The 53,043-nt window shown below is 68.0% G+C and carries 63 protein-coding genes (2 of these 63 cut by a window edge); 35 read left to right on the top strand and 28 right to left on the bottom strand.

Translation table 11 applies throughout. The annotated features are described in order from the left end of the window. Together VJ162_RS02890 and VJ162_RS02885 are read right to left on the bottom strand one after the other, a co-directional pair. Positions 1-112, bottom strand: partial view of a DUF5779 family protein gene (locus VJ162_RS02890; RefSeq protein WP_324662257.1) — the 5' end (the start) only. Its footprint begins 194 nt before the window's first position; the window shows 112 of its 306 coding nt (coding positions 1-112); the start codon lies at positions 110-112; its stop codon lies off the left edge, out of view. Between the two features lie 80 nt (positions 113-192). After that, the gene (locus VJ162_RS02885; RefSeq protein WP_324662256.1) at positions 193-435 is read right to left on the bottom strand and encodes a hypothetical protein; all 243 of its coding nucleotides are present in this window, start codon (positions 433-435) and stop codon (positions 193-195) included. A gap of 132 nt (positions 436-567) precedes the next feature. Here VJ162_RS02885 and VJ162_RS02880 point away from each other — a divergent pair, with 132 nt between their 5' ends. The 10 genes from VJ162_RS02880 (at position 568) to VJ162_RS02835 (ending at position 10,908) form a co-directional block, all read left to right on the top strand. Beyond that, entirely contained in the window at positions 568-1,815 is a 1,248-nt protein-coding gene (locus VJ162_RS02880; RefSeq protein WP_324662966.1) for a LeuA family protein, read from the top strand. Positions 1,816-2,148: 333 nt separating this feature from the next. Beyond that, the gene (gene ilvB / locus VJ162_RS02875; protein ID WP_324662255.1) at positions 2,149-3,918 is read left to right on the top strand and encodes a biosynthetic-type acetolactate synthase large subunit; all 1,770 of its coding nucleotides are present in this window, start codon (positions 2,149-2,151) and stop codon (positions 3,916-3,918) included. Beyond that, positions 3,918-4,517 carry an acetolactate synthase small subunit gene (gene ilvN, locus VJ162_RS02870; protein WP_407066821.1) on the top strand — a complete coding sequence of 200 codons (600 nt, stop codon included), beginning with the start codon at positions 3,918-3,920 and terminating at the stop codon, positions 4,515-4,517. Before ilvB ends, ilvN begins: the two co-directional genes overlap by 1 nt. Then, the gene (gene ilvC / locus VJ162_RS02865) at positions 4,510-5,535 is read left to right on the top strand and encodes a ketol-acid reductoisomerase (protein ID WP_324662253.1); all 1,026 of its coding nucleotides are present in this window, start codon (positions 4,510-4,512) and stop codon (positions 5,533-5,535) included. The genes ilvN and ilvC overlap by 8 nt, the downstream gene beginning before the upstream one ends. Before the next feature lie 114 nt (positions 5,536-5,649). After that, entirely contained in the window at positions 5,650-7,116 is a 1,467-nt protein-coding gene (leuC, locus tag VJ162_RS02860) for a 3-isopropylmalate dehydratase large subunit (protein WP_324662252.1), read from the top strand. After that, positions 7,116-7,724, top strand: coding sequence for a 3-isopropylmalate dehydratase small subunit (leuD, locus tag VJ162_RS02855; RefSeq protein ID WP_324662251.1), 609 nt, complete (start codon positions 7,116-7,118; stop codon positions 7,722-7,724). The genes leuC and leuD overlap by 1 nt, the downstream gene beginning before the upstream one ends. 95 nt (positions 7,725-7,819) lie before the next feature. Continuing rightward, positions 7,820-8,464 (top strand): hypothetical protein, encoded by a 645-nt coding sequence (locus tag VJ162_RS02850; protein WP_324662250.1) that lies wholly within the window; start codon positions 7,820-7,822, stop codon positions 8,462-8,464. A 49-nt stretch (positions 8,465-8,513) separates the two neighbouring features. Next, positions 8,514-9,497, top strand: coding sequence for an isocitrate/isopropylmalate dehydrogenase family protein (locus VJ162_RS02845; RefSeq protein ID WP_324662249.1), 984 nt, complete (start codon positions 8,514-8,516; stop codon positions 9,495-9,497). Positions 9,498-9,589: 92 nt separating this feature from the next. Then, positions 9,590-10,348, top strand: a complete 759-nt coding sequence (glpR, locus tag VJ162_RS02840) for an HTH-type transcriptional regulator GlpR (RefSeq protein WP_324662248.1) — start codon at positions 9,590-9,592, stop codon at positions 10,346-10,348. Between the two features lie 152 nt (positions 10,349-10,500). Then, entirely contained in the window at positions 10,501-10,908 is a 408-nt protein-coding gene (locus VJ162_RS02835) for a type IV pilin N-terminal domain-containing protein (protein WP_324662247.1), read from the top strand. 9 nt (positions 10,909-10,917) lie between these two features. Here the strand turns inward: VJ162_RS02835 and VJ162_RS02830 are convergent, their stop codons facing one another. Then, complete coding sequence (locus tag VJ162_RS02830; protein ID WP_324662246.1) at positions 10,918-12,009, bottom strand: DoxX family protein; 1,092 nt, start codon at positions 12,007-12,009, stop codon at positions 10,918-10,920. Positions 12,010-12,150: 141 nt separating this feature from the next. After that, positions 12,151-12,870 carry a DUF502 domain-containing protein gene (locus VJ162_RS02825; protein WP_324662245.1) on the bottom strand — a complete coding sequence of 240 codons (720 nt, stop codon included), beginning with the start codon at positions 12,868-12,870 and terminating at the stop codon, positions 12,151-12,153. Positions 12,871-12,959: 89 nt separating this feature from the next. Between VJ162_RS02825 and VJ162_RS02820 the strand changes: the two genes are divergently transcribed. The 4 genes from VJ162_RS02820 to VJ162_RS02805 all read left to right on the top strand — a co-directional run bounded on the left by VJ162_RS02820 (position 12,960) and on the right by VJ162_RS02805 (position 16,305). Then, complete coding sequence (locus VJ162_RS02820; RefSeq protein WP_324662244.1) at positions 12,960-13,439, top strand: GNAT family N-acetyltransferase; 480 nt, start codon at positions 12,960-12,962, stop codon at positions 13,437-13,439. 223 nt (positions 13,440-13,662) lie between these two features. Next, the gene (gene priS, locus VJ162_RS02815) at positions 13,663-14,856 is read left to right on the top strand and encodes a DNA primase small subunit PriS (protein WP_324662242.1); all 1,194 of its coding nucleotides are present in this window, start codon (positions 13,663-13,665) and stop codon (positions 14,854-14,856) included. Continuing rightward, entirely contained in the window at positions 14,853-15,773 is a 921-nt protein-coding gene (locus VJ162_RS02810) for a hypothetical protein (protein WP_324662241.1), read from the top strand. Before priS ends, VJ162_RS02810 begins: the two co-directional genes overlap by 4 nt. Positions 15,774-15,819: 46 nt before the next feature. After that, a complete protein-coding gene (locus VJ162_RS02805; protein ID WP_324662240.1) occupies positions 15,820-16,305 on the top strand; it encodes a TspO/MBR family protein in 486 nt (161 codons plus the stop codon). Between the two features lie 22 nt (positions 16,306-16,327). On the opposite strand, the gene VJ162_RS02800 is transcribed toward VJ162_RS02805, so the two are convergent. Next, on the bottom strand, positions 16,328-17,446 hold the full coding sequence (locus VJ162_RS02800) for a S1C family serine protease (protein WP_324662239.1): 1,119 nt from the start codon (positions 17,444-17,446) through the stop codon (positions 16,328-16,330). Between the two features lie 83 nt (positions 17,447-17,529). Here VJ162_RS02800 and VJ162_RS02795 point away from each other — a divergent pair, with 83 nt between their 5' ends. After that, positions 17,530-17,793, top strand: coding sequence for a hypothetical protein (locus VJ162_RS02795; protein ID WP_324662238.1), 264 nt, complete (start codon positions 17,530-17,532; stop codon positions 17,791-17,793). Positions 17,794-17,857: 64 nt separating this feature from the next. Next, positions 17,858-18,568 carry a metal-dependent hydrolase gene (locus VJ162_RS02790; protein ID WP_324662237.1) on the top strand — a complete coding sequence of 237 codons (711 nt, stop codon included), beginning with the start codon at positions 17,858-17,860 and terminating at the stop codon, positions 18,566-18,568. Here VJ162_RS02790 and VJ162_RS02785 read toward each other — a convergent pair whose 3' ends face one another. Continuing rightward, positions 18,569-19,459, bottom strand: a complete 891-nt coding sequence (locus VJ162_RS02785) for an NAD(P)-dependent oxidoreductase (protein ID WP_324662236.1) — start codon at positions 19,457-19,459, stop codon at positions 18,569-18,571. Positions 19,460-19,614: 155 nt separating this feature from the next. Between VJ162_RS02785 and VJ162_RS02780 the strand changes: the two genes are divergently transcribed. Together VJ162_RS02780 and VJ162_RS02775 are read left to right on the top strand one after the other, a co-directional pair. After that, the gene (locus VJ162_RS02780) at positions 19,615-20,010 is read left to right on the top strand and encodes an OsmC family protein (protein WP_324662235.1); all 396 of its coding nucleotides are present in this window, start codon (positions 19,615-19,617) and stop codon (positions 20,008-20,010) included. 44 nt (positions 20,011-20,054) lie between these two features. Continuing rightward, complete coding sequence (locus tag VJ162_RS02775) at positions 20,055-20,498, top strand: DUF5799 family protein (RefSeq protein ID WP_324662234.1); 444 nt, start codon at positions 20,055-20,057, stop codon at positions 20,496-20,498. A 46-nt stretch (positions 20,499-20,544) separates the two neighbouring features. On the opposite strand, the gene VJ162_RS02770 is transcribed toward VJ162_RS02775, so the two are convergent. Then, complete coding sequence (locus tag VJ162_RS02770; protein ID WP_324662232.1) at positions 20,545-20,694, bottom strand: DUF7557 family protein; 150 nt, start codon at positions 20,692-20,694, stop codon at positions 20,545-20,547. 118 nt (positions 20,695-20,812) lie between these two features. Here VJ162_RS02770 and VJ162_RS02765 point away from each other — a divergent pair, with 118 nt between their 5' ends. Beyond that, positions 20,813-21,595, top strand: a complete 783-nt coding sequence (locus tag VJ162_RS02765; RefSeq protein ID WP_324662231.1) for a class I fructose-bisphosphate aldolase — start codon at positions 20,813-20,815, stop codon at positions 21,593-21,595. A 105-nt stretch (positions 21,596-21,700) separates the two neighbouring features. After that, complete coding sequence (locus VJ162_RS02760; RefSeq protein WP_324662230.1) at positions 21,701-22,555, top strand: translation initiation factor eIF-2B; 855 nt, start codon at positions 21,701-21,703, stop codon at positions 22,553-22,555. On the opposite strand, the gene VJ162_RS02755 is transcribed toward VJ162_RS02760, so the two are convergent. Further along, entirely contained in the window at positions 22,552-22,749 is a 198-nt protein-coding gene (locus tag VJ162_RS02755) for a hypothetical protein (RefSeq protein WP_324662229.1), read from the bottom strand. The two genes, VJ162_RS02760 and VJ162_RS02755, sit on opposite strands and share 4 nt — an antisense overlap. Positions 22,750-22,863: 114 nt before the next feature. Next, positions 22,864-23,610: a proteasome assembly chaperone family protein gene (locus tag VJ162_RS02750; RefSeq protein WP_324662228.1), complete on the bottom strand. Its 747-nt coding sequence runs from the start codon at positions 23,608-23,610 to the stop codon at positions 22,864-22,866. A 76-nt stretch (positions 23,611-23,686) separates the two neighbouring features. Here VJ162_RS02750 and VJ162_RS02745 point away from each other — a divergent pair, with 76 nt between their 5' ends. After that, positions 23,687-24,718 carry a mechanosensitive ion channel family protein gene (locus tag VJ162_RS02745; protein ID WP_324662227.1) on the top strand — a complete coding sequence of 344 codons (1,032 nt, stop codon included), beginning with the start codon at positions 23,687-23,689 and terminating at the stop codon, positions 24,716-24,718. Here VJ162_RS02745 and VJ162_RS02740 read toward each other — a convergent pair. Beyond that, complete coding sequence (locus VJ162_RS02740; protein WP_324662226.1) at positions 24,691-25,131, bottom strand: universal stress protein; 441 nt, start codon at positions 25,129-25,131, stop codon at positions 24,691-24,693. The two genes, VJ162_RS02745 and VJ162_RS02740, sit on opposite strands and share 28 nt — an antisense overlap. A 179-nt stretch (positions 25,132-25,310) precedes the next feature. On the opposite strand from VJ162_RS02740, the gene tmcA reads away from it, so the two are divergent. Both tmcA and VJ162_RS02730 read left to right on the top strand, forming a co-directional pair. Then, positions 25,311-27,533 carry a tRNA(Met) cytidine acetyltransferase TmcA gene (tmcA, locus tag VJ162_RS02735; RefSeq protein ID WP_324662225.1) on the top strand — a complete coding sequence of 741 codons (2,223 nt, stop codon included), beginning with the start codon at positions 25,311-25,313 and terminating at the stop codon, positions 27,531-27,533. Positions 27,534-27,540: 7 nt separating this feature from the next. After that, positions 27,541-28,029, top strand: coding sequence for a DUF456 domain-containing protein (locus VJ162_RS02730; RefSeq protein ID WP_324662224.1), 489 nt, complete (start codon positions 27,541-27,543; stop codon positions 28,027-28,029). 90 nt (positions 28,030-28,119) lie between these two features. Here VJ162_RS02730 and VJ162_RS02725 read toward each other — a convergent pair whose 3' ends face one another. From VJ162_RS02725 to VJ162_RS02690, 8 genes are all read right to left on the bottom strand, one after another. Next, the gene (locus tag VJ162_RS02725) at positions 28,120-28,449 is read right to left on the bottom strand and encodes a 4Fe-4S dicluster domain-containing protein (protein WP_324662223.1); all 330 of its coding nucleotides are present in this window, start codon (positions 28,447-28,449) and stop codon (positions 28,120-28,122) included. Between the two features lie 118 nt (positions 28,450-28,567). Next, positions 28,568-29,032 (bottom strand): pyridoxamine 5'-phosphate oxidase family protein, encoded by a 465-nt coding sequence (locus VJ162_RS02720; RefSeq protein ID WP_324662221.1) that lies wholly within the window; start codon positions 29,030-29,032, stop codon positions 28,568-28,570. Positions 29,033-29,083: 51 nt separating this feature from the next. Beyond that, complete coding sequence (locus tag VJ162_RS02715) at positions 29,084-29,875, bottom strand: DUF5803 family protein (protein ID WP_324662220.1); 792 nt, start codon at positions 29,873-29,875, stop codon at positions 29,084-29,086. 3 nt (positions 29,876-29,878) lie between these two features. Further along, positions 29,879-30,562 carry a DUF2110 family protein gene (locus VJ162_RS02710; protein ID WP_324662219.1) on the bottom strand — a complete coding sequence of 228 codons (684 nt, stop codon included), beginning with the start codon at positions 30,560-30,562 and terminating at the stop codon, positions 29,879-29,881. After that, positions 30,562-31,086: a transcription factor E gene (gene tfe / locus VJ162_RS02705; protein WP_324662218.1), complete on the bottom strand. Its 525-nt coding sequence runs from the start codon at positions 31,084-31,086 to the stop codon at positions 30,562-30,564. The genes VJ162_RS02710 and tfe overlap by 1 nt, the downstream gene beginning before the upstream one ends. Positions 31,087-31,271: 185 nt before the next feature. Then, the gene (locus VJ162_RS02700) at positions 31,272-31,460 is read right to left on the bottom strand and encodes a hypothetical protein (RefSeq protein ID WP_324662217.1); all 189 of its coding nucleotides are present in this window, start codon (positions 31,458-31,460) and stop codon (positions 31,272-31,274) included. A 10-nt stretch (positions 31,461-31,470) separates the two neighbouring features. After that, on the bottom strand, positions 31,471-32,025 hold the full coding sequence (locus VJ162_RS02695) for a tRNA (cytidine(56)-2'-O)-methyltransferase (RefSeq protein WP_324662216.1): 555 nt from the start codon (positions 32,023-32,025) through the stop codon (positions 31,471-31,473). Further along, a complete protein-coding gene (locus VJ162_RS02690; RefSeq protein WP_324662215.1) occupies positions 32,022-32,693 on the bottom strand; it encodes a DsbA family protein in 672 nt (223 codons plus the stop codon). The genes VJ162_RS02695 and VJ162_RS02690 overlap by 4 nt, the downstream gene beginning before the upstream one ends. An 85-nt stretch (positions 32,694-32,778) precedes the next feature. Between VJ162_RS02690 and VJ162_RS02685 the strand changes: the two genes are divergently transcribed. Both VJ162_RS02685 and VJ162_RS02680 read left to right on the top strand, forming a co-directional pair. After that, positions 32,779-33,705, top strand: coding sequence for an NAD-dependent epimerase/dehydratase family protein (locus VJ162_RS02685; protein ID WP_324662213.1), 927 nt, complete (start codon positions 32,779-32,781; stop codon positions 33,703-33,705). Between the two features lie 85 nt (positions 33,706-33,790). Next, positions 33,791-34,108: a hypothetical protein gene (locus VJ162_RS02680; protein ID WP_324662212.1), complete on the top strand. Its 318-nt coding sequence runs from the start codon at positions 33,791-33,793 to the stop codon at positions 34,106-34,108. Positions 34,109-34,117: 9 nt separating this feature from the next. Here VJ162_RS02680 and VJ162_RS02675 read toward each other — a convergent pair whose 3' ends face one another. Beyond that, positions 34,118-34,573, bottom strand: a complete 456-nt coding sequence (locus tag VJ162_RS02675; protein ID WP_324662210.1) for a YbhB/YbcL family Raf kinase inhibitor-like protein — start codon at positions 34,571-34,573, stop codon at positions 34,118-34,120. A gap of 74 nt (positions 34,574-34,647) precedes the next feature. On the opposite strand from VJ162_RS02675, the gene VJ162_RS02670 reads away from it, so the two are divergent. Further along, a complete protein-coding gene (locus tag VJ162_RS02670; RefSeq protein WP_324662209.1) occupies positions 34,648-35,448 on the top strand; it encodes a DUF2797 domain-containing protein in 801 nt (266 codons plus the stop codon). Positions 35,449-35,488: 40 nt separating this feature from the next. Continuing rightward, on the top strand, positions 35,489-35,908 hold the full coding sequence (locus VJ162_RS02665; protein ID WP_324662208.1) for a hypothetical protein: 420 nt from the start codon (positions 35,489-35,491) through the stop codon (positions 35,906-35,908). Positions 35,909-36,015: 107 nt separating this feature from the next. Here VJ162_RS02665 and VJ162_RS02660 read toward each other — a convergent pair whose 3' ends face one another. From VJ162_RS02660 to VJ162_RS02640, 5 genes are read right to left on the bottom strand one after another with little or no spacing between them, the layout of a single operon-like run. Then, positions 36,016-36,366: a helix-turn-helix transcriptional regulator gene (locus VJ162_RS02660; protein WP_262177796.1), complete on the bottom strand. Its 351-nt coding sequence runs from the start codon at positions 36,364-36,366 to the stop codon at positions 36,016-36,018. 27 nt (positions 36,367-36,393) lie between these two features. Continuing rightward, positions 36,394-37,131 carry an NRDE family protein gene (locus tag VJ162_RS02655; protein ID WP_324662206.1) on the bottom strand — a complete coding sequence of 246 codons (738 nt, stop codon included), beginning with the start codon at positions 37,129-37,131 and terminating at the stop codon, positions 36,394-36,396. 46 nt (positions 37,132-37,177) lie between these two features. Further along, entirely contained in the window at positions 37,178-38,668 is a 1,491-nt protein-coding gene (locus VJ162_RS02650; protein WP_324662205.1) for a class I adenylate-forming enzyme family protein, read from the bottom strand. Continuing rightward, entirely contained in the window at positions 38,661-39,707 is a 1,047-nt protein-coding gene (locus VJ162_RS02645) for a mandelate racemase/muconate lactonizing enzyme family protein (protein WP_324662203.1), read from the bottom strand. The genes VJ162_RS02650 and VJ162_RS02645 overlap by 8 nt, the downstream gene beginning before the upstream one ends. Further along, positions 39,704-40,663 (bottom strand): 1,4-dihydroxy-2-naphthoate polyprenyltransferase, encoded by a 960-nt coding sequence (locus VJ162_RS02640; RefSeq protein ID WP_324662201.1) that lies wholly within the window; start codon positions 40,661-40,663, stop codon positions 39,704-39,706. Before VJ162_RS02640 ends, VJ162_RS02645 begins: the two co-directional genes overlap by 4 nt. A 129-nt stretch (positions 40,664-40,792) precedes the next feature. Between VJ162_RS02640 and VJ162_RS02635 the strand changes: the two genes are divergently transcribed. The 3 genes from VJ162_RS02635 to VJ162_RS02625 all read left to right on the top strand — a co-directional run bounded on the left by VJ162_RS02635 (position 40,793) and on the right by VJ162_RS02625 (position 45,781). Beyond that, a complete protein-coding gene (locus tag VJ162_RS02635) occupies positions 40,793-42,247 on the top strand; it encodes an ATPase domain-containing protein (protein ID WP_324662199.1) in 1,455 nt (484 codons plus the stop codon). After that, entirely contained in the window at positions 42,247-44,046 is a 1,800-nt protein-coding gene (locus VJ162_RS02630) for a PAS domain S-box protein (protein ID WP_324662197.1), read from the top strand. The genes VJ162_RS02635 and VJ162_RS02630 overlap by 1 nt, the downstream gene beginning before the upstream one ends. Before the next feature lie 124 nt (positions 44,047-44,170). Beyond that, the gene (locus VJ162_RS02625; RefSeq protein ID WP_324662195.1) at positions 44,171-45,781 is read left to right on the top strand and encodes a long-chain-fatty-acid--CoA ligase; all 1,611 of its coding nucleotides are present in this window, start codon (positions 44,171-44,173) and stop codon (positions 45,779-45,781) included. Positions 45,782-45,806: 25 nt separating this feature from the next. Here the strand turns inward: VJ162_RS02625 and VJ162_RS02620 are convergent, their stop codons facing one another. Further along, positions 45,807-46,769, bottom strand: coding sequence for a 1,4-dihydroxy-2-naphthoyl-CoA synthase (locus VJ162_RS02620; RefSeq protein WP_324662193.1), 963 nt, complete (start codon positions 46,767-46,769; stop codon positions 45,807-45,809). Positions 46,770-46,854: 85 nt separating this feature from the next. Here VJ162_RS02620 and VJ162_RS02615 point away from each other — a divergent pair, with 85 nt between their 5' ends. Both VJ162_RS02615 and VJ162_RS02610 read left to right on the top strand, forming a co-directional pair. Further along, complete coding sequence (locus VJ162_RS02615) at positions 46,855-47,085, top strand: hypothetical protein (RefSeq protein WP_324662192.1); 231 nt, start codon at positions 46,855-46,857, stop codon at positions 47,083-47,085. Between the two features lie 49 nt (positions 47,086-47,134). Continuing rightward, positions 47,135-48,028: a J domain-containing protein gene (locus VJ162_RS02610; protein ID WP_324662191.1), complete on the top strand. Its 894-nt coding sequence runs from the start codon at positions 47,135-47,137 to the stop codon at positions 48,026-48,028. Here VJ162_RS02610 and menD read toward each other — a convergent pair. Next, positions 48,025-49,788 (bottom strand): 2-succinyl-5-enolpyruvyl-6-hydroxy-3-cyclohexene-1-carboxylic-acid synthase, encoded by a 1,764-nt coding sequence (gene menD / locus VJ162_RS02605; RefSeq protein ID WP_324662190.1) that lies wholly within the window; start codon positions 49,786-49,788, stop codon positions 48,025-48,027. The two genes, VJ162_RS02610 and menD, sit on opposite strands and share 4 nt — an antisense overlap. After that, a complete protein-coding gene (locus VJ162_RS02600) occupies positions 49,785-51,125 on the bottom strand; it encodes an isochorismate synthase (protein ID WP_324662189.1) in 1,341 nt (446 codons plus the stop codon). The genes menD and VJ162_RS02600 overlap by 4 nt, the downstream gene beginning before the upstream one ends. A 200-nt stretch (positions 51,126-51,325) precedes the next feature. Here VJ162_RS02600 and VJ162_RS02595 point away from each other — a divergent pair, with 200 nt between their 5' ends. Both VJ162_RS02595 and VJ162_RS02590 read left to right on the top strand, forming a co-directional pair. Next, entirely contained in the window at positions 51,326-51,544 is a 219-nt protein-coding gene (locus VJ162_RS02595; RefSeq protein ID WP_324662187.1) for a ribbon-helix-helix domain-containing protein, read from the top strand. Positions 51,545-51,725: 181 nt separating this feature from the next. Next, complete coding sequence (locus VJ162_RS02590) at positions 51,726-52,007, top strand: UPF0058 family protein (protein ID WP_220587408.1); 282 nt, start codon at positions 51,726-51,728, stop codon at positions 52,005-52,007. Between the two features lie 42 nt (positions 52,008-52,049). On the opposite strand, the gene VJ162_RS02585 is transcribed toward VJ162_RS02590, so the two are convergent. Further along, on the bottom strand, positions 52,050-52,841 hold the full coding sequence (locus tag VJ162_RS02585; RefSeq protein ID WP_324662185.1) for an enoyl-CoA hydratase/isomerase family protein: 792 nt from the start codon (positions 52,839-52,841) through the stop codon (positions 52,050-52,052). Positions 52,842-52,925: 84 nt separating this feature from the next. On the opposite strand from VJ162_RS02585, the gene VJ162_RS02580 reads away from it, so the two are divergent. After that, positions 52,926-53,043 carry the 5' end (the start) of a cryptochrome/photolyase family protein gene (locus VJ162_RS02580; RefSeq protein WP_324662184.1) on the top strand. 1,289 nt of this gene lie beyond the right edge of the window, so the window shows 118 of its 1,407 coding nt (coding positions 1-118); its start codon is at positions 52,926-52,928; the stop codon falls past the right edge of the window.

Genomic DNA, 53,043 nt, shown 5'->3' with positions numbered 1-53,043 from the left:
CGGTCGTGCCGTCCAGCACCCCGAGGACGAGCCGGTGGCTCCCGCCGGTCTCCTCGTCGGCCGCCATCTGGTCCTCCACTGCCTGCAGGTCCAGCCCCTCGAAATCGCTCATACTCCGTGTGCATGCGTGCGACCAGCAAAAATCCCTGCCCCCGTGTCTGACGGCTGTCGTGCGTTATGTGGTGGGACCGACTAGAGGTGTCCCTGCAGATAGATTTTCTCGTCGGTTTTGGTGTCGACGGCGTCCTGATGTACCGTGTAGTCTTCGTCGGTCGTACTCCCCCAGCCGAGGTCGGACAGAAGCGAATCAGCGAGGCCGGGGTCGGGGTCGACGGACACCGTCTCAGTGCCGACCTCGCTCACTCGGCCGAGTGTCGTCTCGCCCGCATCGACTACTATCTTCCCCTCGTCGTCCTCGGTGAACGTAACTGTCATCGTAGCGAACAATGAGCGCCGGTCGATAATACCTGCTGCTTGCAGAGACAGAGAGGGCAGGTAACGAACGGCCCGGGCACCCGTCCCGGCGTCGAGGGTCGCCGGCGCCACTCCGATGAACAACTATAAGTACTGGAAGGGTCCACTATCACCTGCTTATGTCCAACAACGAGGGCACGTCGGGATCTCCGGCGGATCGAGTTCTTCCAGGGCACACTGGATTCCACGTCTGAGATAACAGACGCACGCATTTTCGACACCACGCTGCGCGACGGCGAGCAGTCGCCACGCACGTCGTTCAACTACGAGGACAAACGCGAGATAGCGGCCGTACTCGACGAGATGGGCACCCACGTCATCGAGGCCGGGTTCCCCGTCAACTCCGACGCGGAGTTCGAGGCGGTCCGTGACATCGCCGAGTCCACTCATGTGACGACGTGCGGGCTGGCGCGCGTGGTCGAGAAGGATATCGAGGCGGCCCTGGACTCGGGTGTGGACATGGTCCACACCTTCGTCTCGACGTCCGACGTACAGTTACAAGACTCCATGCACGCGACCCGTCAGGAGGCGCTGGACTCGGCCGTCGAGTCCGTCGAGCGCATCACGGAGGCGGGCGCCGAGTGCATGTTCTCGCCGATGGACGCCACCCGGACCTCGGAGGAGTTCCTCATCGAGGTCATCGAGGCGACATCGGACGCGGGGGCGGACTGGATAAACATCCCCGACACCTGCGGGGTCGCCACGCCCCGTAGATTCTACGACCTCATCGAGATCGTCGACGCGCACACGGACGCGAGAATCGACGTCCACACGCACGACGACTTCGGGTTCGCCTCGGCGAACGCGATCTCCGGCTTCGAGGCGGGCGCGAGCCAGTCCCAGGTGTCGGTCAACGGTATCGGCGAGCGGGCCGGTAACGCGGCCTACGAGGAGGTCGTGATGGCGCTTGAATCGCTCTACGACGTGAACACGGGCATCGATACGACCCGCATCACGGAGCTGTCCCGTTTGGTCGAGGAGAAGTCGGACATCCCGGTGCCGGCCAACAAGCCCATCGTCGGGCGCAACGCCTTCTCCCACGAGAGCGGCATCCACGCGGCGGGCGTCATCGAGAACTCCGACACGTTCGAGCCCGGCGTCATGACCCCCGAGATGGTCGGCGCCGAGCGCGAGCTGGTGCTCGGGAAACACACCGGCGCCCACTCGGTGCGCGAGCGCCTGGTCGATGCGGGCTACGACCCGACCGACGCCGAAGTGCGGGAGGTGACCCGCCGCGTCAAGGAGTTCGGCGCGGAGAAAGAGCAGGTCACGATGAGCGTGCTTGAGCGGTTCGCCACGGAGGTCGGCGTCGAAGAGGAGAGCGAGGAGGTCCGGGCGTAGGCCCATGACCTCGGGTTCGGTCGCCGAGACGCACCGACAGCAACGCCCACTCCGGGCTGTACACGGCGTTCGCCACGACCTATCACAGAACGTTTATTACCTATCGCGGACAGACTCAGGGTACGATGACGGCGTACGCTGGCACCTCGGGTCGCCCGGCCGCCAGCGGTGCGCTTCTTCTCCGCGAAGTCGGTATTGTAGGGGCGGTATAGCCCCACATCACCCACTTCCGTCACGGCCCGTACCGACTACCTACCACCCACCAGACACCCCAGCTATGCACACAGCACACACACGACGACCGTACCGACAGCACACCACCGGAGGACAGTTATGAGCGAACACGCACCGCCAGCGGAAGACGACGCCGCGGACGAACAGCCCGCCGACGCGGACGCGGAACAGTCGCCGGTCACCACCGGCGCCGAGTCCGTCGTCCGTGCACTGGAAAACGCCGGCGCGGAGTACATCTTCGGCGTTCAGGGCGGCGCTATCATGCCCGTCTACGACGCGCTGTACGACTCCGACCTCAACCACGTGACGATGGCCCATGAACAGGGGGCCTCCCACGCCGCCGACGCCTTCGGTATCGTCAGCGGCAAGCCCGGCGTCTGTTTTGCGACGTCAGGCCCCGGCGCGACCAACCTCGTCACCGGTATCGCCGATGCCAACATGGACTCGGACCCGATGATAGCCCTCACCGGGCAGGTCCCCACTGAGTTCGTCGGCAACGACGCCTTCCAGGAGACCGACACGGTGGGTATCACCCAGCCGGTCACCAAGGAGAGTTACTTCGCGTCCGATTCAGACACCGTCGGCGACAACGTCGGCGAGGCCTTCGCGCTGGCCGACGCCGGCCGTCAGGGGCCGACGCTCGTCGACCTGCCCAAAGACATCACGCAGGGCGAGACCGACGTCGAACCCGGCGAGGCGACGACGCCGGACACCTACGAGGTCCCCGAGGAGGCCGACGACGAGGCCGTCCAGGAGGCCGCCGAGGCCTTCGCCGACGCCGACCGGCCCGTCATCCTCTCGGGCGGCGGCGTCATCAAGGCCGACGCCTCGTCGGCGCTGCGGGAGTTCGCCACGGAGTACGAGATTCCGGTCATCACGACGATGCCCGGAATCGGCTCCTTCCCGGAGGACCACGAGCTGTCGCTCGAATGGGCCGGCATGCACGGCACCGGCTACGCCAACCTGGCCATCTCGAACACCGACTGCCTGCTGGCCATCGGGACCCGCTTCGACGACCGCCTGACCGGCGGCGTCGACTCTTTCGCCCCCGACGCGGAGGTCATCCACGTCGACATCGACCCCGCGGAGATATCCAAGAACATCTACGCGGACTACCCGCTCGTCGGGGACGCACGGGAGGTCCTGCGCCAGCTGTTCGACGCCGTCCCAAGCGCCCCGGACGCCGACGAGTGGCGCGAGCAGTGCCAGACCTGGAAATCGGAGTACCCGATGACCTACGACACGCCCGACGACGAGCCGCTGAAACCGCAGTACGTCGTCGAGACGTTCTCCGATATGACGCCGGACGACACCATCGTCTGTACCGGCGTCGGCCAACACCAGATGTGGGCCTCCCAGTTCTGGGAGTACACCGAGCCCCGCACCTGGGTCTCCTCGCACGGCCTCGGGACGATGGGGTATGGCGTCCCCGCCGCCATCGGCGCGAAACTGGCCGCCCCGGACCAGGAGGTCGTCTGCTTCGACGGCGACGGCTCGTTCCTGATGACGGTTCAGGGCCTCTCCGTCGCGGTTCGCGAACAGCTCGATATCACCTACGTCGTCCTGAACAACGAGGCGGTCGGGATGGTCCGCCAGTGGCAGGACGGGTTCTACGAGGGCCGCCGGATGGCCTCCGAATACCCGTGGATACCCCAGTTCGACAAGCTCGCCGAGGCCTTCGGGGCCCGCGGCTTCCGGCTGGAAGCACAGGAAAACGTCGAGGAGACGATTCAGGCCGCCCGTGAGTACGACGGCCCGAGCGTCATCGACGCTCACATCGACCCCGGGGAGAACGTCTTCCCGATGGTCCCAAGCGGCGGTGACAACGGGAAGTTCGCACTGAAAGAAGACCATCTGGAGGAACTCTAATGACTGGTGGAATGCCCGGCCCGGCGCCCCACGACCGGATGCAGCCGGAGGGACGACGGAACTCACAGGGAATTCGCATCGACCCCGAGGCGGAAGCGACTCACGAGCCGCGCCAAGCCGTGCTGTCGGCGCTGGTCAAACACAGGCCCGGCGTGCTGTCGGAGGTCTCGGCGCTTTTCTCCCGGCGGCAGTTCAACATCGAAAGCCTCACCGTGGGGCCGACGGTCGATTCGGACACGGCCCGGATGACCATCCTCATCGAGGAGCCCGAACCCGGTATCGACCAGGCCAAAAAGCAGCTGCGGAAGCTGGTTCCGGTCATCGAGGTGACGGAGCTGGACCCGACTGCGCTCCGCCGGGAACTCGCGCTCATCAAGGTCGGTGGGGAGAAACCCGACGACGTCAACGCCGTGGCGGAGATGTACGACGGCCAGGCCGTCGACGCCTCCACGGAGTCGGTGACAGTCGAAATCACGGGCAGCAAGCAGAAAATCGACGCCGCCGTCGAGGCGTTCAAGCAGTTCGACGTGCAGGAAGTCGTGCGGACGGGGGCCGCCGCGCTGGAACGAGGCCCCAAGACACTGGAGAAACATGACTGACGAACTCGACACGACAGTTTACTACGACGACGACGCCGACGTATCGCACGTAACCGACGAGACGGTCGCCGTCCTGGGCTACGGTTCCCAGGGCCACGCCCACGCGCTGAACCTTCACGACTCCGGTGTCGACGTCATCGTCGGCCTCCGAAAGGGGTCATCCTCGCGGGAGGACGCCAAGGCGTCGGGACTGACCGTCAAGACGCCCGACGTGGCGGCCGCCGAGGCCGACCGCGTCGTCATGCTGGTCCCCGACACCGTCCAGCCCGCGGTCTACGAGGCCATCTCGGATGGGCTCGAACCCGGTGACACGCTGCAGTTCGCCCACGGGTTCAACATCCACTACGGCCAGATCGAGCCCCAGGAGGGCGTCGACGTGACGATGGTCGCACCGAAGTCCCCCGGTCACCTCGTGCGCCGGACCTACGACCGCGGCGAGGGGACGCCCGGTCTTATCGCAGTGTATCAGGACGCCACCGGTACGGCAAAGGAGGGCGCGCTCTCCTACGCCAAGGCCATCGGCTGTACGCGAGCGGGCGTCATCGAGACGACGTTCCAGGAAGAGGTCGAGACCGACCTCTTCGGCGAGCAGGCGGTGCTGTGTGGCGGCGTCACGGAGATGGTGAAAGTCGGCTTCGAGACCCTCGTCGACGCGGGCTACTCCCCGGAGATGGCCTACTTCGAGTGTCTCAACGAGCTCAAGCTCATCGTGGACCTGATGTACGAGGGCGGCCACATGGAGATGTGGAACTCGGTCTCCGACACCGCCGAGTACGGCGGCCTCACCCGCGGCGAGGAAGTCATCAACCGCGAGGGGATGGAGGACATCTTAGAGGAGATTCAGCAGGGCGAGTTCGCCCGCGAGTGGATCACCGAGAACCAGGCCAACCGGCCCAGCTACAAGCAGTACCGGCAGGCCGAACAGGACCACGAGATAGAGCAGGTCGGCGCCGAGCTGCGTTCCCTGTTCTCGTGGGGCGACGAGCAGCAGAAAGAGGAAGCCCCGGCGGACGACTGAGATGAGCGAGCGGACCTGCGGCACAAACTGTACGCGGCCACACACGAACGACGCGACCGACACCGCCGTCGCCAGCGGGCGGGCGGTCACAGCGGACGGAACTGGCGAGACTGTATGAGCGAAAACACACTGTACGACACGGTATGGGACAAGCACAAAGTCGCGGAACTACCCAACGGACAGGACCAGCTGTTCATCGGCCTGCACCTCGTCCACGAGGTGACGAGCCCGCAGGCCTTCGGTATGCTCCGGGAGCGCGACATCGACGTCGCCTACCCCGACCGCACCTTCGCGACGACCGACCACATCGCGCCCACGGAGGCAGAGAAACGGGAGCGGCCGCTGGCCGACCAGCAGTCCGAGGAGATGCTCTCTGCGCTGGAGCGAAACGTCTCCGAGAACGGGATCACCTTCTTTGGCTTCGAGTCGGGCAAGCAGGGCATCACCCACGTCGTCGCGCCGGAACTGGGCCTGTCCCAGCCCGGGATGACGGTCGCCTGCGGTGACTCCCACACTGCCACCCACGGCGCCTTCGGCTCCATCGGCGTCGGCATCGGTACCTCCCAGATTCGGGACGTGCTGGCGACGGGCTGTATCGCGGCCGAGAAACAGAAGGTCCGACGCATCAACGTCGAGGGGAGCCTCGGCGAGGGCGTCTATGCGAAAGACATCATCCTCAAGATAATCAAGGACCTGGGCGTCGACGGCGGCGTCGGCCACGTCTACGAGTACGGCGGCCCCGCCATCGAGGAACTCGACATGGAGGGCCGGCTGGCGGTCTGTAACATGTCCATCGAGGGCGGCGCCCGCGCGGGCTACATCAACCCCGACCAGACGACCTACGACTACCTGGAGGGCCGGGAGTACGTCCCCGAGGGCGAGGAGTACGAGGAACTGAAGGAGTACTGGGAGACCATCTCCTCGGGCGAGGACGCCGTCTACGACGACGAGGTCACCATCGACGTCGACGGGCTGGACCCGCTCGTCACCTGGGGTATCAACCCCGGGCAGGTCGTCGAGGTCTCGGAGCCGATTCCGAGCCCCGAGGACTTCGAGGGCCGCTCCGAGCAGGAGGCCGCACAGCAGGCCCTGGACCACATGGAGCTGTCCCCGGGCGAGTCGATGCTGGGCTACGACGTCGACGTCGCCTTCCTGGGCACCTGTACGAACGGCCGCGTGAGCGACTTCGAGGTCGCCGCGGAGATTCTGGAAGGCAACACCGTCGACGAGGACGTCCGCGCGCTCGCGGTCCCGGGCTCCGAGACGGTCCGCGAGCAGTGTGAGGCCCGCGGGCTCGACGAGGTCTTCATCGACGCCGGCTTCCAGTGGCGACGGGCCGGCTGTTCGATGTGTCTGGCGATGAACGACGACGCCCTGGAGGGCGACGAGGTCTGTGCCTCCTCCTCGAACCGGAACTTCATCGGCCGACAGGGGAGCAAGGACGGCCGCACCGTCCTGATGTCCCCGGCGATGGTCGCAGCCGCGGCCGTCGAGGGCGAGGTCACCGACGTGCGAAGCTACTTCGACGACGGGCAGGCTGACGCGGTTACCGCCGACGACGTCTCGGAGGTGGCTGACTGATGGCCGACGACGACCAGCACATCACGGACGTGTCGGGGGCCGGCGTCCCCATACCGGGCGACGACATCGACACGGACCAGATTCTGCCGGCGCGGTTCATGAAGGAGGTCACGTTCGACAACATGGCGGACTACCTCTTCTATGACGCCCGGCGGGACGACGACGGCGAGTTCAACGACCACCCGCTGAACGTCTACGAGGGGGCCAATATCGCCGTCACGAACAAGAACTTCGGCTGTGGCTCCTCCCGCGAACACGCTCCCCAGGCCATGATGCGCTGGGGTATCGACGGCGTCATCGGCGAGTCCTTCGCGGAGATCTTCGCGGACAACTGCAAGTCGCTTGGCATCCCGGCGGCGACGACGGACTACGAGACCGTAACCGAGATCCAGGAGTGGATCGAGGCAAACCCCGACGGCGACATCGAGATCGACGTCGAGGCGGAGACGGTGACCTACGGCGACACCACCGTCGACGTGGACATCGACGACGCGATGCAGGAGGCCCTCGTCGAGGGCATCTGGGACACGACCCAGCTGATGTACTCGAACATGAGCAAGGTCGAGCGGACGGTCGCTGGGCTGCCGTACGTCGAGTCGGACGACTGACGCGGCCGTCTTTTCGGCGGGCTACCGACACGTAGGGCCCCAAAGGGCGTATAAGCGGACCGTAACTATCCCCCACCGGCCCGGCAGGGCGCGATATGGCCACTATCGACTCCGGCGGACGCTCGTCGCTCGCGGGCGTCCGCGTGACCGGGCAGACGCTCCTGATGGTCGGGTTCACGCTGGTCCAGACGCTCGCACTCGGGCTCTGGCTGACACTCGCCCGGGGCGAGCCGCTCATCTCGGCCGCCTCCGCCGTCGGGTTCGGGGTCCTCTGTCTCGGTCTGGTACTCGAACACGCTCTCACCGACGTGACGGTAAACGGGCTCTCGCTCGCGGCGCTTCCCGGGCGACAGATTATCGGAACGGCCGTCTCCGAGGCGCTGCTGTGGGTTCTGTGGCTCGGCGTCGCACAGCGACTGGGCGGAGTCGACGGTATCCTCGTCGCCGGGGGCCTGTTTGCTGTGTTACTTGTCCCCCACCACACCGTCGAGGACAACGTCTTGCGCGGAGTCGGCCCTTTCGAGTCGGTCGTCGACCTCGGGACTGTCGGGTGCAGCGCCGTCGAAGCCGTCGGTGCGACGGTGTGGCTCCTGCTCGCCTTCGAGGGCGCGCGGTTCGGCGGGCTGCTCGCGGCGCTCGGGCTGGGCGGTGTCGACCCCGCGGCCGCGGGACTGGGGGCGCTTGCCGTCGTCCTCTTCATCGAGCACGACATCGGCGTGGCGCTGGCGAGAGCGGGATAACCCACGACGAACCGAACGATTTTCACCGGCCCCCCGCCTCACGACGGACATGACACACGAGATCGCAGTCATCCCCGGCGACGGCATCGGGCAGGAGGTCACGCCCGCCGCGGTCGACGTGCTCGAAGCGATAGAGACGGTCGACTTCGACTTCGTCGAGGCCGACGCGGGCGACGCCGTCCTCGAAGAGACGGGTGAGGCACTCCCCCAGGAGACACGCGACATCGCGGCCGACGCCGACGCGACGCTGTTTGGCGCGGCCGGCGAGACGGCCGCCGACGTCATCCTCCCGCTCCGGGAGGTCGTCGGCGCCTTTGCCAACGTCCGGCCCGCCCGCTCGTACCCCGGCCTCGACGCCGTCCAGCCCGACACGGACATCGTCTTCATCCGGGAGAACACCGAGGGCGTCTACTCGGGCATCGAGAGCGAGATAACCGACGGCATACGGACGCTGACCCGCGTCATCACCAAGGACGCCTCCGAGAAAATCGCCGAGTTCGGGTTCGACTACGCGAGACAGAACGACTACGACGACGTGACCATCGCCCACAAGGCAAACGTCATGCGCGAGACGGACGGCCTGTTCCTCGAGGCGGCCAGCACCGTCGGCGACAGCCGGGGCGTCGACTACGACACCGCACTGATGGACGCGCTGGCGATGCACCTGGTCATGACGCCCGAGGAGTACGACGTCATCATCTGCCCGAACCTGGCCGGCGACGTGCTCTCGGACCTCGCCGCCGGGCTCGTCGGCGGCCTCGGCCTCCTGCCCTCGGCCAACGTCGGCGAGGACAACGCCCTGTTCGAGCCGGTCCACGGGTCGGCCCCGGACATCGCCGGCGAGGGCATCGCGAACCCCTCGGCGATGGTCCTCTCGGCCGCGATGTTGCTCGACCACCTGGGCTACGACGAGGAGGGCGACCGGGTGCGGGCCGCCGTCGAAGCCGTGCTCGAATCCGGCCCGAAAACGCCCGACCTGGGCGGGGACGCCGGTACCGAGGCGGTCACCGAAGCTATCGTAGACGAGCTGTAACGGCCCGGGAGACGGCCGTCCGCGGCGTTCGTGCAGAAACAAACAGAACCCGGCGGAACTGCTAAGTCTGACGGGACCGCACGTCCGCGTAGATGCTCCCCGCCGAGCGCAAACGCACTATCGTCCAGCTGGTGACCGAACAGGACGGGTGCTCGGTCGCGACGCTGGCCGAGGAACTCGAGTTCTCGAAAGCGACGATCCGCCGCGACCTCCAGGACCTGGAGTCGGAGGGGCGCATCGAGCGCTCCCACGGCGGCGCGGTCCCCGTCTCGTCGGTGGGCCGCGAGCGCTCTTATGACAAACGAGAGGTCGACCGGCTCGAAGCGAAAGAGGCTATCGCGGCCCGCGCGAGCGAGGAGATACGCGACGGCCACGTCGTGTGTTTCGACGCCGGGACGACCACGATGGAGGTGGCACGAGCCGCACCGGACGACGGCTACGTCGGCGTGTCGAACATGCCCGAGATTGCCCTGGAGCTTGCCGACACCGACGTCGACGTGAAGCTGACCGGCGGGACCGTCCGGTCGCGCAGTCACGCCTGCGTCGGCCCGGCCGCCGAGGACTTTCTCGACCAGCGCCACTTCGACATCCTCTTTCTCGGGACCAACGGCGTCACGGCCGACACGGGGCTGTCGACCCCCGACGAGGACGAGGCGGCCGTCAAGCGGGCGATGGTGGCAAACGCCAGGCGCGTCGTGCTGGTGGCCGACAACTCGAAGTTCGGCGAGCGCAGCTTCGTGACGGTCGCCGAGCCGTCGGCGGTCGACCTGTTTGTCACCGACCAGCCGCTGCCGGGCGAACTCGCCGACGCGTTCGCCGACACCGACGTGGTCGTCACGCGCGGAGACTGACCAACGGGGACTTCGACCCGGCGGTCGACGCCCGCCGCGCCCGGTCCCAGTTCGGGAGCGGCGGGCTGAGTGGCATCAGCCGAACAGCCTTATGGTCGTGTACACACGAGTGGGTATCGATGGGACCGCGTACCGCCGACGGAGACCGCGCGATGTCAGAGTCCATCGGCATCGGACTGCTCGTGGGAATGACAGTCGTCGTGACGGCGGTTGTCGGTCTCAACGTCCTGGTCGTCAGCGACGACAGCGGGAGCGGGGTCCCGCAGGCGAACTTCACGTACGATTACTCGGAGGAGAACGGGCTCTTGCTGGTAACACACAGCCGCGGCGACGCGATACAGGCCGGTCGGCTGGAGTTCGAGGGCCCCCGGGGAGAGGCGAAAGCGAACTGGTCACAGCTGGCTGGCAGGAACCGGACCGAGATGGTCGAGCAGGGCGATATCGCCCAGCTCGGCGAGGGCAACGCCTACGGACGGCGCGTGGGCTCCAGGGATACCGTCACCGTCTACTACAACGAGAGCGGCAACCGGACGGAACTCGACCGGTGGCAAGGCGCCTGACCCGGAAGCTCAGTCGGCCGGGATGACGGACTCGTCCTCTCCGACCGCCGGGCGGCCAAACCAGCGGTCGAAAGAGAGCGGTCCGGCGCCGAGCGTGAACACGGCCGAGGCCATACCGAACAGCGCGACGTGGGCAAGCACCGGGTCGTCCGGCAGGCCAAAGAGCGTCACCGTAAACAGGACAAACGAGGTAGCGGCCGCGCCGCGGGTGAAAAAGCCCGCGATGAGCGCCACGCCGACGGCGATTTCCGAGACGCCGGCGCCGACGACCCACAGCCCCGGGTCGACGGGGACGACCGCGGTGAGGTCGTACTTCTCGATGACGGCCAGCCCGCTGCTTGGCTGGGCCAGCTTCTGGATGAGTCCAAGATAGATGAAGGAGGCCCCCATGCCGACACGGAGGATAACCGGAACGTACAGCCGTAGCGGTCGGGTCCGGCTGTCAAGATATGCCTTGAGGAGGTGGACCGGGTCGATTCGACCGTAGATGCTTCCGTCGGTACTCGCGACCTCTAGCAGCATGTCGTCGGCGCTGGGTCGCCCGCCGCCGAGGACGAACAGCGCCAGGAAGATGGGGACGTACTCGACGGCGAGGACCACGCTGGGTTCGGTCACGAACGCCCAGGCGTAGGTCACCAGCCCGACCGTCGCGGCGATGCGGGTCGCCAGCCCGAACAGGATGAAAAAGCCGAGACCGATAAAGAGGACACGGAGCAGCGGGTTCGCACCGACGTTGAACGTCACGGTCGGGGCGAACAGATACCCCTCGAAGCCGGCCCCGATGAGGGGCAGGCCGACGGCGAGTCTGAGCATCCACGGGACGAGGTCGCCGTAGCTCGCCAGCTTCTCTCGCAGGACGACGATGTCGGTGACGGTCGGCCTGACCCAGAGGTAGGCCCCGATACCGACAGTAATCGCGAGCCCGCTGACGAGAAACACCGCCGCGTTGAACGGGTCCGCCAGCACGTCGACGAGGAAGGCCACGGCGTCCATCGTCTCGGCCTCCGGGTCGGTCACGTAGTCGACGTGGGCTCGTACCGGCCGACCGACGACCGAGGCCAGGGCGGCGATTACCACTCCGGTCACTGGTCTGAAAGACATATCTCTACAACAAGGGCGGCAGCTACCTAACCCTGTTCCTCCCCGGGGGTGTCGGCGGAGTACGCCGTCTCGCGGTCGTGCCGGGCGCTCGTCGGTACCGGCCCCGGCGTCGAGGTGATACTGGCTCCGGGGCGGGTAGGTCTACTCGGCGCCCGGAGGACCGGAGCCGACGACCGCCGGGTCGTCGGTATCGCCGATGGCCACCCCGCTGGTGACGATAGAGCGCAACCCCTCTTCGACCGTCATATCCACGTCGTGGACCTTGCTGGTCGGGAGGTGGACGACGTGACCGCCCATCACCGGGTTCGGCGCCATCGGGATGAACACCGTCACCATCTCGTCGTTGCCCGTCGCGTGCTCTATCGCATCGGGCGTGCTCGCAGTGACGAACGCGACGGTATAAGACTCCGGCGTGGGGTGTTCGACCAGCACGACCTCCTGGAAGCTCTGGGTGTCGCTGTCCAGCAGCATCTTGCTCATCTCGTCGAAGCTGGTGTAGAGAGAGCCCACCCCCGGGATGCGCTCCATCGTGGCGTCGAACACGGACTCGATGCGGCCCTGACCGGAGCGTCGCTCCGCGACGAGGCCGATACAGAAGACACTGACGAGGAGGACGACCACAGCGATCAGTTTCACAAGGGCGGCCGGCGTCTCGGACGCTTCGAGCCGGGAGCCGCTCAGCTGGAAAGCGAAGGTGACGACCGGGTCCAGCACGTTCGACAGGGCGTTCACGACGAAGCCGATGACCAGCAGCGTCACGAACACCGGAATCGTCAACGCGAACCCGGTCAGGAGGGCCTGCCTAGCAGTCGCTCTGACCGACGATGTCGGGATGTGGTCCGTCCCACGCATATCCGCCATGGGAGCGTAGACGATTGCGAGTCCCAAAAGCGCCCCGGCGACACAGCGGGCGGTGGAATTATGGTTACGCCAGTCATATCTACTCACCAGTGAGCGTCAACATCGAGACACGGGTCGTCGACCGGGGCAGCGACGACTACGTCGACACAGCATGGCAGCTCAAGGAGGACATCCGCCGCTCCGAGGACGTGCTCCGCCAGCGGCGTGGCTTCTTCCGGAGTGCCTACCGCCGGTCGACGGTCTACCTCTACATCGACCGCGCGACCGATGCGCTCGTAGGCTTTGCCGCTGTCCGACGGGACGGGTACATCCTCTTTCTCGCCGTCGACGCCGACTACCGGGGCCACGGCTTCGGCAAGCGCCTCGTCGCCCGCGTCAGCGAGGACTACGGCTCTGTCACCTGCCACGCCCGTGCGACCAACGAAGAGGCACTGCACTTCTACCAGCACATCGGCTTCGAGATCAGGCGACGCATCGACAACTACTACGAGGACGGCGGCGACGCCTTCTATCTGAAACTCGGCGACGACTCGATCACGGAGAAGCTCTCGAATCTCCTCCGAGGGTAGGTGTCACAGCTCTCCGACGGGAGCGGCCGATACGGAAGCCTGCGAGCGCCTGCTGTCTGGGCCGGAGCCACCAGCGGACGGTGGGCAGTCAACGCCCACCCGACCGCGCGAGGGAGTGCGGTCGGTGTGTCACGATAGCTGTCCTGCGTTCCCAGCGACAGACCCACCGGTCCCGGTCCCGAGACGGGAACCCTTTTGAACCGCTCTGTCCAACGACTGTCCGATGGACGAGCGGACCCGCGAGTACCTGCGCGGTCGCTTTGGCGACCACTACAGACGGTCGTCGATAACGCCGCCGCCGGCCGCGAACGAACGCGAGTGGGGCTTCATCCCGTGGACGGAGGGCCCCGGTGAGACGATGGTCCGCCACCGGTCGCTGCTGGACCTCGGCGACATCGAGGACTTCCTGGGTCGGAAGAAGCCCCGTCACGTCTACTTCTCGGCGGGGCGCTACGACGACCCGAGCGCCTCGACGATGGGCGAGAAGGGGTGGCGAAACTCGGACCTGGTCTTTGACCTAGACGCCGACCACCTCCCGTCGGTCGTGCTGGGCGAGGACAGCTACGCGGAGATGCTCGAAAAGTGCAAGGCGGCGCTGATGCGCCTGCTCAACTTCCTCGACGACGACTTCGGCTTCGAGGAGACGACGGTGGTCTTCTCGGGCGGGCGGGGGTATCACGTCCACGTCCGCGACGAGCGAATCCGCGGGCTCGAACGGGACGGACGCCGGGAGATTGTCGACTACGTTCGGGGCATTGGACTGGAGTTCGACGAGCTGGTCGAGGTCGAGACGGTCGCGGGCACGTCGGGCCGCTCCAGCCCGGCCGACAAACGGACCCTGCCGACTGACGGCGGCTGGGGCGCACGCGCGCACCGACACGTCCTCTCGCAGTTCGACGAGTGGCTAGCGATGGACCAGGAAGACGCCGTCGAGGCGCTGCAACGGTACGACCGCATCGGCGAGGGGAAGGCCACGGCCGCGCTGAACGCAGCCCGGACGAACTACGACCAGCTAGAGGCGGGCAACATCGACGTCCACTCCGCGGTCTACCAGATCGCCCGGCTACTCGCCCAAGAGGTCGTCGCCGCGGACAACGCCCCGATAGACGAGCCGGTGACGACCGACACCAACCGGCTCATCAGGCTGCCCGGCTCGCTCCACGGCGGGAGCGGGCTCGAAGTCCGGCGCCTGGAACGGGGGGAGCTTGCGGCGTTTGACCCCCTGTCCGACGCCATCCCCGAGACCTTCATCGGCCACGAGATAGCCGTCGAAGTGACAGAGGGCGGGCTGGTCGAGCTGGACACCGAGGCCTACGACGGGGATAGCTTTACAGTGGAGGCGGGTCATCAGACAGTACCAGAGCACGTGGGCGTGTTCCTCATGGCACGCGGACGTGCGCGGAAGGCACAGGAATGAAACTCGACGAACTCCAGTCGGTCCAGTCCCGCGAGCGCCAGACCGACCAGCTCCAGCAGTTGCGCGCGACGTTTTACGAGGAGGCCGGCCAGTTCGTCGCCCAGCTGCGCGAGGAACGGGACCGGGCCGCCGAGCGGGCCGAGGACCCGTTTGACTCCCCGGAGGTCAACCGCCTCACCGACGACATCAAGACGGCCGAACAGACCGTCGAAGCCATCTACGAGCGCCGGGTCGGGAAGATCGTCAAGATGGCGTCGCTGGCGGCCGCGGACATGCCGACCGAGGACGGCGGGCTCACACAGGAGGAACGGGAGCTCTTCGAGACGATGGTCGAGGCCATCGAGGGGAACCGCCGGCACGTCCTCGACGTGGTCGCGGGCGAGGCGCCGACCGGTGCCGTCGGCGACGCGTCGGCCTCGGACGCTGCGGAACCGACAGACCGGGGAGATGCCACGCCGTCGCCCGACGTTGACCCCGTGGCAGACGCCCCACCCAGCGGCGACGGCTCGCCCGCCGAGGACACGTCGACATCGCCGGACAGGAGCGAACCGGCCGTCGACGCCGCCGACATCATGGGCGGTGGCGACGGCTCCGGCGTGGAGCCCGACACCGCACCAGACCCCGACGCGTCGGGGGACGAACCGACCGTGACGACCGACGTGGACGCCCCGTCTCCGGACCGACCCGCCGAGGAAGCACGCTCGGCGGTCGAGAACGGCGACGGGGCGGCCGAGCCGGAATCCGGGTCCCCCGGCACGGACGTGGACCGCAAGACCGTCCGCATCACCGACGACGTCGGCGAGATTTTCGGTGTCGACCAGCGGTCCTACGACCTCTCGGCTGACGACGTGGTGACGCTGCCGGCCGACAACGCGGACCCGCTCGTCGAGCGCGACGCCGCCGAACCGCTCGAGTGACGACAGCCTGGCGTAGTTATTCCCGGGAGCGCTCCGACGGACCTGTATGACCCCTTCCACGTCACTCGATAGGGGCGACCTTCCGGGCGTCGTCGCTGCGGTCGTCCTCATCAACCTCGTCGGGAGCGCCCCAGCCGCGCTCGGTGGCCCCGGCTCAGAGTGGTTCCAGTCGCTTGCAAAGCCCGCCATCTACCCGCCGCCGTGGCTCTTTGGCGTCGTCTGGCCGCTGCTTTTCACGCTGCTGGGCGTCGCGCTGTATCTCGTGTGGCAGACGGACCACACCGGTCGGGGCCTCGCCCTCGGTCTGTTCGGGGCGCAGATGGCGTTCAACGTCGCCTGGACGCCCGTCTTCTTCCGGGCGCAGAACCTCGCGCTGGCGCTGGCTGTCATCGTCGGGCTCCTCGCGCTGGCGGTGCCGACCGCGGTCGCGTTCGGCCGCGTCGAGCGGACGGCGGGACTGCTTGTGGTGCCCTATCTGCTGTGGGTCGTCTTCGCCGCGGCGCTGAACTACCGCTTTCTCGTCCTCAATTGATACGCCCGACGAGAGCGGCCAGCTACGGCGGTGGCCGGGTGCCCAGGGTGAGATCGACAGTCTCAGTGGCGCCGTCGCGCTGGAGCGTCACCGCCATCGTATCGCCGGGACTGGTTTCCAGTGCGAGATACGCGGCCAGGTCCTGTCGCGTCGGTGTCGGCGTGTCGTCGAGCCGACGGACGACGTCGCCGCCGACGCCGACCTCGACACCGTCGACCCGAGCCGTGTCGGTGCTGCCCTCCAACACGCCGGCCGAGGGGCCGTCCCGGGCGACCGAGTTGATGTAGACGCCCGAGGCCCGCCGGAGGTCGTTCGCCTCGGCGATGGGCGGCGAGACGGTCGAGAGCCCGACGCCCATGTACGGGTGGTCGTAGGACCCGTCGGCGACGAGAGCCGGAATCACCCGCCGGGCCAGCTGGGCGGAGATGGCAAAGCCGACGTTGTCCCCGCCGCCGGAGTTGATGACGCCGACCACGTCGCCGTCGAGGTCGACCAGCGGCCCGCCGCTGTTGCCCGGGTTGACGGCCGCGTCGGTCTGGATACCGGCGGCGATAGAGAAGTTGTTCGCCCCCCGGAGCGTCCGGTCGACGCCGCTGACGATGCCCTCCGACACGGAGCCCGAGAGCCCGAATGGGTTCCCGATGGCGACGACGCGGGTCCCGATAGCCGGCCTGGCGCCCGCCCAGGGCAGCGGCTCGGTGGCTTCCGGTACCGTGTCGACATCGATGACCGCGAGGTCGCTGTAGACGTCCGTGCCGGCGACGGTGACCTCGCGCCAGTCGGTGTCGGCATAGCGGACGTAGACGGTGTCGCCGGTGGCGACGACGTGTTCGTTCGTGACGACGTGTCGCCCGTCGATGAGGAACCCGCTCCCCGACGCGGGCCGTCCGCTCCCCGAGTAGACCTGAATGGAGACGACGGCGTCGGCCACCTCGTTGTACACGTCGGTGTAGACGCTGCCGTCGCCGACGTTGCTGCCGTCCCGGGTCTGCGTCTCGGTCGCCGGAGTCCGTGGCGTCCCCGCCGTGGCGTCGTCGGACTGGTCAGTGCTGGTCAGGAGCGACTGACAGCCAGCCGTGCCCGTCACGCCGACGCCGACCGCGGCCAACAGTCCCCGGCGCGACAGCCCGTCAGAATCCATGTCCCGCCCTATGGTGAGCGGGAGAATAAAGCCACGGCCGAGGCGGCAGCAACCGCTAAGTAGGACCTTCCCGAACCCCGTGTATGGCAGAGGGCTCGTCTGGCGACTCGCTCCCGTCACCGGGATTCGTCCTTCCGGGTATCCGGACCGCGGTGGAGATGGCGCTCGTGGCGACGATAATCGGACTGTTCGGGCTGCCGACCGAGGACCCGCTGGTGCTTGGCGTTGTGTTGCTCACGGCGCTTGTCGGGATGGTCGTGGTGCTGTTCTGGGCGCTGAACCGGCACATGCGGCGCTGGATTCGCTACGCGCAGGGCAAACCCACGACGCTCGGGATGTTCGATTAACGCGTGCCCGGTGCGATATCGGTGTAGCCGTTAAGTGGCCGCGCCGAGTAGTGGCTGGCGAATCATGGAACTTACCTGGCACGGCCACTCCACCTGGCACGTCACAGTCGACGACACCGACCTTCTCATCGACCCGTTCTTCGGCAACCCCAAGACCGACACCGACCCCGAGGAACTCCACCCCGATTACGTCCTGCTGACCCACGGCCACGCCGACCACATCGGCGACGTGGACCGCTACAAGGGGACGACGGTCGTGGGGACACCGGAACTGGTCGAGTACTGCGAGGACAACTTCGACATCCAGGACACCATCGGGATGAACCTCGGTGGGACCGTCGAACTCGACGACGCCTTCGTCACGATGCACCGCTCGGACCACTCCAACGGCATCGAGACGAGCTACGGCGCCACCGGCGGGATGCCCGCGGGCTACGTCATCTCGGACACGAAGCCGACACAGGTCAGCGACGCCGAGTCGACGACGTTCTACCACGCCGGCGACACCGGGCTGATGACCGAGATGCGCGAGGTCATCGGGCCGTATCTGGAGCCCGACGCGGCCGCCTTACCGGCCGGCGACCACTTCACCATGGGGCCGATGCAGGCGGCCATCGCCGCCGACTGGCTTGATGTCGACTACGCGTTCCCGATGCACTACGACTCGTTCCCGCCTATCGAAATCGACACGGACGACTTCGTCCGCGAGGTGAAGGCGACGGGCAGCGGCGTGGAGCCCGTCATCCTCGACGGCGACGAGAGCTTCGAGCTGTAGCTACTCCTCTCGGGCCTCGACGCCCGCCGTTTCTTCCATCGGTTTGATAACCGCCGCCATATCCTCGCCGCCGTGGCCGCGGGCGCGAGCGGCGCTGAACGCCTCGCGGGCGGCGGCCGTCTGCGAGAGCGGGGCGCCGACCTCGCCCGCCCGATCCAGCGCCAGCGAGAGGTCCTTGAACTGGTAATCGACGGGGAACCGGGGCGCGAAGTCGCCGTCGGCGATGGTCCCGCCCTTGATAGAGAAGAGCGGGCAGTCGAGCGCCCCGTTTTCGACGACGGTGCGCATCGACTCGACGTCCAGCCCGCTTGCCTTCCCGAAGACGAGCGCCTCCGCGAAGGCCGCCATCGCGTCCCCGAGCAGGAGGTTGATGAAGAGCTTCATGTTCGTCCCCTGGCCGACCTCGCCGCAGTGGACCACGGGCTCACACATCGCGTCGAGAACCGGACGGACGTCCTCGACGACGGCCTCGTCGCCGCCCGCCAGCCCGACAAGCGTGCCGTCCTCGGCGGGGCCCACCGTGCCCGAGACCGGCGCGTCGACGAACTGCGCGCCGGCCTCGGTGACGAGGTCGGCGGCGGCCATCGTCTCCGCGTAGCCGATGGTGCTCATCTGGACGACCGTGGTGTCCCCGTCTACGCCTTCGAGGATGCCGCGGTCGCGTTCGAGCAGCTCGGCCACGGCGTCCCCGTCGCTGACGATACAGCAGACCACGTCGGCCCGCTCGGTGAGGTGTTTGGGCGAGTCTGCGACGGAGACGCCCGCCTCGGCGAAGGGCTGTTCGCGGTCGGTCGTCCGGTTGTAGACCACGAGGTCAAAGCCCGCGTCGTCGAGGTTCCACGCCATCGGTGCGCCCATCGCGCCCAGTCCGATGAAGCCAACTGTCGTCATGGGGCTCCGTTCGGCCGCGAGCGTCTTGAATCCCCGGCGACTGCCGGCCACAGGAAGCCACGGGCCCGCCGGTTCTCGCGGACTGTGGCGCCGTTCGAGGCTGGCGGCCACGTACCGACCAAATTTATACGCTGGGCACCGACCCCTCGAACGTTATGGCAGATATCGAAATCGAGAGCACGTGCGAGGACGGGTACACGGTCGAGAGTATCATCAACGGCGAGTGGGAGCTCATCGTCGACGCCCTCTCCGAGGACGGTCCCTCGCCCAACGAGGTCCTGGCGGCCGACTACGCCTCCTGTTACATCCCGGCGCTGCGCGTCGCCGCGGGGAAGTACAACTACGACGACATCGGCGAGGTCGAAATCGAGGTGGCCGCCGACCTGGACGAGGACGACGACTTAGAGAGCATCGCCTTCGAGGTCTCGGTCAAGGAATCGCTTGGCGACGAGGAACGGGATATCGTGGAGCTCGCGGAGGATATCTGTCACGTCCACTCCGCGCTGATCGAGGAGCTACACGCCGATATCAGCATCGAGTCAGGCGTCTGAAACGGCGCAGAAACGCATTTCCCGTCGGCCCCCGATGGTCCGGTATGACCGACGACGACTGGACCGGCCGCATCGCCGGCGAACGGATGACGGTCGACAAGCAGTTCGCGGACAGAGTCGAAGCTTCCTCGTTTTCCAGCCAGCAGTGGGGGCTCGTGATGACGGCCGTGGAGTTCGATATCGAAGGGGCCGGAGACCCCGAGACGGCCTCGCTCGTCGCCGACACGTCGAAGCTCCCGTCGATTCTGCCGGAACTCGACAAGGTCGGCCAGGGCGGCCCGATGGGCGGTGGCGGCCCGAGCGACGACGGCGGCTCCGGCGGACTGCTCGACGGCGTGAAAGCGGCGCTGGGCCTGGCCGGCGGGGACAGCGACGAGGAGCGCACCGAGGAGGCCGAACAGCTCGCACAGGCCTACGCCGACGAGCTACAGCAGGAGCTACGGGCGAACGGGCGCTGGGAGAACATCTGCGAGCAGGCCGACGGCTGACGCGGCCCACCGGCCAAAACTGCGCGCGTGTCTCACCGGTGGTGTGTCAGTACTCGTCGCCGCCGTGGAACAGCGTCAGCTCCTCGGCCTCGTAGATGTTGATGAGTTCGGTGACGAGCTCGTCGTAGGACTCGTCTTCTACCCGGAGGTCGTCGAGGCGCTGAACCGTCTCCTCGTCGAGTTCTACTGTCGGCATGAGTGATAGTTCGCCCCCCAGCCACATAACGCCGGTGGATCGGACAGAAACGAACACGAACGCGAGTGAAAACACAGAACCGAAATCTGTTAGTGGTCCTTCTCGGTAGCTTACACCCATGCGACCCCTCGGAGACTCACCGCTCGTTCGTAACGACAAGACGCTTGTACTGGCACACGACCACGGGATGGAACACGGTCCCAAGCAGTTCTCGGGCGTCGAGGAACGGCTCGACCCGAACCAGATATTCGAGATGGCGACCCACGACGCCGTCACAGCCCTTGCAGTGGGGAAGGGGCTGACCGAGACGTACTACCCGAGCTACACGGACGACGTGAACCTCCTGGCGAAGCTCAACGGCGGCTCCGACCTCTGGATGGGTGACCCCTACTCCGCCCACAACTGGTCCGTCGACTACGCCGCCGAGCTGGGCGTCGACGCCATCGGCTACACCATCTACCCCGGCGTCAACAAGGAGCCGGAGATGTTCGAGGACTTCCGCCCGGTCCAGGAGGCGGCCCGTGACCACGACCTGCCGATTGCCCTGTGGGCCTACCCGCGCGGCCAGGCGGTAAAGGAGCACCGGAGCAAGGAGATAATCGCCTACGCCGCCCGACTGGGCCTGGAGCTTGGCTCTGACTTCACGAAGGTGAAGTACCCCCGGAGCAAGGAGGCGATGGACTACGCCGTCCGCAGCGCCGCCGACAACCGCGTCCTGCTGTCGGGCGGTTCGAAGTCCTCCGACCGCGAGTTCCTCGAACTCGTCGAGGAGTGTATGGACGTCGGCGTCTCCGGGCTGGCCGTCGGCCGCAACGTCTGGCAGCGCGAGAACCCCTACGAGATGCTCGACATGCTCGAAGAAGTCGTCTTCGAGGGCGCCAGCGCGGACGACGTGCTGTAGCGGCGACCACCGGTCCCGACCAATTTTTTCGCGTCGTCCGCGGACGCTACCGACCGCCACCCGGCGAGGGGAAAACACATATCCACGCGGCTGCCATCCCCCAGTATGATCGACGAGACAGTCGCGGAGATAGAGGAGATGCAGACCCACAGCTCCTCTGTCGTCGCGGTCAAGGCGGCCACGGCGCTGCGGGAGCTGACGGACCGCGAGTTCCCGACCGTCGAGGAGTACGTCCGGACGCTGGAGCGAAACAGCCACGCCCTGCGGCGGGCCAACCGGTCGCACGCGTCGTTACACACTACCCAACAGGAGATCGTCGACACGGTCGCCGACGCCGACCCCGAGGACGTCTCGACGGCCAAGGGGCTGACTGTCGAGGCCATCGACCGCGTCGTCACTGACGTGGAGGCCGCCAAGGACCGCGCCGCCGAACGCGGGGCGGCGGCGCTTGCCGACGAGGATGTGCTTTTCACTCACGACTTCTCATCGACGGTGCTTGCGGCCATCGAGACGGCCGTCGACGACGGCGCGACCTTCGAGGTGTACGTCTCCGAGTCCCGCCCGCGATATCTGGGTCGAAAGATGGCCCGGAAGCTGGGCGCCATGGACGGGGTCGACGTGACGCTGCTGGTCGATGCGGCCACCGGCCACTACCTCCCGGCGGCCGACCGGGTCGTCGTCGGGATGGACTGTATCGTCGACGAGACGCTGTACAACCGTATCGGTACGTACCCGCTGGCGACAACGGCGGCCCGGGAGGAGGTGCCGATGACGGCTATCGGCGCCGACTCGAAGTTCGTCGACGGCGCCTTCGCCTTCGAGAACGAGGTCCGCTCGCCCTCGGAGGTCCATCGCGAACCGGCCGACGAGTTCACCGTCGGGAACCCGGCCTACGACGCGACGCCGCTGTCGCTACTCGACTCGATTATCACCGACAAAGAGACCCGCAAAGTGAGTTAGTTTCCGGGACGGCTACTGATTACCGTGTGACACCACGGACACCGGTAGGCACGTCCTTCGTCGGTCCGTTCGATGTCCCAGTCGCCGGTGACCGAGCTCTCGTGGCCACAGGAGGGACAAAACAGCATCGTCTTCTGGCGGCTTTCCGGGGGCGGTGCAGTGGCAGTCGCGTTCGCGGGGACGGTGGAAGTCATCGTCTACACGAAGGGGCCGAACAGTCAAATAAGTGTTGGCAATCTGTTTAATTATTCACGTAAGAATCCCACATCCCGTGACAATAATCGCCACATTCCGTGTGATAGCCCTACTCACATGTACATTCGGTCGTCCGGCATCGTTCGTTCGTCCGCCGCTTCGACGCGTTCGGCCAGCGCGCGGTACTGTGCCTCGACGGTGGCAGCGAACGCCTCCAGCGGGCCAGTGTCAACGTCGAACCCGTGTGCTTCGGTCAGCGCTTCGAGCAGGCGGATAGCCGCGGCCGCGTCCGGCGCCTGGGGGTGGGCCGGCGTCGTGAACACCCCGATGGGTCGCTCGCCGTCGCCGATGCCGTCGGCCACCAGTTCGGCCGGGACGCCGTCGAGGAAGCCGGTTCCCATCGGCCGGATGTCGGTGTCGGCAAGGAAGCGGTCACGGTAGTCCTCGGTCGCGATGTAGAACGGGACGTGGTCGTCGGGACCGTGGGCGACCGGGACACCGGTGAGGACAGTGAGGCTTTCGGGGGCCAACCGGTCGGCGAGCCCGGTGACGGCGTCCGCGACGCCGCCGGCCCCGTCGACGGGGACCATGCGCTCGCCGACGACCACGCCGAGGGACCGCTCCGCGTCGACGTAGAGCCGCGTGTGATGGCGCGGGACCCCGTTCTCGAACGGCGTGATACGCGGCGGGCCGGCGTCGGCGAGATGGCCCGCCTGTCGCATCGCTAGCTGGTCGGAGAGGTAGTCCACGGCGGTGAGACCGGCCAGGCCGTACTCCGTGAATCCAACGACGAGCGCGTCGATGTCGACGGCGGCGTCTACCGTCTCGAAGTGCGGTGTCGGGCTGTCGGCAGTTGGCATGGACCGGTGTTGGGCACCCCACGGCTTGCCTTTTTCGAGGGGAACGTTTTTCTCGCCGTACCAACCACTGTGTTCCATGCATCCCGGCCACGTCTTGCAGTTGGGGCTCTTACAGTCTGGGACACCGGCCGGAGGGGGACAGCCGTCCGACCTGACCCAGACGCTCGTCTCGTGGCTGCCCTTTACTATCGACCCGTGGCTCGCCCGCGTGCTCACTACGGTCGTCGTCATCGCGCTGGCGTGGGTTGCCTCACGGCTCGTCGTCCGGCTGTTCGGTCGGCGTATCGCCCAGTTCTTCCGCCGACCGAGCCTCACACGGACGGCGTTGCGGGGCATCCGCGTCGGGATATACATGTTCGCCCTGCTCTCTATCATGGGCGTCTGGGGGCTCCGTATTCGCGATATCGGGGTGTCGGTTGCCGTCTTCTCGGCGGTGGTCGGTGTCGTCGTCGCGCCCATCGTCGGGAGCTTCATCTCCGGAGTCTTCCTGCTGGCCGACCAGCCCTACGAGATCGGCGACATGGTAGAGCTGGCCGACCGTGACCAGCGCGGCTTCGTGGAGGACATCACGCTCCGACACACGAAAATTTTCACGCTCGACAACTCCTTTCTGGTCATCCCCAACGGGACGATGCGGGACCGCGACGTTATCAACTACTCGGCCGAGGACCCCCGGACGCGGCTCTCGCTGGACGTGCTGGTCACCTACGAGAGCGACATCGACGAGGCCCGAAAGCTCATCGAGCGGTCGGCCAGAGAGGTCGACAACGTCATCGGGGGCGGCCCGGACATCCGCGTCGGTGCGGCCCGCTACCCCGCTGCGCCGACCGCCTACATCAACGAGTACGGCGACCATGGGGTCCTGTTGACGCTTCGCTACTGGGTGACAGAACCGTACAAGCTACTCGCGGCCCGTTCGAAGGTCCAGACCAACCTCGCCGGCATGGTCGAGGACGCCGACGTGGAGTTTGCCTACCCCCACTCGCACCTGCACTTCGACGAGACCAGCGGCGCGATGGAGGTCGCGATGGCCGACCGGTCGGCGCGGGAGACGGGCGCCCGGTTCGACGCGGCGGGGCCTCAGTCCTCCGACGCGGACGGGGAGTGACGCGGCGCCCCCTGGGAGCTTACCGTGACGATATCGCAGTCCAGTTCCTCCCGCAGGAACCGCTCGATGTCGGGGTCGTCGACGAGGCGTCGTATCATCGTCCGCCAGCGGCTGACCTGTTTCGTGCCGATGACGACCACGTCGGCGTCGTTCGCCGCGACCTCATCGAGGATGGTCTCCTCGACGAGCATCCCCGACCGGACGATAAACCGGCTCCGCGGGACGTGGCCGAACTGCTCCTCGACGGCCCGTTTCAGCGCCGCCCGCGATACGCGTGTGCTGTTCTGATAGAGGTTGACGTGGAGAACAGTGAGGTCGGCGTCTTCTTCCTCGGCTATCCTGATCGCCTCGGCCAGCGTCCGTCTGGAGTCTTTCGTCAGCGGGTAGCGGACCGGGACCACAACCTGTGGCATTTGACACGGCTTCGATACCGGGGGGTAAAACCCTAGCGGCCCGGGTATCAACCGACGGTGTCCGGACTGTATCGGGCGAAGGTGGTGTGGCACCCTGGAGACCCGTCGGACGAACGACCGGCGGGCGAGGCGTTCGGCGTTTCCGTCAGTTCAATACGGACCCACGGCCCAGAACCGGTATGGAACTGGCCCGGGAACTGCGTGGGGAGGCAAAGCGAGCCGACGAGCGGCGGGTACTCGTCCTGACCGGGGACCCGGCCGCGACCCGCGACCGGGCGGCCAAAGCGCTTGCAGCGACCGACATCCCGGCCGGAGAGACGACGGTCCTCGGTCCAGAGTCGGTGGTCGGCTGCGAGCGCCACGAGCAGCGCCGCGCCGCCGAACTGCTGGGCCGGACGCAGTCGACCGTCATCGTCGACGCCCATCGCGAACTCAGGCCCAACGCGCTCGGGACCGCCGTGGGCGCCGTCGATGGGGGCGGCCTGCTCCTCCTGTTGACGCCGCCCCTGGAGGACTGGCCCGACCGCCGGGACGAGTTCGACGGGTCGCTCGCGGTGCCCCCCTTCGACCGTGAGTCAGTGACGGGTCACTTCCGCCGTCGGCTGGTCGAAACCGTTCGCGCCCACCGCGGCGTCGCGGTCGTCGCCGTCGGCGAGGACGACACCGTCGAGAAACCCGGCCTGACCGACCCGTCGCCGCGTCGCCCCCGGTCTGCGCCCGACCCCCCGACCGACCACGCCTTCCCAATCGCGACCTACCAGGCCTGTCGCAGCGCCGACCAGCGAGACGCCGTCCGTGCGCTCGAATCACTCGCCTCCCCCGGCCACGCGGTGGTCGTGGAGGCCGACCGCGGACGGGGCAAATCCAGCGCCGCCGGACTGGCCGCGGCCAACCTCGCCCGGGAGGGGCGGGACGTGCTCGTGACCGCCCCACAGTACCGCAGCGCCGGTGAGCTGTTTACCCGGGCCGCGGGGCTGTTGGAGACGCTCGGCGAGCCAGTCGAGCGGGACCGGGAGGGCTCCCCCCACCGGCTGACAGTGGCGGGCGAGGACGCCGGGGGTTGCATCCGCTACGAGCCACCGGACAGCGCGGTCGACCTGCCCGGCGACCCAGACGTGGTCCTCGTCGACGAGGCCGCCGCCCTGCCCGTCCGTCGGCTCGAAGCGCTGCTCTCGGCGCCGTCGGTGGCTTTTACCACGACCGTCCACGGCTACGAGGGCGCCGGGCGGGGCTTTTCAGTACGGTTCCGCGAGCGGCTCGACGACTGCGACCACGCCGTGACCGAAGTGTCGATGACCGCGCCCATCCGGTATGCCGACGCCGACCCCGTGGAGGTGTGGGCGTTCCGGGCCCTGCTGCTGGACGCCCGGCCGCCGGTCGAGCCGCTGGTCACCGGGGCGACGCCGGAGACGGTCGCGTACCGACGGCTCACCTCGGACGAGTTACTCGCCGACGAACACCTGCTCCGGGAGGTCTTCGGACTGCTCGTGTTGGCCCACTACCGGACGGAGCCGACCGACCTCGCGCGGCTGCTCGACGCCCCGAACCTGACGGTCCGGGCGCTGACCTACGGGGGACACGTCGTCGCGGTGGCGCTGCTGGCCCGGGAGGGCGGGCTGGCCGCCGAGACGCGCGAGCGGATGTACGACGGCGGGCGGGTCCGGGGGAACATGATTCCGGACGTGCTGACGACACAGCTCCGGGACGGGGAGGCCGGCGTCCCCGTCGGCCAGCGCGTCCTCCGCATCGCCACCCACGGGGCCGTCCGCTCCCGGGGCCTGGGGTCGCGCCTGCTCTCGGAGGTGCGAGCCGAGTTCGCCGACAGCGTCGACTGGCTGGGCGTGGGCTTTGGCGCCACCCCCGAACTCCTCGACTTCTGGCGGGAGAACGGCTACCGGACGTGTCACCTCTCGACCTCGCGAAACGACCGCAGCGGGGAGTACTCGGCCGTCATGCTCGACCCCTGTAGCGACGCCGGCCGCGAACTCGCGGCCCGCCACGCCGGCTGGTTCTGTGACCGCATCGGCGCCACGCTGACCGACGCGCTGGCCGACGCCGACCCAGACGTGGTCCGGGCCGCGCTCGGGGCAGCCGACGCCGAACCGACCGCCGACCTCTCCGCCTGGGAGTGGCGTCTGGTCGCGGGCGTCCCCAGTGGCGCCTCCATCCTCGATACGAACCCGGCCCCGTTCCGACGGCTCGCGCTCCGACATCTTGTCGCCCCCGCCGAGCCGGAGGCGCTGTCGGCCCGCGAGCAGCGCCTGCTCGTCCGGAAAGTTCTACAGGCCCGCCCGTGGCATGAGGTGACAGAGTCCATGGCGTTCGTCTCCGAACGCGAGTGCAAGCAGGCCGTCGCCGGGTGCGTCGAAACGTTGACCCGCCTCTACGGCGAACCCCCGTAGACACGCGATGTTTCTCACCCCCGAAACCGGGCTCGTGGTCCTCGCCTTCCTGTTGCTCGTCGCCGGCGTCGTCGGCAGCCTCGTCCCGCAGGTCCCGGGCGCGCTCCTCTCGCTCGCCGGCGTCTTCACCTACTGGTACGCCACCGGCGAGCCCGGGACCGGGCTCCTCGCGGCGCTTACCCTCATCGGCGTCCTGACCTGGGTCGTCGACTTCGCCGGGGGCGCACTCAGCGCCCGGGCCGGCGGGGCCTCGAACGCGACGGCGCTGCTCGCGGGCGTGGTCGGGCTGGTGCTGTTTTTCTTCACCGGTCCGCTCGTCATGATTCTCGGCGTCGCCGCGACGGTGTTCGTCGTCGAGTTCTACCGCCAGCAGGACGCCCGCAAGGGGGCGAAAGCCGCCCTGGTCACGACCGCCGGGATGCTGGCGTCGAGCGTCGCCCAGGCGCTGCTGACCGGTTCGATACTGCTCGCGATGGTCGGAGTCGCGCTGTTGTGAGGTGAGTACAGGCGGGGCCGCATTCGAGAAGCGACGACAGATAGTCCGATACGGCCGATACTACGGGGGTAGCTATCTTGGCTGTTCCGCTCAGGTGCGGTTCTCCCGGCCGGGGTCGACGTCGATGGCGTCGACCGGACAGACGTCCACACACAGCATGCAGTCGATACACTGGTCCTCGTGGGTCGGGTCGGCCTTTATTTCGCTTTCGGGGTGGTCAGGTGTGTCCACCCACTCGAAGACGTCGACGGGACAGTCCTCCAGACAGGCGCCGTCGGCGAGACAGATATCGAAGTCGACGGCGACGTGCGTCCCGTGGATGCCGAGCGTCTCGGGTTCCTCGACGGGACCCCAGACGTCGTGACCCTCGTGCTGTTCGACGACGTCACGATTCGTTTCGAACTCCGGGTCGATAGCCATACCACCGGTTCGACCTGGCGTGCCCTTAACTCTTCGATGGGGTGAGAACGCCGCCCGCGGCCGGTCAGCGACGTACGCGACGCCGACATCTGGCCCGGCGCTCGCGGCGACGACCCGCTCAGTTCTCGTCTTCCCGCACCTCTAGGCCCCGGACCTCCTCGACCGCCAGACGCCAGACCGTTATCTCCTCGATACCGTCGGCCCGTTCGAAGTCCGTCGAGAACCAGGCGTTGTCGTCGAGTGTCTCGACGGCGTGGTCCCAGTCGCTGCTGTCCCGGGCCAGGGCCCGCGCCGTGCCGGTCACACCGATGGACTGCCAGTCGAACCGGCCGCCGATATCCGTCACGAGGAGGCGCGCCTGTTGCCCGTCGTCGACGAACTCGAACTTGGTGCTTTCCGGGCTGTCCCTGATGAGCGCGACGAAGATGTCCTCGCCGTCGTACCCGAACGAGACGGGGATACTGTACGGCTCGTCGCCCTCGGCCAGCGAGAGGACGCCCCAGCCGCTGTCGGTCAGTAGCCGGTCGATATCGCGCTCGTCCATCGGCGTACCCATCCACTGCCCGTATGTCTCTGTCGGCATAGACGGGACTACTACCCGAGATTACATAATAGGTCGGCGGCTTGACCGGCGTCAGGGCATCCCCGGCGGCGGCCCGTCGTCGCCGAAGTCCTCGTCCTCGTACTCCTCTTCGAGGTCGATACCGGCCTCCTTTCGGCGCCGTCGCACCGCCTGTAGCTGGCGCCAGTAGTACAGCGTCCCGACCACCCCGACGACGACGGCGATGGCCGCGAGCCCGCCGAAGATGTAGAGGTCCCGTTCGAGGTAGAACCGCACCCGTATCGCCCGCGAGTCGACCGGCTCGTCCCAGGTGACGGTCATCCGGTCGGTCGTCGCGTTCGTGTCCGTCTCGTAGCTACCGGGCGTGACCTGCGAGAGCAGCGGGATGCCGACCCGTCGGCCCGGCGGGAGCGTCACCTCGTAGGTGTAGCCGCTGGTGTACACCGGCGTCGAGAAGGACTTGCCCTGTCGCGGCGCGCTGTAGGCGACCTGGCCGCTGCTGTTGTTCGGGAGGTCGATGACGGTCGAACTGCCCGTCTGTCTGGCCGTCAGCGAGGAGTTCGCCGCGCTGATTACGGTCCCGTTGTCGAAGCGAAAGCGCACCGCGCTGACCGGAACGCTCTCCTCGCGGCCGAGGTCGTCGCGGCTGTAGATGGTAAACGAGGAGTTGTCCGGGATGTCGTACACCGCCCGGTAGGAGCTGCGATTCAGCGTTATCGAGGCGTTTTGCTCCGCCTCCCAGTCGTAGCTTGCGTTCTGGTTCAGCTGTTGCTCGTCGACCTCTTCGGGACCGAAGATACCGGTACAACCGGCCAGAGCGACCAGCGCGAGCACGGCCAACAGGGCGAGGTGGCGACGATGCATAGCTCAGGGGACGACGGCGAGTAGTTCCGACGGCATGAACCGACCGATGTCGGCAAGCAGCCCCGGCGCGTCGGTGTCCGGGTTGCAGATGATGCTCATCTCCAGCAGTCCGAGCCGCTCGACGGTGACGATGTCCTGGGCGTGGCCGGACTTGTTGACCGTCGCCCGCACCTCCGAGCGGGTCGCGCTGTTGGTGTTGACACGGCCGTTCCCGTGGTCGCCGCCGCGCTGCCAGTCGTACAGCCGGTCGACCTCCTCGTCGGCCAGCCGGGGCTCGGGCCCGGCGACAAAGCGCAGCGGGAGATGCTGGACCAGCCCGAACCGCTTGCGGATCTGGTGGGGGGTCCCCTGTCCGAGGTCGAGGTTCTCGGCCGGAATCCGCACGTCGCCGGCGGGTCCGGCGTCCAGCACGAAGCCGTCGTCGTCCCAGCTGTCGAGGGTCCCGACGTAGGTCTCGCCGGCCTCGTGGGTCGGCACGACCTCGCCGAACTCCTCGCGCAGGATGTTCCGCGCGACGACGGCGTCGGGACCGTCGACAGTCACGACGGGGAAGTCGTCCTCGCGGTGGCCGATCTCGTACTCCACGTCGAGGTCGCCAAAGCGGTCGTTTACGAGTCCGCGAAGGCCGTCGAGTGCACGCTCCCGGGCGTCGCCCGTCACGTACACTTTTGCGCCAAGGACGACCATCAGGCCTCAGCTTCCACGTTGAGTTCCGAGCGCAGTTCGTCGATACGTTCCTCCATGGCGGTCACGAGGCGGGTGTTCTCCATCGTCTCGACCTGGTTGCCACACTCGGGACACTCGAAGCCAAACTCCATGGCCTCGCCGAACTCGAAGCGGATGCCACAGTGTTCACAGAGGTAGAACTCGTTGTCGCGCTCGTACTCGCGGCGCTCCTCTAACCCCTCCAGCAGCCGGTACATCTCCTCTTCTAACTGCTCGGGAATCTCGTCGTACTGGAACGTCCAGAGGTAGGTGAGCCACCCCGAGTCCTCGTCCCGCAGCCGGCGGTACGACGCCAGGTCGTTCTCGTAGAGAATAAAGAGCGCGCGGCGAACGTCGTTGAGTTCGAGGCCCAGCTCCTCGGCCAGCTCCTCGTCGGTCACTTCGCCGTCCGGCGGCGCGGCGGCGACCGGCATCCCTTTCGGTCCGACCAGCTCGTGGAGGTACTTCTGTATGACAGGGTCCTCCAGCAGATCCTCAAAAGCCATTACGATGATATCGGGCAGTCACGTGGTTAAAACCTCCGGGTCACTCCCGGATAGTCGTGTCCCGCGACTCGCGAACAAACCGCGTTCGCTCGCCATCGTGTCGTTCGTTTCACTCTCGCCGGGGCTCGAACCGAGTCGCGCTTGCTCACCGCCGGGGCGTCCTGGCGACGGCTCGCGCCCGCCCGCTACTCCGCCCACGGGCCGACACCGGCGAACCGGCCCAGGAGCCAGCCGACAGCGAGGGGAGCGATGACGGCCAGACAGCCCAGTCCGACCCAGCGCGCCGGCGGCGGCTGACTGGCCAGATAGACGAGATAGATGGTCCCGAGGACGGGGACGAGCCGTGACGACGAGAGAAAGTCGAGCAGCGACATCGGTGCCGCCTCAGTCGCCCGTCTCTACGTCGTCGGGGTCGACGACCTTCTTGCCCGTCTCCATCGGGACGACGACCTGGTCGGGGTCGTCCCACTCGCGGTCGAGTTCGCGCCCCTCGTAGAGCCGGTCGAGAAACACCGCGAGCGAGGCGATTTCGGAGTGGGGCTGGTTCGTCACGCCGACGTTGTAGTCTGCCCGCTCGTACACCTCGAAGGGGACCTTCTCCGCGCCGACGACGACGAGCAGCGGCCCCGACTGGTGGGCCTCGCCGATGTCGGCTTCGACGTCCTGAATCGGCTCGCCGTACATCGTCAGGTGGACGACGGCGCCGTCGAACTCGCGGATGCGGCGCTTTGGTTCGTCGGTCGTCTCCACATCGAAGGGGCCGCCAAAGCGGTCCGTGATGTCGACGACGGTGTCGGCGCGGCTGCTGGCTGCCCCGGCGAGCACCACGCGGTCGGCCCCGAGCGCCCGCGCGGTCAGCCCCACGTGGGTGGTGATTCGCTCGTCCCGGCCGGGTCGGTGCCCGAGCCGGAGGACCGACACGTCGTGTGTGTCTCTCATGCGCTCCTCGCGTCCTCGATGGCCTCTCGGACGGGCCCGTAGGCGATCTCCTGCCACTCGACCGGACTTCCGTCGACGAGGACGGTCGGCGTCCCGCTCACGCCACGGTCCTGTCCGCCCTGCTTGTCGGCGCTGACGGTCTCGCTGTATCGTTCCTCAGTCGCGGCCTGTCGGACGGTCTCGCCGTCGATGTCGAACTCCTCGGCCAGCGCGGCGTACCGGTTGGGACCGAGGTTCGACTGGTCGCCAAAGAGCGCCTCGCTGTACTCGAAGTACGCCTGCGGGCCGGCCACGGCCTGGACCGCGCGGGCGGCGTTGGCGGCCTGCCACGAGACCGCCTCGTCGACCGGGATGGGGAAGTCGTGGAACTCGTAGCGGACCGTTCCCGGTTCGAGGTACTCGCTCGCCAGCTGGGGGAACACGTCGAGAGAGTAGGTCGCACAGTGCGGACAGGCGTAGTCCTCGTAGACGGCGACGGTCACGTCGGCGTCGGGGTCGCCGGCGACCGGCGACGGGAGCCGGCCGTCGCCGCTCGGGGTCGACGTGGCTGCGATCTCACCGAGTTCGGGCGTCTCCGACTGGTCCTCCCCGCCAGAGAGACAGCCCGCGCTACCTGTCGCCACTGCGACGCCCCCCGCGATGAACGCTCGCCGGCTGAACCGTTGCATGTCCTACGCTGGCCGGTGACGGTACTTAACGCCACTGTCATCCCCGTATCGCAACGCTATTTGAGCGCGGTGTCACAGTGACGCTATGAACCTACAGGACAAGCAAATCGTCGTCACCGGGGGTGCCGGCTTCATCGGTTCGCACCTGGTCGACCGACTGGTAGCCGACAACGACGTGCTGGTCGTCGACGACGGCTCGAACGGCAGCCGCGAGTGGGTCCACGACGACGCCGAGTTCGTAGACGGCGACCTCACCGACACGGCGGTGGTGGCCGACGCCATCACCGCCGAGACGGACCTCGTCGTCCACCTGGCCGCCTCGAAGCTCGTCGACACGGACACCCCCCGACGGCAGTTCGACGACAACAGCGAGATAACGTACAACGTCCTCGAACGGATGGACGCGGTCGGCGTCGAGAAGCTCGTCTTTACCTCCTCCTCGACGGTGTACGGCGAGGCCCCGCGACCGACGCCGGAGGACTACGCGCCGCTTGAACCCATCAGCGTCTACGGCGCGACCAAGCTGGCCGAGGAGTCACTGATTTCGACCTACGCCCACAGCCACGACCTCCAGTCGTGGGTGTTCCGCTTTGCCAACATCGTCGGGCCGCGCCTTCGCGGCGCGGTCATCCCCGACTTCGTCGAGAAGCTCCGCGAGGACTCCGACTCGCTGACGATTCTGGGCGACGGCCGCCAGGAGAAGTCCTACATGCACGTCTCTGAGTGTATAGACGCCATGGAGTACGCCGTCGCCCACGCCGACGGCGACCACAACGTGTTCAACCTCGGCACCAGAACGACGACCTCCGTCGACCGCATCGCCGACATCGTCGCCGACGAGATGGGCGTCGACCCCGACTACGAACACACCGGCGGCGACCGCGGCTGGACCGGCGACGTGCCGCGGATGCGCCTCTCCATCGAGAAGCTCGCTGGCCTGGGGTGGGAGCCCGAACAGTCCAGCGACGACGCGGTCCGACAGTCGGCCCGCGAACTCATAGACGAGCTCTGAGACGGAGCGTCCCGGGGTCGCCCGGCAGCCAGGGGGTTGCGGTGTGACCGGTGGCTATTATACGCGCCGTCGCAGAGAACTGGGTATGAACGTAGCCTCGCGACTCTCGGCCGTCGGAACCGAGCGGCTCCTCTTCGGCGTCGGCGCGATTATCTCGGGCGCGCTGACGATGGTGGTGTTCTACACCGGGAACGACATCCAGGGACTGCTCTTTGGGGCCTTCGCGCTCTATCTCGGCGGCGCGGCGACGCCTGCGGTCAGGGACACCGTCCCCGACTACAAGCGGACGGGCGCGTTCGCGCTGAGCGGTGTCGGTATCGTCGCGTTTCTGCTGGGGACCCAGTCGGCCCTCCCGATGCTGTTCATCATCGGCGGCATCGCGGCGCTTTTCAACCTCTTCTGAGACCTCCGGTCAGGCCGGATACGTCCCGGTCAGCTCCGCCTTGCCGACCATGTGACCGCTGGCAGCGTCGTAGAGGTCGTCTTTCGTCGCGTCGGGTCCGAGGGTGAGGTCGGTGTCCAGCGCGTACAGTAGGAACCGGTAGGTGTGTTCGCGGTCCGGCGGGTTCGGCCCGCCCCAGCCCGTCTCGCCGTAGTCGTTCTGTCCCTCGGTCGCCCCCTCGGGCGTCGTCCCCGCCGGAATCGACTCGGTCTCGGGCGGAATCGACCAGCAGAGCCAGTGGTTCCACACCTTCCCGGCCGGCTCCCTCGCGTCGGGGTCGTCGACCACGAGCAGGAGCGACTCGGCCGTCGGCGGCACGTCGCGTATCTCCAGTGGCGGGCTGGTGTTGTCCTCGGTGTAGCCGTACTCGGCGGGGATTCGCTCGCCGTCGTCGAACGCCGGGCTCGACAGTTCGAGGTCGGCCATGGGGTGGCTTCTCACGCCACGACCAAAAGCCCCATCCCGGTACCCATTTGCCCGTCGACCGCCAACGCCGGGGCGTGCAAGTTGTCGGTTACCGTGCCCGCGTCGAGGACCACGCCGCCCTGCTGCTTTCCGAGGACGGCGCGGTCACCGTCGAGCGGCTGGACCCCGGGCGGGAGCTGTCCTATCGCCTCGGCGACCGCCACTGTGCCGGTGCCGTCGAGAGCGTCACACTGGACGCGCAAGCGGGCGACAGTCGGCCCGGCGAGCGCCTGGTCCACCACCCCTGTGACGCCGCCGACGCGCCCTACTGCGCCGAACACACGAGCCGGTGGCCGTGTGCGCGCTGTACCGGCGACTGCGGGAAGCCAATCGAGGCCTGTGACGAGGAACACGCGGTGTATCTGGCCGCGTTCGCACCCGACACGGTGAAGGTCGGCGTCACCCGCTCGTGGCGCCTGGAGACGCGGCTCCGCGAGCAGGGGGCCGACCGGGCGGCCCACCTCCGGACCGTCGCCGACGGCCGCATCGCCCGGCAGGTCGAGGCCGACATCGCCGCCGACCTGGGCGACCGCGTGCGGGTGCCGACCAAGATAGCCGGGTTCGCCGAGTCGGTCGCGGGGCCGTTCTGGGACCGGCTGTGTACCGAGTACGACCCGCTTGAGACCTACGAGTTCGACTACGGGATAGAACTGTCCGACCGTCCCATCGCCGAGACGCTGGCGTCAGGGACGGTGCGGGGAACCAAGGGGCGCGTCGCCGTTCTGGAGAACAACGACAGCGTCTACGCCGTCGACCTGCGGGACCTGGTGGGGTGTGAACTCGACGAGGGCGGGACACAGCGGGAGCTCCAGTCCAGCCTGGGCGCGTTCGGCTGACACGACAACCCTTTTCCGCCGGCCAGTCGAATCCGGATTCATGGCTGACGACGAACCAGAGACAGACGACGAGGCGGCCGAATCGAACGACGACGGCGAGGAGAAGTCCTTCCGCGAGCGCGTCGAGGAGATCCGACAGAAGCGCGCCGAGGAAGGCGAGGGAGAGGGCGAGGAGATGAGCCGCGAGGAACGCATGGAAGAGATGATGGGCGGCGGTGGCGGCCCCGGCGGCATGGGCGGCGGCGGCAACCCCTTCGCGCAGATGATGGGCGGCATGATGGGCGGCGGCGGCCCCGGCGGCATGGGCGGCGGTCCCGGCGGTCCGGGCGGTGCGCCCGGGCAGGCACAGGAAGGGGGCAGCGACAACGAGGAGCTGACCCGCGAAATCCGCAAGCTACGGGACGAGGTCCACGACGTGCGACGCACGCTCGACCGTATCGCCGACGCGCTCGAAGACTGAGACGGACCGCTGTCGTTCCGTTCCCCCGGGACGCAGCTACGACGCCCGTCTTATGGCTCTCCGAGTTCTCCGTTTTCCGACGTACGTAGCGACAGCGAGAACCGGGTTCAGTCCTGGTACGCGAGCGTCATGACCCACTGGGAGAACGTGTCGTCGTGTGGGTCGACCTCCTCGTCGCCGATAAACGGCGAGAGCTGGTCGCCGGCCATCAGCAGGGAGAAATCCAGGTCCCGTGCCGCGGGCGTGAGGAAGTAGGTGTTGTGGCCCTCATAGACCGTGTCCTCGCGCTGGATGAGCCCCTTCTCGAAGAGGGACTCGACGATACGACTGCCCTTCCGGGAGGAGACGTCGAGCTCCTTCCAGAAGTCGCTCTGGTGGATGCCGCCGGACTCGCGGATGAGCTCCAATCCGGCACGCTCGTCCTCAGAGAGGTCCGCCTCCGACGCTGCCGAACTCATATGGTACAACGTCCGCCGGACGGCCGCTTAAATCTGGCCTTCGACGGGGCGGAACCTCGCCGTGCAGGGCGGGCCGTCCGCGAACTCGTAGCGACGGCTCTCGCCCAGCGCGATGAGCGACGACGAGCGGGTCCCGAAGCCGTCGCCGTGGACGCAGACGCCGTAGTCGTGGTCGCCGATGGCCTCGCCGGCCCGGTCGAGCCACGAGTCGGCGCCCTCGCCGGGTTCGACCTGCATGGCCTCCCGCAGGCGGTCGGCGTTGCCGGCCTGCTGTTTGCCCACGTCGGGGCGGTGGCCCGGAATCCGGTAGTCGCCGTCGGCGCCGACGTTGACGACGACGTGGACGCCGGGTTCGAGCGTCCGGACCGCCAGCTGGCCGTCCCACTCAAGCAGGACGGCGGCGTTCTCGTCGGCCAGCAGGAGGTTGAAGCCGGCGTACTCCGCCTCGCGGACCGCGCCCTCGACGGCGCGAGCGGCGTCCTCGGCGCTCCCGTGGCTCAGACAGTCACGCACGAGCAGCCCGCGCGAGCGCTCGCCGGCGAGGTCGGCGTCGGTCCACCGGTTGGTGACCGCCACGAGTAGCCCGTCCTCGTTGTACCCCACCCAGGTCCCCTCGGCCTCGGCGTCGGCCGGCGCGACGACCTCGCGCCCCCACTGGCGCCGTTCGGGGGGTTCGGACGGGCGGTCCAGTAGTTCGTCGCGGTTCGCCGCGAACGCTATCGGCGTCCCTTCGAACACCTGCCAGGCGAGGACGATAGTACACACGGACGCTCGTAGGCACCCGGAGGCAAAAACGGCTTTCCCGTCCGCCCTACGCGCCCAACTGCCGCCGGACGGCGTCCCGGTCGACCGTCCCCGAGGGAGTGCGGGGCAGGGCGTCGACCACCCGAACCGTCTTGGGAACCTCGTAGGAGGCGAGTTCGGCCCGGCAACAGCCCCTGACGGTTTCGGCGTCGGTGTCGCCGACCACCAGGGCCGCGACGCGCTGGCCCCACTCCTCGTCGGGGAGGCCGACGACGGCGGCGTCCTCGACGCCGGGACAGTCCCGAACCGCCGCGGCGACCGTCCCGGCGTCGACGTTCTCGCCGCCGGTGACGATGCGGTCGTCGACGCGGCCGACGACCCAGAGACGCCCGTCCTCGTCGCGGTAGCCGCGGTCGCCGGTGTGGAATCCCCGGTCGCTGAACGCCGCGGCCGTCGCGTCGTCGTCCAGATACCCCGGCGTCACCGTCGGGCCCGAGACCACGAGTTCACCCCGCTGGCCCGGTTCTACAGGCTCGCCGTCGGCGGATAGGACAGTCACAGTCGTGTTGACGAGTGGCTGGCCGACGGTTCCGCCGTGTGCGAACGCCGTCTCGGGCAGCGCCGTCGCTATCTGGGAGGCCGTCTCGGTCATCCCGTAGGTCGGACAGACCGGCACGCCCCGCCGCTGACAGCGGTCGACGAGGTCGGCGGAGGCGGGCCCGCCGCCAAGCAGGACAAATCGGAGGGCGTCGGTCGGCTCCCAGCCCGCATCGAGCAGCCGCTTGCAGATCGTCGGCACGAGCGAGACGCCCGTCACGCCGTGGTCGACCATCACCCGGGCCGTCGCTTGTGGTTCGAACTCCCGCTGGATGACGGCAGCGGTCCCGTACAGCGCCGACCGGACGAAGGGTGCCAGCCCGCCCATGTGGTAGGTCGGGAGACAGACCAGCCACCGGTCCCCGGGGACGACGCCCAGCCGGAACGCCGAGGCGGTCGCGCTGGCGACGAGGTTCCCAAGCGTGAGGCGGACGCCTTTGGGCTCGCTGGTCGTTCCCGAGGTAAACAGCACCAGCCCGGTCTCGTCTTCCGGTAGTTCGACCGGCGTCACGTCCCGTCGTGGTGTCGTGTCGGGGAGACCATCCACGGCCGCCGCGGCGGGGTCGTCGACGGTGACGACCGGACAGTCCGCGACTTCGGTCGCCAGCGACTCCGTCGCCCGCTCACAGACCAGCAGGTCGGCCCCGAGCGCGTCGAGCTGGCTCCCGAGCGTGTCGGCGTCGAGCTCGACGTTCAGCGGCGCGAACGTCCGGCCGGTACGCATCGCCCCGTGGAGCAACTCGGCGACGGCGGGCCGGGTGTCGACAAGCGCCGCGACGGGGCCGCCCGTTCCCACACAGTGGGCGTCGAAGGCGGCCGCGACCGCATCGACGGCGGCGTCCAGTTCCCGGTACGTCCGCTCCGTGTCGCGGTCGGCGTCCACCACGGCGGTCCGTTCGGGCGTCGCCCCAACGCGGTGGCTCACCAGGTCTCGCGTCGGCCACTCGACCGGGTCAGGCATCGGGTGACACCTCCGACGGGTCGAGGCCGAGCCCGTCGCCCTGTGGCACGGCCATCCGCCCGCCGGAGACCGTCGCCGGGTCCGGCGCGAGGTCCGTCGCCAGCCGGTCGCCCGTCGCCAGCCCGCAGGCGCCGATGTCGGGGACGGCGGCGGCGACGTGCAGGGCCGCCAGCCGGGCGACGACGCCGTCGATAGTGGTCGTCACTACCGGCTCCACGCCCCGGTCACGGGCGCGCAGCGCAAGCGTGTGGGCGTTGCCCGGCCCGCCAAGCACCATCGGTTTCAGTATCAACACGTCGGCGGCGTCGGCCGAGAGCACTGTATCGGCCCGCGCGTCGATGAGGGACTCGTCCAGCGCGACGCCGACCGGACCGCCCCGCAGGTCGGCGTGACCGGCCAGGTCGTCGGCCGGGAGCGGCTGTTCGACGTAGTCGACGCCGAGGTCGGCGAAGGCCTCGAACGCCCGGGCCGCCTCATCGAGCTCCCAGGCCCCGTTGGCGTCGGCTCGCAGCCGAACGTCGTCGCCGACGCGCTCCCGAACCGCGCGGAGCCGCTCGATGTCGGCCGCGACCGGGCGGGCGCCCACTTTCACCTTGCAGCAGTCGTAGCCCCTCTCGACCGCCCGTGCGACCGCGTCGGCCGTCGCGCCGGGGTCGTTATCGCCCACGGTGGCGTTGACCGGGACGCTTTCACAGCGGCGGTCGTCGTCGAACCACCGATAGAGCGGGACGCCGTCGGCCCGGGCGTCGGCGTCGAGCAAGGCGGTCGCGAAGCCGTGGCGGGCCGCGGGAACGGTATCGGCCGCGAGTTCGAGCAAGGCGGCGGTGTGGCCGCCCCGGCGGTCGGCGTCCGCGGCGGTGTCGAGCGCAGCCTTGCAGTCGCTCAGCGGTTCGGTCCAGCCGGGCAGCGGCGTCGCCTCGCCGACGCCGGTCTCGCCGCGGTGGTCGTAGCGGACGACGACGCCCTCGCGGGTCTCGATAGTCCCGCTGGCCGTCGCGAGCGGGCTGGACAGCGGGAGCGAGAACGGATCGGTCTTCATAGCACCTGCGGGAGCGCAAGCCCCGCGGCAAAGAGCAGCGAGTGGGCAAAGAGCGTCTGGCCGACCCGTTCAAGCGTTGGGTTCAGCGCCTCGCCGTCAGTCCGGGTGAGGACGGTCCGGCTGCTCCGTACCGCCAGCGGGAGCGTAAGCAGCGGCGCCAGTGCCGGCAGGCCGTACGCCGGGTCGAGCGCGAACAGCACGGGGACGACGTAGGCCATGCCGACGAGAACGAGGTACTCGGCGCGGCTCGGGCCGTAGCCCAGATACACCGCGAGCGTCTTCTTGCCCGCGGCCATGTCGGTCTCGCGGTCGCGGACGTTGTTGACGACGAGGATGGCCGTCGAGAGCCCGGCGGCGGGGAGGCTCGCGACGACGGCGGCGACCGGCACGCTGCCCGGGGGCAGCGTCGTCGGGAAGGTACCGACGGCGGGCATGCTCGCCACGGCCTGTACGTAGTAGGTGCCGGTGACGGCGACCACTCCGAAGTAGACGAACACGAAGAGGTCGCCCAGGCCGCGGTAGCCGTATGGGAACGGCCCGCCGGTGTAGAGGATACCGGCTGCGATGCCCGAAAGGCCCACGACGACGATGGGGACGCCCCCGATGGCCACGAGCGCCGCGCCGACGGCGATGGCGAGCGCATAGGTCAGTATCATCGCCCGCTTGACCGACGCGGGTTCGATGAGTCCACCGGCCGTCACGCGGGTAAACCCCTCGCGCTCGTCGGTGTCGGCGCCCTTGACAGCGTCGTAGTAGTCGTTCGCGAAGTTCGTCCCGACCTGGATGAGCAAGGCCCCGACCAGCGCCGCAAGCGCCACGAGCGGGCTGAACACGCCCGCGTGAGCGGCCAGGCCGGCGCCGACGACGACCGGGGCGGCGCCGGCGGGGAGCGTCTGTGGCCTCGCGGCCATGAGCCACGCCTTGCGTTTCGAGATATCCGGCGTCGCGGTACTCATTGAGCGGATTTGGGCTCCTCGACTCAAATCGACTGTGGTTCGCCCCCGGGCCGGCCCGCACCATACATTCGCCGAGCGAAGTGGAAATATAAGAGCTACACTTTTCCCGCATCCTCCGAAAGGCGTGGTATGAGTTCGCGAGAGGAACACCGCATTTCCTCGGGCCTCGCCGGTCTGGACGAGATTCTCCACGGCGGCTTTATCGGCGAGCGGAGCTACACCGTCCGGGGCGACTCGGGGACCGGCAAGACGATAGCCGGCTATCACTTCCTGACTGCCGGCGTGGCCGCGGGCGAGACGGCGCTGTACTTCGCGTTCGAGGAGACGGCGAACGATATCGCGACCAACGCGGCGGGCCTGGGATTCGACCTCGACGACGTCGTCATCGAGGACATGAGCCCCTCCGCCACGCAGTTCATGGACGACGGCAACTACACGGTGTTTGGCCCGGGCGAGGTAGAGGCGACCGACATCGTCTCACAGATAAGCGACGCCATCGAGCGCCACGACCCCGACCGGGTGTTCATCGACCCGCTGACGCTCCTTCGTCATCTCACACCCGACGAGTACCAGTTCAAGCGAACCGCCGCGTCGCTGATGAGCTATCTGAAAGAGCGCGGGATAACGACACTGTTTACGACGCAGTCGACCGCCGAGCAGTCCGACGAGGACCTGCAGTATCTCGCCGACGGGTCGATAACGATGCGCCGGACCGAGCGGGGCCGCGAGCTCGAAGTCGAGAAGTTCCGCGGGTCGGGCTTTCACAGCGGGCCCCACGGCATCCGCATCGACGGCGGCCGGGGCATCTCCGTCTTCCCGAGCCTCGTCCCGGAGGCTCACAGCCGCGCTTTCGACTACGAGACGCTCCCGACCGATATCGACGCGCTCGACGGGCTGTTGGGCGGCGGTATCGAACGCGGGAGTATCACTCTCATCAGCGGACCAAGCGGGGTCGGCAAGTCGACGACCGGGACCGCACTGGCCCGGGCGAGCGCCCGGCGGGGCCAGAAGGCGGCGGCGTACCTCTTCGAGGAGTCCGACCGCAGTTTCAGCCACCGGTCCGAGGCCATCGGGATGGGTATAAAGGAGCTGCGCGAGGAGGGGAGCTTCGAGGTCCACGAGATCGAGCCACTGAGCATCTCGGCCGACGAGTTCGCCCACCAGGTCCGGGCGGGCGTCGAGGAGCGGGGCGTCGACTTTGTCCTGCTCGACGGGACCGCGGGCTACCGCCTCGCGCTCGGGAACCCCGACACCGAACTCCGCCAGGAGCTCCACGCGCTCTGTCGCTACCTGCGGAACATGGGCGTCACCGTGGCACTGACCGACGAGCTCTCCTCGGTCACCGGTAACTTCCAGGCGTCCGAGTCCCACGTCAGCTATCTGGCCGACAGCGTGGTCTTCATCCGCTACATCGAGGTCGGCGGCGAGATACAGAAGGCCATCGGCGTACTGAAAAAGCGGTTCGGCGACTTCGAATCGACGCTCCGCGCGTTTCGGGTCGCGGACGACGGCATCCACATCGGGGCGGCACTGACGGACCTCCGAGGGGTGCTGACGGGGACACCGACGCGACAGCCCGACTGATGTACGACTCCTCGTTCCGGGGCGTCGACGCGCTCCGCAACAGGCCGCCCCGCGTCCTGTTGCATATCTCGAACCCCCGCGACCGTGAGCTACTCGCCGACCAGCTTCACACGACGGAGTTGGAGGTTGTCACCGTCGACGGGACGGACCCGCTCCCGCGGTTCGACCTCTGTGTCGCCGATACGGGGTCGTTCCCGTCGATAGTCGACAGCGTCGAGGAGCGCCGCGCCGAGCTCGGCTCGGTCAGGCTCCCGGTCCTCCTGGTGTTGGGGCCGAACGAGTCCGAACAGGCCGCCCGACCCTACTGGGACAGCATCGACGACGTGCTCGCGGTCCCCACCTCGAAGCGGATCTTCCGACATCGGGTCTCGGCGCTGCTCAGGTCCCGCACCCAGTCCGAGCAGCTGGCGCTGTTTGCCCGTGCGATGGACGACGCGAAGACGGGCATTTCCATCGCCGACGCCGGGGGCGACCAGGAGTTCCGGTACGTCAACGACGCCTTTCTCGAGATAACGGGCTACGACCGCTCCGAGGTGCTCGGACGGAACTGCCGGTTCCTGCAGGGCCCCGAAACCGAGGACGGGCCCGTCCGGGAGGTGCGACGAGCCATCGACGAGGAGCGGCCGGTGAGCGTGCTGTTGCGGAACTACCGGAAGAGCGGCGAGCTGTTCTGGAACGCCCTCGATATCTCGCCGGTGTACGGCGAAGCGGGGGTGACCCACTTCGTCGGCTTTCAGGAGGACGCCACCGAACGCGTCGAGCGGACCCGACTGCTCCAGCGCTACGAGGAGATCGTCACCGCGGCCGGGGACCCGATTTACGCGCTCGACGGGCAGCTCGAGTTCACCCTGCTGAACGACGCCGCGGAGGCGTTCGCCCAGCGACCCGAAGCGGAGATACTGGGGACGCACGTCTCGTCCGTGTTCGGGCGGGACCACGCGGAAGTGCTCCATGCGGCGGCGCTCAATCTGACCGAGTCGGACACGAGCGAGATGACTGTCGGGACCGTCGTCGAGAACACGGACGGGCGGCCGCGGCGGTTCCAGACCACGGTGGCGGTGTTACCCACAGAGAAGTTCGAGGGCATCGTCTGTGTGAGCCGGGATATCACCGAGGAACGGGAGCGGGAATCCCGGCTCTCGGTGCTCGATCGCGTCCTGCGACACAACCTCCGGAACAAGCTGCTGGTGATGCTGGCACAGGCCGAGCAGATACAGTGGCACAGCGCCGACGAGGCCGCGACAGACGCGGCGGCGACTATCGAGCGGGTCGGTGGGGAACTGCTGGAACTGGCCGAGACGGCGCGGAAGTTCAACGACACTGTCGACCCGGTGGGCGACGAGCGGACGGGGCCGGTCGATATCGCAGCCCGGACCGTCCACGCCGTCGAGGAGACGCGACTGGAGTTCGACGGCGCCACCTTTGCCGTCGACGTCCCGGACGAGTTGTGGGCCAGGGCGCACAATTCCTTCGAGCTGGCGATGACCGAGCTGCTGGAGCGGGCCGCGAAAGCCGGCGCCCGTGTCGAGGTCACGGTCGAGATGACGACCGACGACGACCGCGCCGTCGTCCGTGTCAGCCACGACGGCGAGGGGCTCTCCGAGGTCGAACTGGCGGCGCTGAACGAGGGCACCGAGTCGGACCTCCAGCACACAACCGGACTCGGGCTGTGGTTCGTCCGCTGGATGGCGGTAAACAGCGGCGGGACCTTCGACATCGGGGACACCGACCCCGGGACGGTCGTCGAACTCACGTTCCCGCCGGCGGATACGCCCCCGGGAACGTCGACACGAAGCTGAGGCCGGAGTCTGGCGCGGGTGTTTCAGCGGGCCGCGTCTTCGGCGTTCGCCCCGGGTCAGGGCCGCCGTTGGTCAGAGAAAAGACAAAGTTGTTATATAACCATTAATCGTATGGCTCACCACGATGGAGAAGCCACTCCTCGTGACGGATTTCCTCGACCGCGCGCGCCGGTACTACGGCGACGAGGAGGCCGTCATCGCTACGACCGGTGAACGGTACACGTACGACGAGTTGGGCGCCCGCGCCGACGGGTTCGCCGCGGCGCTTTCGGCCCGCGGCATCGAGAAGGGCGACCGCGTCGCCGTGCTGGACCCGAACACGCATTACCACCTCGAAGCGGCCTACGGCATCATGCAACTCGGGGCGGTCCACACGCCACTGAACTACCGGCTGGTCCCGGACGACTTCGAGTACATCCTCAACGACGCCGGTGTCGACGCCATCTACGCCGACTACGAGCACGCCGAGAAGATCGAGGCCGTGCGCGATGAGGTGCCGACGACGACGTTCATCACGAACGACACTGACGCCGTCGACGGCGACTGGGAGTCGTTCGACGAGGTCGTCGCGTCCGACGGAACCTTCGAGCGCCCGCCGATGGACGAGGACGACGTCATCACCATCAACTACACCTCCGGGACGACCGGCGACCCGAAGGGAGTCATGCGGACCCACCGCACCGAGTCGCTGCACGCCCAGCTCGTGACGATTCACCACGAGATTACCGACGACGACGTCTACCTGTGGACGCTGCCGATGTTCCACGTCAACGGCTGGGGCCACATCTACGCCATTACGGGCATGGGCGCGAAACACGTCTGTACCCGCGGTGTCGACGCCGGAGAGATATTCCGGCAGATCAACCAGGAAGACGTCTCGTTCCTCTGCTGTGCGCCGACGGTGCTCAACATGCTCGACGAGTACCACGAGGAAAACGACGTCTCCACCGAGGGCGACAACCCGATGCGCGTCACCGCAGCCGGTGCCGCGCCGCCGGAAAGCATCATCCGAACCGTCGAAGAAACGTTCGGCTGGCACTTCCGCCAGCTCTACGGTGCGACCGAGACCGGTCCGCTTATCGGCACCTCGGCGACCCGTCGCCTGATAGACGAGGACAGCGAGGGGCGCTTCGCGCTCAAAAAGCGTCAGGGCATCGCGCCGCTGGCGACCGAGATTGCAGTCGTCGACGACGACGGCAACGAGGTCCCGTGGGACGACGAGACGATCGGCGAAATCGTCGTCCGCGGCAACCAGGTCATGGAAGGCTACTGGAACAAGCCCGACGCGACCGAGAAAGCGTTCAACGACAAGCGCGAGGGGTGGTTCCACACTAGCGACCTCGCCGTCGTCAACGAGAAGGGAATGCTCGCGATACAGGACCGCGAGAAGGACATCATCATCTCCGGCGGGGAGAACATCTCTAGCATCGAACTGGAGGACACCCTGTTCGAACACGAGGAAGTCGCCGACGTCGCAGTCGTCCCGGCCCCCAGCAGCCAGTGGGGCGAGACGCCCAAGGCGTTTGTCGTCCCGGCCTCCGGCGACCCCGAAGATCCCGGGACCGACGTGGACGAACTGGTCGAGTTCACCCGCAAGCACCTGGCGACCTACAAGGCCATCAGCAGGGTCGAGTTCGTCGAGTCGCTCCCGACGACGGCGACCGGGAAGGTCCAGAAGTACGAACTACGCCAGCAGGAGTGGGACGACGAAGACCGGATGGTCGGCGAGGGGTGACGCCTACCGCCCCGGTATCGGCGTCTCAGTAGTGCCAGGGCTCGTCGCTGAAATCGGGCTCGCGACCCTCGTTGAACGCGTCCCGGCCCTCCTGTGCTTCGTCGGTCATGTACGCCAGTCGGGTCGCCTCGCCGGCGAAGACCTGCTGTCCGACCATCCCGTCGGAGTCGAGGTTGAACGCGTACTTCAGCATCCGCATCGCGGTCGGCGACTTCTCGTTCATCCGCTCGGCCCACTCGATGGCGGTGTCTTCCAGTTCCGCGTGCGGGACGACCTCGTTGACCATCCCCATGTCGGCGGCCTCTTGTGCGGAGTAGGTCTTCCCGAGGAAGAACACCTCGCGGGCCTTCTTCTGGCCGACCTGCCGCGCGAGATACGCGGAGCCGAAGCCGCCGTCGAAGCTGCCCACGTCGGGGTCAGTCTGGAGGAACTTCGCGTGTTCCTCGCTGGCGATGGTGAGGTCACAGACTACGTGCAGGGAGTGGCCGCCGCCGACGGCCCAGCCGGGGACGGCGGCGACGACCGGTTTCGGGATGTGGCGAATCTGGCGCTGGACCTCCAGAATGTGGAGGCGGCCGACGTTTTCCGGGGCGTCCTCGTCGCCGACGGCTGCCTCGCGGGTCGCGTCGCTCCCCGCTCGGCTGTTCGAGTCACTTCGCGACTCGCTATCTTCATCCGCCTCGTATTCGTACCCGCTCTCGCCCCTGATGCTCTGGTCGCCCCCCGAGCAAAAGGCCCAGCCGCCGTCCTTCTCGGAGGGGCCGTTCCCCGTCAGCAGGACACAGCCCACGTCGGTGAGCCGCTTGGCGTGGTCCAGCGCCGCCGAGAGCTCGTCGACCGTCTCGGGGCGGAAGGCGTTGCGCTTCTCGGGACGGTCGAAGGCGATGCGGACCGCGCCCGTCTCCGTCGAGCGGTGATAGGTGATGTCGCTGAACTCGAACCGCTCGATGGGCTCCCAGCGGGCCGGGTCGAAAATCTCTGAGACCATACCTTCGTTGCGGGCCGAGACGGCCAAAAACGTCCCGGTGAGGCCTCGAAAGCTTTTCGACCCAGTGAGTTGTCATGCAAACCGTATGCTCTCCACCCGCCCGGCCCGGCGAATCGCTCTCGGCGCCGTCTCGTTGCTGATAGTGGCCTACAGCCTGGTCATCGCCCAGCAGATACTGCTCGGCGTCGTCGCCGTCGCCGCTATCTGGTTCACCTATCTGTTGTTCGAACTCATCGTCACCCTGGGCCGTATCGCCCGGGCCCTCGAACGGCTTATCGAGCAACGGGCTGACACCGACACCCGGCACGACGGGTGACGAGGGTTTATTCCACGGTGTTGCCGACTACGTACCAACGCGGCCCGCCATGACTGAGACGTTCTACGACGTGCTCGGCGTCGCCGAGGACGCGACGACCGACGAGATAGAGACCGCCTATCGGGAGCGCCTCAAGGAGACCCACCCCGACGTGAGCGACGACGACGATGCGGGTCGGGCCACGAAGGCGCTCATCGAGGCCCGCGACGTACTGGTCGACGACGAGGAGCGGGCCCGCTACGACCGGCTGGGCCACGACGCCTACGTCAGTGACGGGACGCCGTCAGCGAGCGGCGGGGACGCCGAGACGAATCAGGCGGACGCCGACAGCGAAAGAGCGACCGACAGGACCGGGACGGACGCGTCCGGGAGTGAGACTCGAAACCGCGCACGGCGGGAACGGCGGGCGAGGGAGCGGGTCAGAGAAGCGCGTCGGCGAGCACGCGAGGCGCGACAGCGACGCCGACAGGCCGCCCAGGGGGCCGGCGACGCCGCGGCGAGTACGGCCGACTCCGGTGTGGCGTCGGCGGGCGGCCGGCGAGCGGGGCCCACCGACGAGGCGAGCGCGACGAACACCTACAGCGTCCGCGAGGACGTGGGCACGCCGACGAGCCGCGGGCGGCTGTTACCCCAGGGACAGGAGCTGACCCTGCTCGGTATCTTCTTTGCGCTGTATCCGGTGTTGCTGTTCTCCGCGCTCCTGCCGGCGTTCCCGCTGTTTGTCAATCTCGTACTCGGGGCGTGTACGCTGTTGACCATAACGTATCTCCAGTCGATGCCCCGGGTCGCGCTGTTGCTCTTTGGCGGCTGGAGCGCTCTCAGCCTCGTGGGGCTGGCGGTGTTTGGCGTCGGCTACCTCTCGGTCGTCGGGCTCGCCGTCCTCGCCGGGACCGTGCTCCCCTTTGGCTTCTCGGTGCTGACGGCCGCCGCGCTGCGGTACTAGAGCGACTCGACGAGACGCTGCTGGAGGCTGTCTCGTCGCGCGTGGCTCGCGTCGGCGTCGAACGCAACCGAGAGCACCTGTGTCCCGTCGCTCCCGACGGAGTCTTCGAAGGCATCGACGAACGCCGAGCGGTCCGCGACGCGCTCGAAGTCGAGGCCATAGAGGTCGCCGGTCGGCTCGAAGTCGAGCCCGTGGGGCGTCCTGAACTGCTCCTCGAAGGTGTCGTGGCCGGCGATAGGCAGCATGTGGAAGATGCCGCCGCCGTCGTTGTCCACGAGGACGATGGTGGCGTCGACGCCACAGCGAGCGAGCGCGAGCAACCCGTTCATGTCGTGGTAATAGGCCAGGTCGCCGGTGACCAGGACGAGCGGGTCGTCGGTGGCGCTGCCCGCGCCCAGCGCCGTCGAGGTGATGCCGTCGATGCCGCTGGCGCCGCGGTTGCCAAGCACCGTGAGGTCGGCTTCGCGTGGCTCCCCGAAGCGGTCCAGGTCACGGACGGGCATGCTGTTGGAGACGAACAGCGTCGCCGGGTCGGGCGCCAGCCGCGCCACGTCCGCCAGCACGCCGCCCTCCCAGTAGTCGCCGGCGAGCGCCTCTGCGACCGTCTCCCGGTGGACACCCTCGGCGCGCCGGAACCGGTCGACCCATGCCGGGTCGGCCGGCTCGGCGACCCCCGCCGCGACACCCCGCGCCGTCGCGTCGGGGTCCGCCACCAGCAGGTCACTGGCAGTGAAAGTCGCCTCCGTCCAGCGACCGGCGGGGTCGACGACGAACTGCCGGCAGTCGGCGTCCCGAAGGAACTGACGGAGGGGCTTCGAGGTCGGCGAGGCACCGAAGCGGAGGACGACCTCCGGGTCGGACCAGTCGGCCACGGCGTCGGTCCCGAGGTAGGCGTCGTAGCCGCCGAAGACGGGAATCTCGTCGACGTGCGGGCCAAAGCGGAGGTCCGAGAGCGGGTCCGCGAGTACGGGGAACCCGGTCGCTTCGGCCAGCGCTTCGAGCGCATCGGGACCGAGCCCGCCGTCGGCTGGCCCCGCGACGACGAGCCCGCCGTCGGCGGCGTCGACGGCTGAACGGACCCGTGACAGGTCGCCCTCGTCGAGTTCGCCGGCGCCCTGGGCGGTCCTGACGAAGGGGCCGTCGCGGCCCTCGGCGGCGAGTCGGTCGCCGCCGGCCCAGTCCTCGGGCACGCCCTCGGGGTGGTCGTCGGGGACCTGGGTCGGCTCCAGTGGCTTCCGAAAGCGGCAGTTCAGATGGACCGGCCCGGGGTCGCTCCCGATAGTGTTAGCGAGCGCCCGCGCGACCGTGGTCCGCAGCATCCGCACCTTCCGCGCTTCGGCCTCGGGTTCGGGCATGTCGCGGTACCAGCGGACGGCGTCGCCGTACAGCTTCTCCTGGTCGATGGTCTGGTTCGCGCCCGAATCAGTGAGTTCCGGCGGCCGGTCCGCCGTCAACAGGAGCATCGGCACGCCGGACTGGCTGGCCTCGATGACCGCGGGGTGGAAGTTCGCCGCCGCGGTGCCGGAGGTACAGATCAGCGGCGTCGGCTCGCCGGTCCGCTTGGCCCGCCCCAGCGCGAAAAAGGCCGAGGAGCGCTCGTCCAGGTGCGAGTAGACGCGGAGGTCGGGGTGTTCGGCACAGGCCACGGTGAGAGGCGTCGAGCGGCTGCCCGGCGAGACACAGACGGCCTCGACACCGGCGGCAACCAGTTCCTCGACCAGCGTCTCGGCCCAGAGGGTGTTGACGTTCGGGTGGCTCATTCGAGTTCGTCGAGCATCGGCCGGTACTTCAGTTGCACTTCGTCCCACTCGCGGTCCGGGTCGCTGTCGGCGACGATACCCGCACCGGCAAACAGCGTCGCCGTTCGCTCCGTGGCCACCGCCGAGCGGATGCCGACGGCGAAGGTCCCGTTGCCGGCGGCGTCGACCCAGCCGATGGGCGCGGCGTACCAGCCGCGGTCGAACGCCTCTGTCTCCCGTATCGTGCGGAGCGCCTCGTCGGGCGGCAGACCGCCGACTGCGGGCGTGGGATGGAGCGCGTCCACGAGCGAGAGGACGTGTTCGTCGTCGGCCAGCTCGGCCGTTATCGAGGTCCGGAGGTGCTGGACCGTCGCCAGCCGGCGGACGGTCCGGTCGCCGATGCGGACCGACGCGGCGTAGGGGTCTAGCTGGTCGCGGACGGCCTCCGCGACGAGTTCGTGTTCGTGGATGTCCTTGGTGCTTTCGAGCAGCTCCGCGGCGAGCCACTCGTCTTCGGCGGGCGTGTCCCCGCGGCCGGTCGAGCCGGCCAGGGCCTCCGTCCGGACCGTACGACCCCGCAGCGAGACCAGCCGCTCGGGCGTCGCGCCGTAGAACGTGGCGCCCTCGGTCGGCGAGAACATGAACCGGTAGCAGTCCGGATACGTCTCGGCCAGCCGGGCGAACACGTCGGGCACCGACAGGTCGGACTGGAGGTGGACCCGCAGCGCCTGCGCGAGGACGACCTTCCGGAGCCGCCCCTCCTCGACGCTTTCGAGCGCCCGGCCGACCTGTTCCCGCCAGGCGGCCTGCGAGGGGGTGCGTTCCCGGGAGGCGATACCGGGTCTACGCTTTGCGTCGACCGCCGGCTCGTCGGCCAGTCGGTCTTTCCACGTGGCGAGTCGCGCCTCGGCGCGGTCTATGGCGTCCTCGCCGGCCGCCGCGGTCGTGAGCCAGCGGCACCCGTCGCGTTCGGTCACCTGCACTTCGGGCAGGAAGAAGGCGGCCCCGGGAAACTCGGTCCAGGGCGAGGCCTCGCCGTCGTGGTCGCCGTCGTGGAAGGCGAACCCGCCAAACAGCCGCGGGCGGGCCGCGCTCGGGAGGCCGCCCGGCGGCGTCTCACAGCTGTCAAACAGCGATTCGGTCGCCGCGCGCACGTCGTCAAAGCGCGACGACCCCTCGGCGGTCACGGTGGCGGCGGCCCCGGCGGCGGCGATAGATTCCGTCGGCGTCGACCAGCCAAAACGCGGCCGTCTGTCGGCCTCCAGGACGGTCCGGACCGCGCCCGGACCGAGCCGGCACCCGCGTGTGACGACCGTCGTCTCACCGACCGTCGAGTGCGCACCACGCAGTGGTTCCATCACATCGCCCTTAGGAGTGGTCCCCTTTGAGCCTGACTATACCCTCACCTCCGGCGACGCCGCGTGGCGGACAGAGTCGGCCCGTGGTAGTCGCGACCTTCCGTCAGCCCGGACCGGACAGGGGGACTTTACCGTGTAAACGGCCGCTGCCTACCCCCGCCAAGTTTAAATGTACCTTGCTCAAAGGACCCAACGTTGCGATGCCAAAGGTAGAGATCAACATCCCTGAGCACCTCGAAATGCAGATCGCTCAGCTGGTCGAGCAGGGCGAGTTCCTCAATCGCGAGGAGGCCATCGAGGACCTCCTGGCGACCGGTCTGAAGGCGTACAAGACCTCCGGACCGACGGACGACGACGAAGAACCGGGCTTCGAAGAAGAAGACGGTATGATGGGCCACGACGACGAGTACGTGTTCTGAAAACGGGGTAGCGAACGGTGCCGTTCGAAATCCCAGGGACCCGTTTCGCGATGGGCGCGAAACCGACGAGGAACGGGCCTGTGAACGGACTTCTTGGCCGCGAACAGTGCCCCGACGTGTCAGTCTGGTACACCGTCTCGGGCAATTCTTATACGGGTCCGACCGAATAATCTCCACAACAATGCACAAAGACGAGCTACTCGAATTACACGAACAGATGGTGACCATCATGGAGTTCTTCCGCGACGAGATGGACACCGTCGACCCGGGGCTGTTCGACCCCTACGGCGAGCTGGACGTGCGTCCGTCCGACGTCCACAAGTCGAAAAGCGAGCACAAACACGCCGTCTTCGTCCTCGGGAACGCACTGGCGACGGCGATGAGCGAAGACGAGTTCTCCGACGCCGGTCGGGTCGGCAAGCGGATGAAAGAGCTCGCCGAAGACGCCGAGAGCAAACTGTAGCCGGTCGATTCTCCCGTTCGTGACCCCAGCAGTGGCGACGCTTTACCGCCCAGAGAACTCCGGTTCCCGTTGTTCGAGGAACGCTGTCGTCCCTTCCGCGTGGTCGTCGGTGGTGGCGGCCAGCCCGTGAGCGGTCGCTTCACGCTCTATGGCCGCCTCGAACGTCGAGGCGGTGCCGCGGTCGATGAGCGCTTTGGCCTGTGAGAGTGCGACCGTCGGCCCCTCGGCGATAGTCGAGACGAGGTTCTCGACGCCCGCTTCGAAGGCGTCGCGCTCGAACAGCCGGGTGAAAACGCCCAGTTCGCGGGCGCTGTCGGCGTCGAGCAGTTCGCCGGTGAAGACGAGCTCCTTGGCCTTGTTCGGGCCGACGATGCGAGGGAGGAAATACGAGACGCCGGCGTCGACGGGGAGCCCGAGCCGCCGGGAGCCGAAGCCGATCTTGGCATCCGGGCTGGCCAGCTGGATATCACAGGCCAGGGCCAGCCCCGCGCCGGCCCCGAACGTGGGCCCGTCGACGGCCGCGACCACCGGCAGCCGGCAGTTGTGGCCCGCCGCGACGGCGTCGTTGATAGCCTCGACGGTCGCCACGCGCTCGGTCGGCGGCCGGTCGCTGTCGACGCCGTCGACCAGCGCGGCGACGTCGCCGCCGGCACAGAACGCCGACCCCGCCCCGCGGACGACGACACAGCGGGCGTCGCTGTCGGCGACGGCGTCGAACCGCTCGACGAGCCGTGTGGCCGTCGGTTCCGCCAGGGCGTTGCGCTCGTCCGGTCGGTTGAGCGTGATGGTGGCCACCCCGTCGTCGACTGTCAGCAGTACCGCGTCGTCGGTCATATCACGGCAGATTGCCCGCGTGACCAAAACGTTGCTGTCGACGTTGGGTACGCCTTTTTGAGTGCCGGGTCCCAGACACCCGGTATGTACGTACACTGGCACCGGCGGGACCTCCGGGCGGCGGACAACGCGGGACTGGCCCGCGCGGGCGCCGACGACCCCGTCCTCCCGGTGTTTGTCTTCGACGAGGACGTGCTCGCTC

This window comes from Haloarcula sediminis (assembly GCF_035656455.1).
GTDB classification, from domain to species: domain Archaea; phylum Halobacteriota; class Halobacteria; order Halobacteriales; family Haloarculaceae; genus Haloarcula; species Haloarcula sediminis.
This window is presented reverse-complemented; position numbering and strand designations above follow the sequence as displayed.

What these genes read in the sequence shown, in the direction of transcription:
- VJ162_RS02885 (WP_324662256.1), bottom strand. Translation starts at nt 435, where the DNA reads ATGACAGTTACGTTCACCGAGGACGACGAGGGGAAGATAGTAGTCGAT.
- ilvB (WP_324662255.1), top strand. Translation starts at nt 2,149, where the DNA reads ATGAGCGAACACGCACCGCCAGCGGAAGACGACGCCGCGGACGAACAG.
- ilvN (WP_407066821.1), top strand. Translation starts at nt 3,918, where the DNA reads ATGACTGGTGGAATGCCCGGCCCGGCGCCCCACGACCGGATGCAGCCG.
- ilvC (WP_324662253.1), top strand. Translation starts at nt 4,510, where the DNA reads ATGACTGACGAACTCGACACGACAGTTTACTACGACGACGACGCCGAC.
- leuC (WP_324662252.1), top strand. Translation starts at nt 5,650, where the DNA reads ATGAGCGAAAACACACTGTACGACACGGTATGGGACAAGCACAAAGTC.
- leuD (WP_324662251.1), top strand. Translation starts at nt 7,116, where the DNA reads ATGGCCGACGACGACCAGCACATCACGGACGTGTCGGGGGCCGGCGTC.
- VJ162_RS02850 (WP_324662250.1), top strand. Translation starts at nt 7,820, where the DNA reads ATGGCCACTATCGACTCCGGCGGACGCTCGTCGCTCGCGGGCGTCCGC.
- VJ162_RS02845 (WP_324662249.1), top strand. Translation starts at nt 8,514, where the DNA reads ATGACACACGAGATCGCAGTCATCCCCGGCGACGGCATCGGGCAGGAG.
- glpR (WP_324662248.1), top strand. Translation starts at nt 9,590, where the DNA reads ATGCTCCCCGCCGAGCGCAAACGCACTATCGTCCAGCTGGTGACCGAA.
- VJ162_RS02835 (WP_324662247.1), top strand. Translation starts at nt 10,501, where the DNA reads ATGTCAGAGTCCATCGGCATCGGACTGCTCGTGGGAATGACAGTCGTC.
- VJ162_RS02830 (WP_324662246.1), bottom strand. Translation starts at nt 12,009, where the DNA reads ATGTCTTTCAGACCAGTGACCGGAGTGGTAATCGCCGCCCTGGCCTCG.
- VJ162_RS02825 (WP_324662245.1), bottom strand. Translation starts at nt 12,870, where the DNA reads ATGGCGGATATGCGTGGGACGGACCACATCCCGACATCGTCGGTCAGA.
- priS (WP_324662242.1), top strand. Translation starts at nt 13,663, where the DNA reads ATGGACGAGCGGACCCGCGAGTACCTGCGCGGTCGCTTTGGCGACCAC.
- VJ162_RS02810 (WP_324662241.1), top strand. Translation starts at nt 14,853, where the DNA reads ATGAAACTCGACGAACTCCAGTCGGTCCAGTCCCGCGAGCGCCAGACC.
- VJ162_RS02805 (WP_324662240.1), top strand. Translation starts at nt 15,820, where the DNA reads ATGACCCCTTCCACGTCACTCGATAGGGGCGACCTTCCGGGCGTCGTC.
- VJ162_RS02800 (WP_324662239.1), bottom strand. Translation starts at nt 17,446, where the DNA reads ATGGATTCTGACGGGCTGTCGCGCCGGGGACTGTTGGCCGCGGTCGGC.
- VJ162_RS02795 (WP_324662238.1), top strand. Translation starts at nt 17,530, where the DNA reads ATGGCAGAGGGCTCGTCTGGCGACTCGCTCCCGTCACCGGGATTCGTC.
- VJ162_RS02790 (WP_324662237.1), top strand. Translation starts at nt 17,858, where the DNA reads ATGGAACTTACCTGGCACGGCCACTCCACCTGGCACGTCACAGTCGAC.
- VJ162_RS02785 (WP_324662236.1), bottom strand. Translation starts at nt 19,459, where the DNA reads ATGACGACAGTTGGCTTCATCGGACTGGGCGCGATGGGCGCACCGATG.
- VJ162_RS02780 (WP_324662235.1), top strand. Translation starts at nt 19,615, where the DNA reads ATGGCAGATATCGAAATCGAGAGCACGTGCGAGGACGGGTACACGGTC.
- VJ162_RS02775 (WP_324662234.1), top strand. Translation starts at nt 20,055, where the DNA reads ATGACCGACGACGACTGGACCGGCCGCATCGCCGGCGAACGGATGACG.
- VJ162_RS02770 (WP_324662232.1), bottom strand. Translation starts at nt 20,694, where the DNA reads ATGCCGACAGTAGAACTCGACGAGGAGACGGTTCAGCGCCTCGACGAC.
- VJ162_RS02765 (WP_324662231.1), top strand. Translation starts at nt 20,813, where the DNA reads ATGCGACCCCTCGGAGACTCACCGCTCGTTCGTAACGACAAGACGCTT.
- VJ162_RS02760 (WP_324662230.1), top strand. Translation starts at nt 21,701, where the DNA reads ATGATCGACGAGACAGTCGCGGAGATAGAGGAGATGCAGACCCACAGC.
- VJ162_RS02755 (WP_324662229.1), bottom strand. Translation starts at nt 22,749, where the DNA reads ATGACTTCCACCGTCCCCGCGAACGCGACTGCCACTGCACCGCCCCCG.
- VJ162_RS02750 (WP_324662228.1), bottom strand. Translation starts at nt 23,610, where the DNA reads ATGCCAACTGCCGACAGCCCGACACCGCACTTCGAGACGGTAGACGCC.
- VJ162_RS02745 (WP_324662227.1), top strand. Translation starts at nt 23,687, where the DNA reads ATGCATCCCGGCCACGTCTTGCAGTTGGGGCTCTTACAGTCTGGGACA.
- VJ162_RS02740 (WP_324662226.1), bottom strand. Translation starts at nt 25,131, where the DNA reads ATGCCACAGGTTGTGGTCCCGGTCCGCTACCCGCTGACGAAAGACTCC.
- tmcA (WP_324662225.1), top strand. Translation starts at nt 25,311, where the DNA reads ATGGAACTGGCCCGGGAACTGCGTGGGGAGGCAAAGCGAGCCGACGAG.
- VJ162_RS02730 (WP_324662224.1), top strand. Translation starts at nt 27,541, where the DNA reads ATGTTTCTCACCCCCGAAACCGGGCTCGTGGTCCTCGCCTTCCTGTTG.
- VJ162_RS02725 (WP_324662223.1), bottom strand. Translation starts at nt 28,449, where the DNA reads ATGGCTATCGACCCGGAGTTCGAAACGAATCGTGACGTCGTCGAACAG.
- VJ162_RS02720 (WP_324662221.1), bottom strand. Translation starts at nt 29,032, where the DNA reads ATGCCGACAGAGACATACGGGCAGTGGATGGGTACGCCGATGGACGAG.
- VJ162_RS02715 (WP_324662220.1), bottom strand. Translation starts at nt 29,875, where the DNA reads ATGCATCGTCGCCACCTCGCCCTGTTGGCCGTGCTCGCGCTGGTCGCT.
- VJ162_RS02710 (WP_324662219.1), bottom strand. Translation starts at nt 30,562, where the DNA reads ATGGTCGTCCTTGGCGCAAAAGTGTACGTGACGGGCGACGCCCGGGAG.
- tfe (WP_324662218.1), bottom strand. Translation starts at nt 31,086, where the DNA reads ATGGCTTTTGAGGATCTGCTGGAGGACCCTGTCATACAGAAGTACCTC.
- VJ162_RS02700 (WP_324662217.1), bottom strand. Translation starts at nt 31,460, where the DNA reads ATGTCGCTGCTCGACTTTCTCTCGTCGTCACGGCTCGTCCCCGTCCTC.
- VJ162_RS02695 (WP_324662216.1), bottom strand. Translation starts at nt 32,025, where the DNA reads ATGAGAGACACACACGACGTGTCGGTCCTCCGGCTCGGGCACCGACCC.
- VJ162_RS02690 (WP_324662215.1), bottom strand. Translation starts at nt 32,693, where the DNA reads ATGCAACGGTTCAGCCGGCGAGCGTTCATCGCGGGGGGCGTCGCAGTG.
- VJ162_RS02685 (WP_324662213.1), top strand. Translation starts at nt 32,779, where the DNA reads ATGAACCTACAGGACAAGCAAATCGTCGTCACCGGGGGTGCCGGCTTC.
- VJ162_RS02680 (WP_324662212.1), top strand. Translation starts at nt 33,791, where the DNA reads ATGAACGTAGCCTCGCGACTCTCGGCCGTCGGAACCGAGCGGCTCCTC.
- VJ162_RS02675 (WP_324662210.1), bottom strand. Translation starts at nt 34,573, where the DNA reads ATGGCCGACCTCGAACTGTCGAGCCCGGCGTTCGACGACGGCGAGCGA.
- VJ162_RS02665 (WP_324662208.1), top strand. Translation starts at nt 35,489, where the DNA reads ATGGCTGACGACGAACCAGAGACAGACGACGAGGCGGCCGAATCGAAC.
- VJ162_RS02660 (WP_262177796.1), bottom strand. Translation starts at nt 36,366, where the DNA reads ATGAGTTCGGCAGCGTCGGAGGCGGACCTCTCTGAGGACGAGCGTGCC.
- VJ162_RS02650 (WP_324662205.1), bottom strand. Translation starts at nt 38,668, where the DNA reads ATGCCTGACCCGGTCGAGTGGCCGACGCGAGACCTGGTGAGCCACCGC.
- VJ162_RS02645 (WP_324662203.1), bottom strand. Translation starts at nt 39,707, where the DNA reads ATGAAGACCGATCCGTTCTCGCTCCCGCTGTCCAGCCCGCTCGCGACG.
- VJ162_RS02640 (WP_324662201.1), bottom strand. Translation starts at nt 40,663, where the DNA reads ATGAGTACCGCGACGCCGGATATCTCGAAACGCAAGGCGTGGCTCATG.
- VJ162_RS02635 (WP_324662199.1), top strand. Translation starts at nt 40,793, where the DNA reads ATGAGTTCGCGAGAGGAACACCGCATTTCCTCGGGCCTCGCCGGTCTG.
- VJ162_RS02630 (WP_324662197.1), top strand. Translation starts at nt 42,247, where the DNA reads ATGTACGACTCCTCGTTCCGGGGCGTCGACGCGCTCCGCAACAGGCCG.
- VJ162_RS02625 (WP_324662195.1), top strand. Translation starts at nt 44,171, where the DNA reads ATGGAGAAGCCACTCCTCGTGACGGATTTCCTCGACCGCGCGCGCCGG.
- VJ162_RS02620 (WP_324662193.1), bottom strand. Translation starts at nt 46,769, where the DNA reads ATGGTCTCAGAGATTTTCGACCCGGCCCGCTGGGAGCCCATCGAGCGG.
- VJ162_RS02615 (WP_324662192.1), top strand. Translation starts at nt 46,855, where the DNA reads ATGCTCTCCACCCGCCCGGCCCGGCGAATCGCTCTCGGCGCCGTCTCG.
- VJ162_RS02610 (WP_324662191.1), top strand. Translation starts at nt 47,135, where the DNA reads ATGACTGAGACGTTCTACGACGTGCTCGGCGTCGCCGAGGACGCGACG.
- menD (WP_324662190.1), bottom strand. Translation starts at nt 49,788, where the DNA reads ATGAGCCACCCGAACGTCAACACCCTCTGGGCCGAGACGCTGGTCGAG.
- VJ162_RS02600 (WP_324662189.1), bottom strand. Translation starts at nt 51,125, where the DNA reads ATGGAACCACTGCGTGGTGCGCACTCGACGGTCGGTGAGACGACGGTC.
- VJ162_RS02595 (WP_324662187.1), top strand. Translation starts at nt 51,326, where the DNA reads ATGCCAAAGGTAGAGATCAACATCCCTGAGCACCTCGAAATGCAGATC.
- VJ162_RS02590 (WP_220587408.1), top strand. Translation starts at nt 51,726, where the DNA reads ATGCACAAAGACGAGCTACTCGAATTACACGAACAGATGGTGACCATC.
- VJ162_RS02585 (WP_324662185.1), bottom strand. Translation starts at nt 52,841, where the DNA reads ATGACCGACGACGCGGTACTGCTGACAGTCGACGACGGGGTGGCCACC.